Origin of the sequence: Petrimonas sp., from assembly GCF_963921705.1 — a bacterium.
Taxonomy (GTDB): domain Bacteria; phylum Bacteroidota; class Bacteroidia; order Bacteroidales; family Dysgonomonadaceae; genus Petrimonas; species Petrimonas sulfuriphila.
In genome coordinates, this window is the sequence record NZ_OY997410.1 from 461,374 (window position 1) to 519,044 (window position 57,671).

Consider the following 57,671-nt stretch of genomic DNA (forward strand, 5'->3'; position numbering starts at 1 on the left):
GCCGCCAGATTGACGGATGCGCCAACAACGTGAGCGAATTCATCCAGGGAACAAAAGGTTCGTGGACAAGCCAGGGCGGGCACGTGATCAAGGATCTGGCCGGAAACGTCCTCTGGCAATACGACGGTGAGGCTGAAAAGGCGAACTTCAAGCAGACCGACCCCTACACGCTGGAACACGTGAACCTGATTAACTGTATCCGGGCAAACACCCCCATCGAACAGGCATCCGAAACGGCAGTTTCCAACCTGGCAGCCATCATGGGACGCGAGGCGGCCTACAGCGGCCAGGAGACCACCTGGGACGCCATGGCGGCGGCTCCCCTGGATTATACCCCGGCAGACCTGAACATCGGCAAGATGGACATGAAAGGCTTTACTGTCCCTGTGCCGGGAAGTGCCAAATAAAAGAATAAATACGTTATAATCATGACGATAGACAGAAGAAAATTCATCAAATCATCACTTGCCGGTGCCGCTGTAGCCGGCCTTGGAAAGTCCCTGAGCGCTTTCGCGGGTGAAACCCCGGCCGGTACTCCTCCCGCCTTTCCGATCAAGGCAGAGCTCAGAATATCGTTTCAGGAAGGGACAGCTCCCGGTGCAAACCTGAACGAAAAGTTCGACTTTATGGAAGAACACGGCGTGGTGGGGTTCGAGCCCCACGGCAGGGGGATGAAAGGCAGGATGCAAGAGTTCAAGGATGCGTTAAAAGGGCGTAACATCAAAGTTAGCGCCGTTTGCGCCGGCTTCGAAGGATTCATTCTTTCTACCGATCCCGCTATCCGCAAGAAATGCCGTGACACGATGGAAGAACTGATCATCCTGGGCGGTGAACTTGGCTCAACGGGAGTGATCATCGTTCCGGCGTTCAATTCGCAGGTGCCGGTGATGCCACATACACAAGAAACGCGCGATTTCCTGTGTGAGCAGTTCAACGAAATGGGCAACACGGCTCAAAAGTATGGCACAACGGTTATCCTGGAGCCTCTGAACCGAAAGGAAGCCTTTTACCTCCGCCAGGTGGCGGATGCTGCATCCATATGCCGCGACATCAACAACCCCGGAGTTACCTGTCTGGGAGACTTCTGGCACATGACGTGGGAAGAAACGTGTGACATGGCGGCTTTCGTTTCAGCGGGAAAATACCTGCAACACGTGCATATGGCCAGCCGTAAGCGCCGCAGCATGCCGGGAGAAGACGGAGAAGCCGACAACTACGTGAACGGTTTCCGCGGATTGAAAATGATCGGTTACGATAAGTACGTCAGCTTTGAATGCGGTTGCCAGGGCGACCGAAAGGTAGTTGTCCCGGCTGCGCTCGACCTGTTGAGAAAACAATGGAAAGAGGCTTAGTTAATTTACCACGTCATCCAAGCATTTGATTAAATCATACAAGAGTTCCAAGCAACTGTTAATTTTCAAATTTAGGGTATTCTTTAAAGCATTATCGGATGAGATTTTTGGGAGTGTCCTTTCAAAAATAGTTGCTTGGACTCTATGCATTCACAAATGAACAGTAAAGGATCTCCTTACTTGATATCTATTAGAAAAACGAATTAATTCGGATGACTTAAATATTTCAACCTAATCTAGCAATCCGCAAAGTTTGGAGTTTTCGGGGATGATACGTGGGGTATCTTCAGAATTGTCATTTCTTGAATAATAATAGTTCTTTAAAGCCATTTATTTTTCAACAACACCGTGGACTTGCAAACTTAATTGAGACAAAAAGTTAAGCGACATTTTTAATTGATTCTTTTTTAATATTATACTGATTCCAAAATTCATCAATGGTTAAGTTTCCCAATGCTGAGAATCTTCTTTTATGATTATACCAGGATTCAATATATTCAAATACATACAAGCGCATTTGCTCTCTTGTTTTGAGTTTGGTACCATAGACCAATTCAGATTTGAAAGTTTTGAAAAAGCTTTCAGCCACGGCATTATCCCAACAATTTCCCTTTCCACTCATACTTTGTTCCAGCTTCAAGGATTTCAACAGATTGACAGTCTGTTTGCAAGCATATTGTATGCCCCGGTCAGAATGAAATATCATTCCTTCTCCAAAAGGTCTGTTCCTATTGGCCATCCTGATGGCCGGAACTACGGTATGGGATGCATTCATATGATCGCTTATGGACCATCCGATCAGTTTGCGGTCAAAAAGATCCAGCACACAGGTCAGATAAAGAAATCCATCCTTACACGGAATATACGTCAGGTCAGAGACACACGCTTTCACAGGCTCATTCTGATTAAATTCGCGATTCAACAGATTTGGAGCAACCTTATAGTTGTGAGAGGCATCCGTCGTCACTTTGAATCGTCTCGAGAGTTTGCTGCGCAAGCCCATTTTCCTCATGTGGCATGCTACAGTGGTTCTCGAGACAGGAGTTCCGGATACCTGCAAATCCTTTGCCAGCCGGGGGCTTCCATTGCGTCCCCTGGCTGCAAAATATGCATCCCTGATCTTTTCGTCCAGCTCCATATATTTGCGCTTACGTTGGCCCTCCGGATCTTTAAGCCAGCGGTAATAACTGCTCCTGGGGACTTTCAGTACTCTGCACATCACCTCGACCGTCCATTGTTTCGAGTTATATTCCTTTATAAAGAGATAGATCAACGATCTCTCTTGGAGATGATGCTCAAAGCTTTTTTTAATATGTCCCGCTCCGTTTCAGCCTCGCCAAGGCGTTTTTCCAGTTCAGCAATCCTTTTGGTATCTTCACTTAATGACTGGACACCGTGTCCGGGGAAACTGGCTTCTCCTTTCTGCTGGTATTCTTTCCGCCAACGATATAAAAGAAAGGGGGCAATACCCAATTCCTGTGCAAGCTCGGAAATATTCTTGCGTTCTAAACTGAGTTTGACCGCATTCTCTTTGAATGCCTTGTCAAAATGGGTTCTTTGTTTTCTCATATTACACAAAAATAAGCGTTTATGCTTAACTCTGTGTCCCGGCTAAGTTAGTAATTCCACCGCAAAAGTAAATTTTATTTTTCTTTGACCATATCTATAAATTTATATATATTTGAACTATAAATCCTGCGAAAAACTATGCTCGCAAAACGACATAACCGATCACATAACGCTCCGTCATTTCACTGAAAATTATATTCGGGAATTGAAAAACAGATAACCCCAGGATTAACACAATCATCTTGGATGAGAATAACTTCAAAAAAACAGACTATGAGATTATTATTGACAAACATTATTCTCGCTTTTTTTATTGTAACCTCTTTTGGCCAAAAAACAAAAAGTTACGATGTTGTTGTTTATGGCGGCACATCCGCAGGCATAGCCTCCGCTATTCAATCTTCAAGAATGGGCAAATCGGTCGTACTTATCGAACCGGGTAAAAGACTCGGAGGGCTGACTACAGGAGGACTGGGTCAAACGGATATCGGAAACAAGCACGTGGTGGGCGGAATCTCCAGAGAGTTTTACCAAAATATTGGCAAGTACTACCAAATTCCTGAAAACTGGAAATGGCAAGAAAGAAGTGATTATGTAGACGAAGGGCAAACAAGAACCGAAAAAGGTGAAGATGCCATGTGGACATTTGAACCTTCCGCAGCCTTGAAGGTGTATCATCAAATGCTCTCTCATGAAAAAGTCGATATTGTGTACGGAGAAAGATTAAACAGGGAAACCGGAGTAATCAAGAAAGAAGGCCGAATTGTCTCCATTGAAATGGAGAATGGCAAAAGGTATACCGGGAAAATGTTTATCGACGCAACCTATGAGGGCGACTTAATGGCAGCAGCCAAAGTATCGTACAGCGTTGGCCGAGAATCAAATAACGAATATGGAGAAACGTTGAACGGTATTCAGGCAAACAGAATAAACAGGACTTTAAAATGGACGCTTTCCAGAAACGCCCATAACCATAATTTTATCGATGCAGTAGATCCTTACGTGGTTAAAGGCGACCCAAGCAGTGGTTTGTTACCCTACATCGTTGAAGGAGGAAAACCGGGGATTGATGGACACGGAGACAAAGGTATCCAGGCATACTGTTTCCGAATGACACTGACGGATCACCCCGAGAACAGGATTCCTTTCAAAAAACCGGACAACTACAAGGAGATAAATTATGAACTCCTTTTCAGAAATTACGAAGCGGCCATCGGTCCGATTGAAGAAATGTATACTTACGGCGATAAACTGGTTCCCTGGATAAATTCACCCATGCCGAACAGGAAAACGGACACAAACAATCAAAAAGGATTTTCCACCGATTTTATCGGGCAGAACTACGATTATCCCGAAGCAAGTTATGAAGAGAGGGAAAAAATCGTTCAGGCTCATCGCAACTATCAGCAGGGATTAATGTGGACATTGGCTTATCATCCCCGGATTCCTCAAAAAGTAAGGGATGCGGTATCAAAGTGGGGTACCTGTAAGGATGAATATGAAAAGAGAAGCAACGGCTGGCAAGAACAGCTTTATATCCGGGAGGCCCGCCGCATGAAAAGCGAATATGTTATGACGCAGAAAAATTGCGAACGAATAGAGGTCGTTGAAGATCCTGTGGGTATGGGAGCTTACGGTATGGATTCGCACCACGTAAAACGATATGTCGATGCCAACGGTTTTGTGCAGAACGAAGGGAACGTGGAAGCTCATGTCCCTAATCCTTATCCGATAAGCTATCGATCAATCGTTCCTAAAAAAGATGAATGCGAAAACCTACTGGTGCCCGTGTGCTTAAGCGCAACCCATATTGCGTTTGGGTCTATTCGTATGGAACCCGTATTTATGGTACTGGGGCAATCCGCAGCAACGGCTGCATGCCAAGCAATAGATCAAAAAAAAGCGGTACAGGATATTGATTACACACTGTTAAAAGAAAAATTACTGAACGACAAGCTAATACTTGAAATTGAATAATAACTTTCATAACAGCTTACATCTCTATCCGTAAAAAACGATTACTTTTCTGATTTTCTTGGTCTTCCTGGTAGCCGGTTTTATTTTTATTGTTTAACCTCCATTTTTTCAGCATTTTTATCATTTTCTTAAATTATTCCTTTATCTTTGCAATATATTTAGACGTTGCGATGATTTTTTCACATTCAACATACACGACTCCCTTCACTATGACTATGACCCCCTGGGGGGTTATATAATATTTTACATCCACACGGCAACGCTGTTTGCCACATGCAAATCAACCGGTTTGCCACATGCCATCCTACTTTTTTTTGTTTCATTAAAAAAACCGTTCACAACGGTAAAAATATATTCATACACATGAAAGTTATGAAATTTGGAGGGACATCCGCAGGGACTCCCGAAAGTATGCTTTTGGTTAAAAACATCATAGAAGCTGAAAAAGAGCCTGTGATTGTTGTGGTCTCCGCTCTTGGAGGCGTGACCGACCGTCTTCTACTGGCAGCAGATTTTGCGTTAAATGCAAACCCGGGTTACCAATCGATATTGGAAGAAATCATCTTCCGACACGAGGAGATGATCAGGAAAATGGTAGTTTCCGCTGTCGATCAAAAGGAACTGAGGCAGAAAATCGACCCGATGTTTGAAGACCTGCGCAACATATTGCGGGGTGTTTACCTGATCGGAGACCTGTCGCAGAAGACATCGGACAAGATCGTCAGCTACGGCGAACGTTTCTCCTCGCTAATCGTAAGCAAAATAATCGACGGGGCTAGAGTTTATGATTCCACTCAGTTTATCAAGACCACAAAACAATTCAGCCATCACATCCCCGACATCGCGTATTCCAACGAACTGATCAAGCAGGCATTTTTAAGTGATCCGCTTCCCAAAGTGGCCATAGTTCCTGGATTTATCTCGTCGAGCAAGGAGGCGGACGATATCACTAACCTGGGCCGGGGTGGATCGGACTATACCGCCGCCATTATCGCTGCTGCACTTAACGCTTCTGTGCTGGAAATATGGACGGATGTGGATGGCTTCATGACGGCCGACCCCAAAATCATCAACTCGGCTTACGTCATTGAAGAACTCTCGTTTACGGAGGCCATTGAGCTTTCCAACTTCGGGGCAAAAGTGATCTATCCCCCAACCATCTTCCCCGTCTACCACAAAAGCATACCTATCCGCGTAAAGAATACTTTCAAACCTGCTTCGGAGGGCACACTTATCCGCAATATAAAGCCGACCCCTAACGGAAAAATAATCAAAGGCATCTCGTCGATCAACGATACCGCCCTGATTACCATACAGGGACTCGGCATGGTAGGAGTTATCGGCGTAAACAAACGGATCTTCACGGCATTGGCGGATAACGGCATCAGCGTTTTTCTGGTCTCCCAAGCATCCTCCGAAAACAGCACATCCATCGGAGTCCGCACCCAAGATGCCCCGCTTTCCCAAAAAGTACTCAGCAAAGAATTTGCGAAAGAGATAGAGAGGGGAAGCATCAACGAGATTATTGTCGAATACGACCTGGCAACCATTGCCGTAGTGGGACAAAACATGAAACACGTGCCGGGGGTTGCCGGCAAATTTTTCGGAACGTTGGGAAGGGGTGGTATCAGCGTTGTCGCGCTAGCTCAGGGTGCATCGGAAACCAATATTTCCTGCGTGATCGCCAAAACCAACCTGAAAAAAGCACTCAACATCATCCACGATTCGTTCTTCTTGTCGCCTTACCAGGAATTAAACCTTTTCGTTATCGGAACCGGAACGGTCGGGAGCAAACTGCTGGCACAGATTAAGCAGCAAAAGCACATTTTAGAGGAACAGAACAAGCTGAAAATAAACATTGTAGGAATTGCCAACGGACGAAAAGCCTTGTTCTCGCGCGACGGGATTTCCCTCGAGAATTACTTCGAAAACCTGATGTCCAGGGGCGTCAAAAGTTCACCTCAACTGATCCGGGATGAAATACTCAAAATGAATATCTTCAATTCCGTCTTTGTGGATTGTACTGCCAGCCAGGCCATTTCAGAATTGTATGAAAGTCTGATATCCAGAAATATATCAGTGGTGACGGCAAACAAAATTGCAGCCTCGTCCGACTACAAGAACTACCATCACCTGAAGGAGACCGCCCGAAAAACCGGAACAAAATTTCTTTTCGAAACCAATGTAGGGGCGGGATTGCCCATTATCAACACGATGAACTCCCTCACCAACTCGGGAGATAAAATCGTCAAGCTCCAAGCAGTACTATCGGGGACACTGAACTTTATTTTCAATACCCTGAGCGAGGATGTTCCTTTTAGCAAAGCCATAAAAATGGCGGTGGACGCTCAGTTTGCCGAGCCCGACCCCCGTATCGACCTGAGCGGATTGGATGTTACCCGCAAATTGGTAATCCTTTCCCGGGAAGCCGGCGCTCAAGTGGAACAGGAAAATGTGCAAAAGCACCTGTTCATCCCGCAAAAGTATTTCGAAAGCACCCTTGATGAGTTCTGGTCAACCATCCCCGAAATGGATGAAGCTTTTGAAAACCGGAGAAAAAAACTCGATAAAGAAGGGAAAAAGCTCCGCTTTATTGCTACGTACGACAACGGCCTGTGCGAAGTCGGCTTACACGAGGTAGAAAAGGGACACCCTTTCTACGACCTGGAAGGTAGCAACAACATCATTATGATCACCACCGAACGCTACAATGAGTATCCGATGGTCATCAAAGGCTATGGCGCAGGGGCAAGCGTTACCGCTGCTGGCGTTTTTTCCGACATTATTTCTATTGCGAACATACGATAAAGAAAGAAAAATGAAATACATCATCATCCTCGGAGACGGCATGGCAGACGAACCCGTTGCAAAACTCGGCAACAGGACGCCCCTACAGGCAGCCAAAACACCGTATATGGATAGGCTGGCACAAAAAGGACGCAGCGGCATGCTCGACACCATTCCCGAAGGCATGTCTCCGGGAAGCGAAATTGCTAATCTTTCCGTGTTGGGATACGATGTTCCCCGGGTGTACGAAGGCCGGGGTGTGTTGGAAGCCGCCAGCATGGGTGTAGATATTCTGCCGGACGAAATGGCGATGCGGTGTAATTTAGTGACTATCGACAACGATGTGCTGAAGAATCACTCTGCCGGACACATTCCCACAGCAGAAGCTGCCGAACTGATTCATTTTCTGGACGACAGGCTCGGGAATGACCGGTTTCGCTTTTATCCCGGTGTTTCGTACCGCCATTTATTAAAAATGAAAGGTGGAAACAAAAACATCGTTTGTACCCCGCCCCACGATGTTCCCGACAAGCCTTTTTACCCCTTACTGATCAAACCGGCCGAAGAGCCCGCCCAAAGCACTGCTGACGAACTGAACAGACTGATCCTTGCCTCGCAAGAAATACTGCCGGCTCATCCCGTAAATCAAAAGAGGATTGCCCTGGGAAAAGATCCGGCCAACAGCATCTGGCTGTGGTCGCCCGGGTATCGCCCCGGCATGCAGCCGCTGAACAAGAAATATCCTATTCAAAAAGGAGCGGTAATCTCGGCCGTTGACCTCATCAGGGGGATCGGTGTATATGCAGGATTGGAGGTTATCCAGGTGGAAGGTGCCACCGGGTTGTACGACACCAACTACGAAGGGAAGGCCCGTGCCGCCCTGGATGCACTGAAAGAGAACGATTTTGTTTTCCTGCATATTGAAGCCAGCGACGAAGCCGGACACGAAGGGGATGTGGATTTGAAAGTGAGAACCATCGAATACCTCGATTCGCGCATCGTAAAACCCATTTTCGAAGAAACCTCAACGTGGGACGAACCCGTCACTATTGCCGTCTTGCCCGACCATCCCACTCCCTGTGCTATCCGCACACACACCCGTGATGCCGTTCCTTTTGTTGTCTATCACAAAGGAATTGAACCCGACAGCGTAAAAACATACGATGAGTTTGCTGCGAAAAAAGGTGTTTTTGGCCTTCTTCGCGGGGATGAATTTATGAAGAATCTGATTTTGTAGAACATGAACTATTACAGCACCAACCAGTCCGCACCCGTTGTATCGCTCCGGGAAGCCGTGGTAAAAGGACTTGCTCCCGACAAGGGGCTTTATATGCCCGAAAGTATCCCCCATCTTCCGGAGGTTTTTTTCGATGAAATCGGCCGTTTTGGATTGATAACCATCGCTAGAACAGTAGCCCGGGCTTTCTTTGGGGAAGATATCCCACAAACAAAACTGGATGAGATCGTTGCCGACACGCTCAATTTTGACATTCCTCTTGTAAAGGTGGAAGACGGAATTTATGCGCTGGAGCTTTTTCACGGGCCAACCTTTGCCTTCAAGGATGTGGGGGCCCGGTTCATGGCACGAATAGTATCCTATTTCGTGCAGGAACAGAGGCAGGAAGAGGTAAAAGTACTGGTCGCCACTTCGGGCGACACGGGAAGCGCGGTTGCCAACGGATTTTTGGGAGTAAAGGGCATCCGCGTTTTCGTTTTGTACCCATCGGGAAAGGTAAGCGATATTCAGGAAGCTCAGTTCACTACCTTGGGAAAAAATATTGTTGCACTCGAAATTGACGGGACGTTCGACGATTGCCAGGCCCTGGTGAAATCGGCGTTTATGGATGAAGAACTAAACCTGCAGATGAATCTCACCTCAGCCAACTCCATCAATGTGGCGCGCTTCCTGCCTCAGTCGTTTTATTATTTTTACGCTTATGCACAACTGGCCAGGCAAGGGATTTCTACGGATGTGATCCTGTCTGTGCCCAGCGGGAACCTGGGCAACCTTACCGCGGGGCTTTTCGCCAAACGGATGGGATTACCGGTAAAACGGTTTATTGCCGCTAACAACCGCAACGATGTATTTCGGGAATACCTACAGTCGGGGAAATATACTCCCCGGCCCTCTGTACAAACCATAGCCAACGCCATGGACGTAGGTTCACCCAGCAACTTCGAGCGCATCCTCAACCTTTACGGACACTCTCACGAAGCCATTTCAAAAGATATTTCCGGATACCGGTTTTCCGACGAAGAGATACAATCGGCTATCAAAGGGGTATACAAAGGATCAAGCTATCTCCTTGACCCACACGGCGCCTGTGCTTATCTGGCCCTGAAGAAAGGCCGGAAAGCCAGTGAGGCAGGTATTTTCCTCGCCACTGCACACCCTGCCAAATTTAAGGAAACCGTGGAGAGTTGTATCGCAAAGGAAATTGAAATTCCCAAAGGATTAGGGGCATTCATGAAACAAAAAAAACAATCGTATCCGCTCCCCCGGAATTTCGCTGCGTTTAAAAAAGCGTTAATAAACTTGTCTTAAGTTTTATTTTGGATATTTTTTAACGCTATTAAACCTAAATTGATTAGTTTTGCGCTTAGAATCAGATTGGGGCTTTTCGTTGATGAAACAACTCATAACCGTTTTATATTTTCTAACCGTAACCACGTTTCTTCCTCAACTTTCTTTTTCCCAAACAAGAACGCTGAGCAGTGATTCATTGCGTCAACAGCCCACAGACTCAGTTACTGCAGACTCACTATCGACAAAAGAGAAGCTCACGGCCCCGGTATTCTATACAGCCCAGGATTCCATGGTTTTCACCAAAGGCAATTTGGGTTACCTTTACGGTGACGCCGATGTAAAATACGGCGACCTGGGCATCAAGGGGGAACAGATCACCATGAACCTGGATAGCAATCTCATCTCATCCACCTTCGGGCTCGATTCAGTCGGAAAGGAGTTCGGGTTTCCCGTATTTACGCAGGGAGGTACCGAATACGAAATGAAAAAGGTCCGCTACAATTTCGACACTGGCAAGGCATTTATATCCAACGTTATAACGCAACAGGGAGAAGGGAACATCGTCGCCAACACGGCGAAAAAGAATGCCGACAATTCCTTCTATATGGTGAATGCCAAATACACCACCTGCGACCTGCACGATCATCCGCATTTTTACCTGAACTTGTCGAAAGCCAAGGTACGTCCCGAAAAAGATGTTGTCACAGGCCCGGCCTGGCTGGTGGTTGCCGATGTCCCGCTTTTCCCTATTGTCCTGCCCTTTGCTTTTTTCCCTTTCACCGAAACCTATTCTTCGGGAATAATTATGCCATCGTATGGTGATGAGATGGAACGCGGATTTTATCTTCAGAACGGCGGATATTACTTTGCCATTAACGATTATGTTGATTTAGCGCTGACCGGCGAGATATATACCAAAGGGACCTGGGGGCTTAGTGCACGGTCTAATTACCGCAAGAGGTACAAGTTTTCCGGTAGTGTAAACGGAAGCTACCTGAATACCGTCATCGGAGATAAGGGATTAAAAGACCTGAATATTCCCGGTGCCTATTCGGTCTCCAAAGATTTCAGGATTAACTGGACCCACTCGCAAGACCCGAAAGCCAACATGTACCGGACGTTTTCCGCCAGTGTGAACTTCTCAACAAGCCGTGCCAACCTGAACGACTTATCCCGGCTCTACTCCCGCGAGGCATCCAACAACACCAAAAGTTCGAGTGTAAACATCACGCAGCGCTTCCCCGATTCGCCCTGGAGTTTATCGGCATCGATGAATATCAATCAGGTCTCGCGCGACTCCACCGTCTCCGCGACGTTGCCCAACATCTCCATCACCATGAACCGCATCTACCCCTTCAAGCGCAAAAAGGCGGTAGGCGCCGAGAGGTGGTACGAAAAAATATCCATGAGCTATTCGGGTGAATTCCGCAACTCGGTAAACGCGATCAAGGAGAACAGGTTCTTCAAATCAAACCTTATCAAAGACTGGCAAAACGGCATGCGCCACAGCATCCCGGTGAGTGCCACCTTTTCGCTGTTCGACGTGATCCAGATATCTCCGTCGGTGAACTACACCGAACGGTGGTACACCGGCGGAATAAAAGAGGCCTGGGACCCGGTGGAAAAGAGAAACGTGGTTGTGGATACCGTAAACGGATTCAAAAGGGTGTACGACTATGGCGCCTCCATCAGTGCCAATACAAAACTGTACGGAATGTACGTTCCCTGGAAGATTTTCGGAGATAAAGTTCAAGCCATCCGTCACGTCTTTTCACCCAGCATCAGCCTGAGTTACAAACCCGATTTTGGAGATCCAAAGTACGGTTTCTACGAAAAATACTCTTACCGCAATGAATTCGGGGAGGATGTGGAATATTCTTATTCGCCTTATTCCCGAATGATGTTCGGAACCGCTCCTGCAGGACAAAGCGGGAGTATCGGATTCGATTTTAAGAACAACCTCGAGATGAAAGTGAAAAGCGAAAGCGACAGTACCGGATTCAAGAAGATGAGCCTGATCGATGACCTGGGTGTAAACTTCAGCTACAACATGATGGCAGACTCCATGAAATGGAGCATGATCAACACCAATGTCCGTTTGAAATTGTCAAAATCCTACACCCTGAGCCTTAACGCTACTTGGGACCCGTACGTCTATGAGCTGGACAAGAACGGAAGGCCGGTTGCAGTGGACAAGCTACGTGTTTTTAACGGCAAAGGAATCGGAAAACTGCAAAGTACCGGCACCTCGTTCTCCTACTCTGTCAACCAGGATACCTTTAAGAAACTGTTCGGCAAAGAAGACGCTAGCAACGAGGACAAGGAGGGCGGAGAAGACTCCAACGCCAACCTTCCTGATGACGGCACGATGGGACGGAATCCAAACGAAACCGCCGCAAAGAAAAGTGTTTTTGATACCGGAAGCCAGTCCATAGGAGAATTTGACGATGACGGCTACCTGAAAAATCAGATTCAGTGGAATCTCTCGTTTAACTATTCGGTAAGGTATGGGTACGATATGCAGAATTTCGATTTTGACCGGATGGAATATCCGGGAAAGTTGACGCACAGCCTAGGTTTCAGCGGTTCCATCCAACCGACCAAAAACTGGAACTTGACGTTCAATACCGACTATAATTTTGATTATAAAAAATTCACAAGCATCAACTGCTCACTGACCCGGAACCTGCACTGCTGGAGCATGTCGGCCAGTTTTATCCCCATCGGGCCGTATAAATCGTACAATTTTACCATCCGAGCCAACGCTTCCATGCTGCAAGACTTGAAATACGATCAGCGTTCATCACCGTACGACAACGTAAGCAATTGGTATTAAGCATTTATTTTCCCCACAATTTTTTCATCAATTCCTTCATTTTCGCCTCCGAAGGATTGGGCTGAGCCTGCCAGAACTTACTGCTTTTCAACTCCCGGGGCAGGTATTCCTGTTTGACAAAGTTATTCTCGTAATCGTGGGAATATTTGTAAGCCTTCCCATAATCAAGCTCCTTCATCAACGAAGTGGGAGCGTTGCGCAAATGCAGCGGTACAGGGAGGTTTCCCGTTTGCTCCACTTTCGAAATGGCGCTGTCGATAGCCAGGTAAGCGGAATTACTCTTCGGGGAGGTAGCCAGGTATATGGCTGTTTGCGCCAATACGATGCGCCCTTCTGGCCATCCGATTTTCTGAAGGGTATCAAAACAGGCATTGGCCAGCAGCAGGGCGTTGGGGTTGGCCAACCCGATATCTTCAGCAGCCGAGATAACCAGTCTGCGCGCGATAAATTTAGGATCTTCCCCTCCCGCAACCATCCGCGCCAGCCAGTAAACCGCAGCATCGGGGTCACTCCCGCGAATGGATTTTATAAACGCCGAAATGATGTCGTAGTGCATCTCGCCACCCTTATCGTACGCCGCCGGATTTTCCTGTAAGCGCTCCGTAACACCCTTATCCGTGATAACGATTTTTTCTCCGGTCTCTTCTGCAGCTATAACCAGCTCCATAATATTCAGCAGCTTACGCGCATCACCTCCCGAAAAACGGAAAAGAGCATCGGTTTCCTCAACTTCGATCTCTTTTCCTTTCAGGATATCATCTTCGGTCAGCGCACGATCCATCAACACCTGCAGGTCTTTTACCTCCATGGATTTCAAAACGTAAACCTGACAACGCGAAAGCAACGGGCGGATAACTTCAAACGATGGATTCTCCGTTGTTGCACCGATGAGCGTAATGATTCCGGTTTCTACGGCATGTAACAGGGAATCCTGTTGCGACTTGCTGAACCGGTGAATCTCATCAATAAATAGAATGGGGGCAGCAGCTTCAAAAAAACGGTTGTTCTTGGCCTTCTCAATCACGTCCCGCACATCCTTTACTCCCGAATTAATGGCGCTTAACTTATAAAACGGAGCGTGCAACGTGTTGGCAATGATGTTTGCCAGCGTAGTTTTGCCGACACCCGGCGGTCCCCAGAAAATGATGGAAGGGATCCGGCCCGAATCGATCATCTTGCGCAAAACAGCCCCTTTACCGACCAAATGTGTTTGCCCGATAAATTCGTCCAGGCTCCGCGGACGCAACCGTTCTGCCAAAGGTGCACTCATCACTTTCTCACGGATCAAATCAATATCTGCCGGCAATACTCCATACAGGTTCTTACCTCCTTTACCGAAGTTGACCAGGGTACAACCGGATACTCCAATTCGATATCGCAATAAATTGGCCACTTCTCTTTCTGGATTAAGCGCAACACTTCGGCAATGGGGGTTTCTCCCTGCCCGAATACCTGGTTAGTATTCTTTTGCGTGGCATTCGTTGCGCTCGTCTTATCCTTTACGTGAATACTTGCAATCCGGTTGTAATATTTCCGAATAAAATCGGCAGGGTTCAACCCGGTTGACCCCAGGTAATGCCCTATATCGAAGTTCAGCATGTTGGCCGGTGAGTATGCCAACAACCCGTCTACATCAAAACCGGGCTCTCCAAACTGATAATGGTTGTGTAAAATGGCGTACATCCCGTTTCTGGCGGCAACGGGCCCCATCAGCCGGGCATTTTCATCGTTCAGTTCAGCACTGATTCCTATTGCCCCAAGTGTTTTGGCCACTTTGAATGAATAATCGAGTTCCTCTTCCGTATTTCCGGCCACCCATTTATAGATATGGATTTTCACACCCGCATCGTTGAATTTTTTTCGGAGTTGGGCATATTTATCCAGCGTTCCGTTTACTTTTCGCCATTCTTTCAAGTCGCGGTTGTACTGATCCAGCGTCTTCCTTTCTGCATCGGAAAGCTGACGCGGAGCACCGGGAGGACGTTGCAACGGATTTTTGGGAGCTCCAAGGTAATCCTCCACGCCTGTACCCATCAGCTCAACGGAGCTTAAGCCTGCATCAACGCAAGCCTTTAAAACTGCTTCAAGGCCACCGGTCAAGTCACGGAAACTGTAGGTAATGGCACCGACCTGAACTCCGCCGAATTTCGAATTTGGAATACCCTTCCCCGAAGCCGATGACTGAGTACTCCCGTACGATGTAGAAAACGGAATTACTGAAGCAGCTGTCACAGCGGCAGCAGCACCCAGAAAACCTCTTCTTGAAAGCCTTTCTGTAAAAATCTCTTTGTCTTTCATTTTATTGTTTTTATTTGATAAACTGATAACTGTATTTCTTAGGAATTATTCTGTGTTGTTCGTTCCGTTTTCTTTCTGCGCAAGCGCTTTTGCTGCTTGCTTTTCCTGTACCCGCCGGGCAATTTCTTCCGGACTCATTCTCGGACTTTTTACCGGCTCAGCGGATGACGCTTGTTTTTTCACACCGCGGAGCACCAGTGTGCCCGGAAGAATTACGTTGATTAGGTGTTTTCCCAACATACCCAGTTGCACGGCGGTAGCAAGCGATCCGAGAGAAAGAAGCAGAAAGTACCAGGGGTAAATATCACGCCTAAAAACTATTGCCTGAATAACGGCAAGTGCAATCACGATGACACTGAGAATAATCTTCTTTAACAACAAAGGGGTGTTTATCGTTTTAAAACGTACAAGTCCGTCTGCATACCCGGATAATGCAGACAATATAAGGGTGAGCGGAAACAAGTATACCGAAAAGGCAATCACCGAATGGATGATCGTCGGCTCAAAGTCCGGGAAGAGATAATGGAAGATGATGAGAAACGGCACAAGGGCAACAAATGTCTGCGAAAGGTGAATAGCTATGGGATGGATATCCAGGGCTAAAAACCGCAAACGTCCGGAAGAGACCTTTTCCCGGTAGGGCTCAAATACATCTCTCGGTAAACCACAAGCAGGACAAACATCACCCAGTTCGCTCTCTTTCATTACATAACCGCAAGGACGGCAACGGACTAACTTTTCTTCTTTCATGTTTTCGCGGAAGTAATTTATTTAACCTCTTTATATGTATGTTGGTAATTAATATACGTAAAACATAGGTAACGATTATCCTTTGCAAAAATAGCAATTAATTTTGATTGGATATTTTATTAAATGAATTTAAAACAGATTTATCGAAATCTGGCTTTGCGTTTCTTTTCAAAAAAGTTACCTTTGCGGCTGGAAATCATAAAGTACTCCCTATGCAACATTTACCGCTTTTGTCACTATTCGGAAACCTGGAACAGCTGAACACGGTACAACTCAACTTCAACCAAAACTCGTTAAACATGATGAATATAGCCATCGCGTTTATTATGTTTGGTGTGGCGCTGGGCATAAGACCCAAACATTTTAGGGACATCGCATTGAATCCCAAGCCGGCTATAGTGGGGGTTATCTCGCAATATATCCTGCTGCCGGCTTTAACTTACCTGCTGGTCCTCGTTATCAAACCGAGCGTCCCGGTAGCAATGGGAATGATCCTGGTAGCTTCCTGTCCCGGCGGGAATGTCTCAAACATGATTTCGGCATTGTCGAAGTCGAATGTGGCTTTGTCTGTAAGCCTGACGGCAACCACCACCGTATTGAGTTTGTTTATGACGCCTCTCAATTTTGCTTACTGGGGCGGGCTTTACGCTAGCAAATCCCCACTTCTGGTTCCAATCACCATCGATCCCGTGGAAATGTTCCGCACTGTTTTCATCATTCTGGGAATACCTGTGATAATGGGAATGATCGTCGGGATGAAATTTCCGGTATTCGTAAAAAAAGTGGAAAAACACGTACAGATTGCATCGGTTTTATTTTTTATCGCTTTCCTGGCAGGAGCATTGGCGGGAAATTTCTCCCTTTTTCTGAAATACATCCACCTGGTTTTTTTGATTGTTTTACTGCATAATGGGATCGCCTTCTTAGGCGGATACCTGTTCCCCAGGGCCCTCAAGATAAATAAACTTAACTCCCGGACTATCTCTATCGAAACGGGAATACAGAACTCGGGGCTGGGACTGGCCTTAATTTTTAATCCCCGGGTTTTTCCTCCGGAACTGGAGCTTGGGGGAATGGCATTTATTGCTGCCTGGTGGGGAATCTGGCACATTGTTGCCGGTCTGATGCTGGCTTTTTACTGGCGGAGAGAATCCATTAAACACATTGCTGTAACATCATGAAGTACGAATACAGTAAAGGATACGAAATTGTCCGTTTTTTCGAACGGATCACCCTCAACCTGCATTACAGGAAAATTGTATACAAGGGGACTGAAAACATCAACGAAGATCATCCGGTAATTTTTGCATCGAACCACCGCAACGCCGTTATCGATCCTTTTTTGTTGTTGAACGCTTGTAAAAAGGAACCGGTTTTCCTGGCCCGTGCGGATGTATTCAGGAAACCTACCGTTGCCGCTATCATGAAGTGGCTTCATATTATGCCGGTATATCGCATCCGGGATGGGGTGGAAAACCTGGGGAACAACAACGAATCGTTTCGGTTGAGCGGAGAGCTGCTGAAAAAGAGAATTCCGATGGCGCTATATCCAGAAGGGAGGCATAATCCCAAAATGTCATTACTGCCTGTTCAGAAGGCCATTTCCCGAATTGTATTGCCCATAGAAGCAAGCGAGGATTTCACCTTGAACAGCGAAGTTATTCCCGTAGGGGTATATTACCCGGATATTTTCGGATTCCTTTCCGATGCGTACGTAGTTTTCGGGAAACCCATCCAAGTGGCGGATTACCGCAAACAATACGAAGAAAACCCCAACATGGCAGCCAACTCTTTGAGGCACGATCTGGAAAACAGCATGAAGAGACTGATCGTGAACATATGGAACGATGCGTTTTACGATGAATACGTTTGGGCCATCGATTGGAACGCACCCCAACTGGTAAGGGGAAAATATGCCGGGAAGCAAGAAGATTATCTGCTGGCTTCGCAGGAGGTTGTCCACACGCTGGATGAGATGTTCCACCGGGACAGGCCCTCCTTCGATACGCACATTGAAAATTTCCGCAGGGCAGAGAGCATACTCAAAAAACACCGGTTAACATCCAGGGACAATGTCTTAAAACCGGCCTCAACGGTTTTAATCGTCTTGCACCTGTTGCTCCTGATCGTTTCGCTGCCCCTGGCCGTTTTCGGGTTTGTCAACGGAATCTTTCCCATAATTGGCTACAGGAAACTACTCGGGCTTTTTAAAGACGATCAGTTTATACCGACGGTCCGTGTCGTTTCCGGTATGTTTATCGTCCCCGCTTTCGTTGTTATTCAATCCCTAATCGTTGGCCTGGTTTTCAACGGATGGTGGGCGTTCGCCTATTCTTTTCTAATGCCTGCAACGTTCTATTTTGCATGCTGGTGGCGTAAATGGGCAAAATCTCTTGCCAGAAAATGGTGCGTTAACCGATTTGTGAAGAAGTTCCCCGACAGTTGGAGAGAGTTAACGGAGCTGATTAAAATCAACCACAGCTGACTCAACGTTAATGATTCCTTTCTTTCAGGTAAAAAACTATTTTTTGGGCTTTCGACAGCTGTTCGTGTGAAATACGGTAGCCGTTGAATTTTTTTCCGTCGATCACAATTTTATCGATAAACCGGGCATTTTTTCCGGGGCGAACAATTTCCATCTCCAAAACCTTGTTATCGTAGTAGTCCGGATTTAACCGCAACGTTATTCTATCGAAAATCGGAGTTGTAAAAGTGTAAAAAGGCTCTGTGGCGTTGTCGGGATAAAAACCCATCATCGAGAATACGGCCCAGGCAGACATGGTGCCCGTATCATCATTTCCCGGAAGTCCGTTAGGAGAATTCTTAAAATACCGGGTCAAAAGCTGCTGCGTAAGTTGTTGCGTACGCCACTCCTCCCCTTTCACATAACTGAAAAGATAGGGATAACCGATATTCGGCTCGTTGGTGGGGTCGTAATGCTCATCGTCAAACACCTCCTGAAGCTTGTTTGTAAATTTTCTGTTACCGCCGTGCAGTTTAATCAATCCCGGCACATCATGCGGTACCATAAATGAATAATTCCATGAACTGCCTTCGTGAAATCCGGGTACGTCTTCAAAGTTTTCGCCCTGCTTGGGGTTGAAAGGCGACAGGAAAGTTCCGTCGGGCAATAGCGGGCGGAACACCCCGTATTCGGGCGAGTAATAGCGGGAATAATTCAGCGACTGGGCGCGAAAGCGGGCAGCATCTTCTTTTTTTCCTAGGGCAGCAGCAAATTTTGACAAGGCGTTATCGGCGATGTAATATTCGAGCGCGTGAGAAACGGAATTGTCGTATTTTTCACGAAGCGGCACATAACCCAGTCTAAGGTAATCATCGTTATCCGGGCGAAGAAGGTTGTCTTTGCCTTTCGTAGTGGCCGATTTATACATGGCTTCGTAAGCCGTTTCCACGTCGAAGTCGCGCAACCCTTTCATCCAACTGTCCACGATAACCGGAATAGCCGGGTCTCCCTCCATCGTAAGAGTCTCGCGGCCATACAATTCCCATTTAGGCAGCCATCCGCTTTCTTTGTACATATCCACCATCGAACGGACCATGTCCAATTGTTTTTCGGGATAAAGCAGTGAAAGCATCTGATGCACATTCCTGTACGTGTCCCAAAGCGAAAAAACCGTGTATCGCCCTGCTCCGGAGGTAAGGATCTTATCACTTCCCATTGCCGGATACTGGCCGTTCACGTCATTAAACAGGTTGGGATGGATGAGCGCATGATAAAGTGCGGTATAGAAAACCACTTTCTGGTCGGCGGTACCTCCTTCAATCCCTACACGGGCAAGCTCTTTCTCCCAGCTTTCGCGGGCAGCAGTCCTGACCTTATCAAACTGAAAGCCGTTTTGCTCGGCCTCCAGGTTTTCGCGGGCATTGGCAGTGCTTACGAAGGAAACCCCGATCTGTACTTCGATGGTTTCACCCGCTTTAACATCGTAAGAAAAGTAGGCTCCGATATCGTCTCCGGCAATATCCCGCCCATAACGGGTGTAAATTTTCCGTGTGCCTGCCGTGCTGTCCCAGGCAGCCTCTGCAGTCATTTCGCGTTGTTTCTTCCAATATCCGGCAGTCACCGGTGGTTTGCTGACACGCATCACAAAATAAATGGGAAAAACCGCCTGAGGGTTGTAACAAAAAGTCCCCAGCACTTTCATCCCCTCAATTTCGGTATTACTGATGCGACGCATCCAGGCACCACTTTCGTTGGTAAGCCCTTCCCCCAGGTTCAGCAATATATTTGCGTGCCCTTTCGGAAAGGTAAAACGGGCGATACTCGTGCGTGTAGTGGCCGAAACTTCGGTTAATATGCCGTATTTGGTCAACCGGTTGGTATAATAGCCGGGCGACGCCTGCTCACCGGCATACCCACTGCCATACTCCTCGTAATTGACATTCAATTCTCCCGATGTGGGCATCAGCAAAAGAGAGCCGGCCTCGGGGCACCCCACTCCGCTCAGGTTAACGTGCGAGAATCCGGTAAAGAACTTATTTTCGTACGAGTAGGGTGTAGACCACCATTGCTTGTCCTTATCGAACTTGTTTTCATCCGACCCCATCACGTTAAACGGGGCCACCGACATCATTCCGTTGGGCAGTACCGCCCCGGGATTGGTGGTGCCGTAGTTGGTCGTACCGATAAAGGGGTTGACAAAACCGGTAAGGTCTTGACCGAAAAAATTCGAAGAAATCACAAGAAAAAGAATAAAAAACAGTCCGGATCGCATACGATAAATGATTGATTCAACTTCTACCTATATTTCGTGCAAAAATAACCATAATCGTCCAACACAACCTAAATTCTTTTGCAAATAATTTTTGAAACCGAAAGCTTCGTGTATTTTTGCAAAAATAATCAGCAACAACAAAGAGTATGGACGAAAATCTAAAAAGATACATTGAGTTAATTCCCAAGGCAGAACTGCACGTACATATCGAAGGTACGTTCGAACCTGAGCTGATTTTCGAAATCGCTCAAAGGAATAATGTCCCCCTACAGTACAACTCCGTGGAAGAGTTGCGTAAAGCATACAATTTCAATAACCTGCAAGATTTTCTGGATATCTACTACGGAGCAGCCAGCGTACTTTTGTACGAACAGGATTTTTACGACCTCACCGCAAGCTACTTGCGGAAGGCACATGCCGACAATGTCGTCCATACCGAAATCTTTTTCGATCCGCAAACGCATACCACCCGCGGCGTAAGCTTTGCAACGGTTATCAACGGAATTACCCGGGCAATGGGTGACGCCAAAACCGAATGGGGGATTTCAACGAAACTGATCATGTGTTTCCTGCGCCATTTAAGCGAAAAATCCGCCGAAGAGACCCTGGAATCCGCCTTGTTGCATAAAGAAAAAATCATTGCCGTAGGGCTCGATTCTTCGGAGAACGGACATCCGCCGGGAAAGTTTTTCCATGTTTTCAACCGGGTACGCGAGGAAGGCTTTTTTGTGGTTGCCCATGCCGGAGAAGAAGGTCCTGCAGAATATGTCTGGGAGGCCATCGACCTGCTGGAGGCAGAACGGATCGATCACGGGGTCAGCTCTGTGGATGATCCTGATTTAATGGAAGAACTGCGTGAACGGGAAATCCCCCTGACCGTATGCCCATTATCAAACCTCAAACTAAGGGTAGTGGAAGACCTGAAAAATGTTCCGGTCAGGTCCTTCCTCGAGAAAGGAATCCTCGTCACCCTCAATTCCGATGACCCTTCCTATTTCGGAGGATACATTAACGACAACTACCTGCAAACGGCAGAAGCACTCCAATTGTCGAGAAACGACATTTATACGTTAGCCAAAAACTCCTTCCTGGCATCGTTTATCACCGAGAAGGAAAGAAATTTTTTCCTGGAAAAACTCCTGAATTTCGAAAATTCGTTTGTCTAATTTATCAGGCAGAAGCCTCTACCGATAAAAATTGACACAACTTCTTTGCGTGTAGCAATAAAGTGTAAGAAAATCCGCATTCTCCTTAAGCTCGTGGAAGTGATCCGGGGACAGCTCACGGCAGACTGCGTTTTCGACAGTGTATCGGGCATCGCTGGCACGGGCCGATTTAATCGGGTTGGATGTTTGTCTGGCCATCCTGGAGGTATTACACCACGAGTTTGGCGACGACAAATACCGCCCGCATCCGTTGTTGCGCAAAATGGTCCGCGCCAACCTACTGGGAAGAAAAACCGGAACCGGTTTTTACGATTACCAAAAATAAAAGGAGTCTTTATGAAGCGGGAAGAGGACAAAGTTCCTGCCCTTCCCGTTTCTTTGGCCCTGTGATCACAAATACCATCATCAACAAGGCAGACAAAACAGCGGTGGCCGATCCAAAATAAAACGGTATGCTCGAGTTGATTTTGTCGTATAGTGTTCCTGCAATCAGACTTGCCGGCAACAACGTTATTCCGATCAAAGCATGGTATATTCCCAATCCTGTGCCTTTTTTATTTTTAGCTGTCAGGTCCGAAATAAGTGCTTTCTGCACTCCGTCGGTTGAAGCCGAATAAACTCCATAAAGAGCAAACAGGATAACAATGGTGTCTATGTTTCGGGTAAATCCAAATCCAAAATAGACCCCGGCATAAATCAGAAAACCTGCGACAAGCAGTTTTTCTCGGCCGATTCTATCCGACAGTACACCGAACGGAATGGCCAGTACCACTGACACAACACTTGAAATCAGGTAGACCAACGGGATGAAAGTAACTTTAACACCCACCTCATTGGCTTTTACCATGAGAAGTGCATCGGTGGAATTTCCCAACGTGAAAATAAAAATTATAGCAAGGAACAGATAAAAACGTTTAGGAAAGTCCCTGAACTTAAATCTTTGTATCAAGCTCTCTTTCTTTTTTCCCGCTTCTTTGATTCCTAAAATCAGTACCACCATGCCCAAGAATCCCGGTAAGGCTGCAAGTAAAAAAATAAACCGGTAGCTGTCGGGCTTAAGGGAAAGAAGTAAAAAAGCCAGCAAAGGCCCAAGAATCGCTCCACTGTTGTCCATGGCTTTGTGTAAACCGAAACTTTTCCCCGTTTCGTTTTTTTCTGTCGACCCCGCTACAAGGCTATCCCGCGGAGCAGATCGAATTCCTTTTCCTACACGCTCGGCAAACCGAAAAAGCAACATCTGCAATGGGGTGACAACGGTAGCGTAAAGCGGCAAGATGAGTGAAGACAATCCATAGCCGATTACCATGAAAGGCTTGTTTCTACCTATCTTATCGCTCCAGTATCCTGAAAACGCTTTCAACAGGGAAGCCGTGCTCTCCGCCACTCCTTCGATCAGCGAAAGGCTTGTTTTGGACACGCCGATGGACATTAAAAACATCGGTACGACGGAATAGACCATTTTCGTGGATGTATCCGTTAAAAAACTGACTATCCCCGCGTAAAATACATTGGAAGAAAATCCAAAAATCTTTCTTTGTGTTGTTACTTCTTCAGGCATAATACAACTCCGGCATATAAGAAAAACATTCTTTGCAGAGGATGCTCACTCTTCCCTCATACCCCGGCGATTAAAATTGTTTACAGCAACAATAAAAACATACATCCTACGGGTTTGTTCATTATGCGTAAACAAACTACCTTTGAAAAAAGAAAGGGAATCCGTTATGAAAACACTTCGTTCCGGCTTGAAAAACGTATTTTTTAGTTTTCTGCTGATGGGGCTGATGGGCTGTAACAGTCTGGCAGAAAAGGATCCAAAAATTGATTTGGAAGAAATAACCATTGCCGATCTTCAGCAAGGATACAAGACCGGAAAATTTACCATCGTGGGAATTACGCAAGCGTACCTCGACCGGATTGAAGCCATTGACAAGAACGGACCGGCGTTGAATGCGGTAATCAGGGTCAATCCCGATGCACTGGAAATCGCTGCAAGCCTCGATGAAGAGTTAAGGCAAGGAAAAAGCCGCGGGAGCCAACGCTTATTGAAATGGCATTTGCCTTCGAACAAGGAACAAAACACCGGCGCAAACCGGTGTTAAATACAGAAAATTGAAGGCCATAACAACGTTCAGAGTGTCCACCCGCTCCTGTATTCATAATGCAGGAACTGATCTGCCTCCGGCATGTTGGGGAACGAAAGTGTTTCTGGATCGAAATTCAGGCTCTGATAGCTCATCTTCTCTCTCAATTCAGGCCTTAATGCGATATTTCCCAGCAACACGGTTTCGGTCAGCGGCCCTGCCCAGTCAAAATTCGATCCGGCAGGATCACCCCCTTTACACGCAAGGATCCACTCCTGACGATGACCGGGCGAAGATTTAAGATACGGCTCCGGTCTTTTGTAGGTATCATCCAATGACTGAGGCAAGAGGCGGTCACCCAGTATCACTCCTTTAGTGCCTACATAGAGCACCCCTCCCGCTCCCATTTCGACACCGGGCACTATTTCGGCCAGGCGGGGAGGGCGTAATCCTCCGTCGTACCAGCTCAGGCGTAGCGGAGGCATATCTCCCCGAGCGGGAAAATCATAGGTAACCATGGATCCTAGCGGGAAAGAGTCTCCGTTAACCAGTGTGGAAGTGCCTTGAATGCTTATGGGGTATTTCAGCTTCAGTATCCTGAATATCGAATCGAAGGAGTGACAGCCGATATCCCCAAGCGCTCCGGTGCCGTAATCGAGCCATCCGCGCCACCTGAAAGGATGATAAGAAGGATGATACGGACGTAACGGCGCCGGTCCTGTAAACAAATCCCAGTCAAGGGTTTCAGGTACCGGAGGCATATCTTCCGGGCGTTTTACTCCTTGCGGCCAGTATGTATCGGATAATCCCCGGTTGGGCCGATCGGTCCACACGTGGACCTCCTCAATAGCCCCGATGGCTCCATCGTGAATCATCTCCTGCAATCTTCGCGGGCCGTCACCGGCTTGCCCCTGATTTCCCATCTGAGTAGCCACGTTATGCTTGCGAGCTGCCTCTGTCAGCATTCTTGCCTCATACACCGTATGTGTCAAGGGCTTCTCCGTGTAAACGTGCTTACCCCTCCTGATGGCTTCCATGCTGATAACAGCGTGTGTGTGGTCGGGTGTGGCAACGATAACTGCGTCGATATCCTTTTCCCGGTCCAGCATTACACGATAGTCCTTGTATCTTTGGGCTTTCGGGTAGAGCTTAAATACATTTTCCACCTGACTACTCCAATCCACGTCGCAGAGTGCCACAATATTTTCTGTTTTGGCTACATCCTCCAGGTCGCCGCTTCCCATTCCACCAATTCCAATTCCTGCAACGTTCAGCTTATCGCTCGGGGCCACATGCCCCAGTCCGGTGACAGCATGAGCCGGAACAAGGGTCAGTCCGCCAATGGCCAAGGCAGAGGTTCCAATAAACTCTCTCCGACTGATTCTTTTTGAGTTTTCTGATTTCATGACAAAAGATATTTATTAACGATCAATTGATTATGGGAGTCAACACTATGTTCCTGTAAGAAATAGCTGTATGATCTCCCTGAAGATAGATCGGGCCCGGAGCGGTAATATCCGATTGGATAGCCCCGCCGGTTGCCCCATACACGGGTTGATTTTCGATAATGGTTACTCCGTTTAATTTAACGGTAATGTGACGCTTGTATAGCGTAATGTCTAGATCCTGCCATTCTCCGGCCGGTTTTTCAGCCTTAACCGTAGGAGTGATTCTGGTAAATATAGCACCCATACTGCCGCCCCAGTCGAGAGGCCTATCGTAGGAGTCTGCCACCTGCACCTCGTACATCCCGCGGAGGTATACCCCGCTGTTGCTTCCCCGAGGGGCATTAACCTCAAGCTTAAGGTTAAAATCCTCATACACATCCTCCGTACGGAGATTTCCGTAACGGATATGTTCCTCTCCTTCTGTTTGAACCGGATTATTCGTAAGCACACCGTCATTCATTGTCCAGCCGTTCTTCAGATCTTCTTCTATCAGCCTCCATCCGGTCAGGTCGTCGTTGTTCCTGATTAACCGTACAGGCTCTCCGAAACTCAACTTGCTCAGGTCCGGCGCAGGCTGCATCTCGGGTAATTTAGCTCCTCTTATGTAAATCGAATCAAGTCCGGTTCCATCAACCTTCGGGCTTAAATAGTAGCCCGAAATACTGTCCCCTTCCCTTGTCAGCTCAATCCAGGCAGGATAGCTTCTCGATAACAGCGGTTGGCCGCCACCATCCCTGGTCAGAACTGTGCTTCGGGAATTTCGTCCCAGGTAGAGGTCTCCTCCTGCAACATAAACATAAGGCAACCCATAAAAAACACCTCCACCACCCCACATCAGGTCCGCATCCAAATAACCTACTTCCTGCCTCACCTGCAGCCACCCCACGGATCGCTGACCAAAATCGAAAGTCCATTGTCCCAGGTAGGAAGAAACATCGTTTTGAGGAACAGCAATTCCGGAGTCCTGTTTTCTTTCACTGCACGAGCCCCAGAAGCATCCCAACACAATAACTAACAATAAATTAAAAGTTGTTAATGATTTCATAGAATAAGTTTTAAAAAGTTACGTTCATTTCTCACTTGGTATAGCAATACAAGGTCGTTCAGACACCTCTTCCCGGGCTATCTGTCAGGCTGAATACCGGCAAAGAGCCCGTTTAGCATGATTCATGGTATTCCTAAGCATCCCGGTAATCGGAAGAACAGTACTCCCACAGAAAGACGGGAGTTAATAGAAAGCGCAAAATGCGGTAGATCAAGACAAAATCAGTCCTATATTTTCGAACCGCTCGTTATAGTCCTGAACAGCGTAGCGGATAACTTCAAGGGCCTCATCGTGTCCATAAACATGGGTGATCTCGGTGTTGCGGTCTTCGCCAGGCATATCCTTGTAAGTAAGGAAATAGTGTTCCAGGCGTTGAATAACAATTTTAGGAACATCATCGATATTGTCGTAATGTCCATAAACGGTATCGTTCTTCAGGATGGCGATTATCTTATCGTCTGCCTGATTACCGTCGATCATCCGAAAACCTCCGATAGGGATAGCATTTACCAACAAGTCACCGTGCGAGAGGTCTTTTTCCGTTAACACGCAAATATCCATAGGGTCTCCATCACCCAAGATGTCTGTCCTTCCGGTTTTTTTATTGCAGAAGTCGCCAACTCGTTTTCCACAATAGGTTTGCGGAATAAATCCGTACAGAGCGGGAACTACATTTGAAAATTTTTGTGGACGATCCACCCGCAGGTATCCGCTTATTTTATCTATTTCGTATTTTACCGTATCGGTAGGAACCACCTCAATAAATGCCGTCACCTCTTCGGGAGCATGATCACCGATAGAAATGCCGTGCCACGGATGAGATTTGTAACGTAATCCCATCAACCTGCCAATCGGGTCTGAAAGTTTATCAACCATAAATTATCTTTTATTTACAAAAGTACAAAAACTATTTCGAATTTGAGATCTCGGGGCAGGGTTTTCAGAGCTAAAGCCAATTTCTACCTAAATCCTCAAAAAACCCATCATTCATCGTATAACAGATAAGGGCGCCGTTGCTGCTTAAACCTCAATACGTCACAAAACCATTTCTCTTTTATTTCCCGAGCGGATTTTCCGGCAATAATATCCTGACGGATATAATCCACTCCCACTAATTTTTCAAAAAAGTTGGTGAAAAATTTATCGCCCATTTTCAGGTTTTTATAGGCATCGATAACGTAGGAGAGATCGAAACCGTATTCCCAGATCTGTTCGTACGAAACATTCCGGAGGTCCACACCGTAACATTTTCTGTTGAGCAACGGCGGGTTCTTAGCTCCCGGAACGCTGCGGGGAGTAAAGGAAAAACCAGAGCCTTTGAAGTTCGGATGCCCGTAGGCCTGGAATGGAAAAGAGGTCCCGCGGCCCAGGCTCATGACTGTGCCTTCGAAAAGGCATGTGGAAGGATAAAGATAAATGGACTGGGTATTTGGCAGGTTGGGAGAAGGGGCTACGGGTAATTCGTATTTTGTCTGATGCGTATAATTTTCACAAGGGATAACAGTCACATCGCAAATCCGGCCTTGGGGCAACCATTTTTCGCCGTTAATCATCAGGGCGAGCTCACCCAGCGTCATTCCGTGAACCACGGGGATGGGCAACCACCCTACACCCGACTTGTGTTTCATATCCAAAATCGGCCCATCCACATAAAATCCATTTGGGTTGGGACGGTCGAGTACGATCATTTTCTTATTGTGTTCAGCACAGGCATCCATTAAACGAGCCATACTGGCATAGTAGGTGTAAAACCGCAATCCGACATCCTGAAGGTCGAAAAGAAGCACATCGAATGTTCTCATCTTATCGGCAGAAGGCTTACCGCCTCCACCACCGTATAGCGACCATACAGGAACTCCCGTTTTCTCATCCATCGAGCTTGCCACGTGCTCCCCCGCATCGGCCGTTCCACGAAATCCGTGTTCGGGGGAGAAAATTCCAACCAGGTCAACTTTATTCCGGATAAGTAAATCCACCAGATGTTCGTCCCCTACCCTTCCGGTTTGATTGGTCATAACCGCCACCCGTTTTCCCTGGATGAGCGGGAGATATGCTCCGGTCAATTCGGCCCCTGCTTTAACGGTTTGTGCCGGTAGATTAAAGGAGAAAAAGAGTAATGCCGCAATAAAAAGTACTTTCTTTACCCTCATTCTATTTCCGTTTTGCTGTATTTTTGCTGCTCGTGAAGCCGGTCAAACTCTTCTTCCAGCGAGAGCAGATCCTTCTTTATTTCCTTAAGTTTTTCCAACGCTTCCACACGCTTAACCTCATCGTCTTTTTTCGACTTCAGCGACTGGCGCGCACCTTCCAGCGTCAATCCCTTCTCTTTTACCAGGTGATGCACAATCTCCACCTGTTGAATGTCCTCCCGGGTGTATTGGCGTGTTCCTCCGGCCGTCTTTTTCGGGTTAATATTTTCGAACTCTTTCTCCCAGAACCTTAACAGCGACACATTTACAGCAAAATGATCCGCCACCTCCTGAATGGAATAGTAAAGCCGTTTATCGTTGAACTGGATTGGTTTCCTTCGCTTGCCCATTTCTTTACCAAAGTTTTGAACCTTGACAAAGATACAAATTAGAATCAAAAGACAATGATTTTTGCTCATGTTTTGACGCAAGAAAATTGTATCTTTGCACCTCAAAAACAAAACTTCGAATTTCCCGCTCGAAATTCAAAAAACTCGAAACCCGTATATGACTTCAAAAGAAATTCGCCAATCGTTTAAAGATTTTTTTGCATCCAAGAACCACCAGGTTGTGCCTTCGGCTCCGATGGTGATTAAGGACGACCCTACGCTGATGTTTACCAATGCCGGCATGAATCAGTTTAAAGATATTATTCTGGGTAACGCCCCTGTTAAATATCCGCGGGTGGCAGATTCTCAAAAATGTTTGCGCGTGAGCGGCAAGCACAACGATCTGGAAGAGGTAGGACACGACACTTATCACCACACGATGTTTGAAATGCTGGGAAACTGGTCGTTCGGCGATTATTTCAAAAAAGAAGCCATCGCCTGGGCATGGGAATATCTTGTGGGGGTACTGAAACTCGATCCGGACCGGCTCTACGCAACCGTTTTTGAAGGAAGCCCCGGAGAGAATCTGGAGCGCGACAATGAGGCCGCCGGTTACTGGCTGCAATATCTGCCTAAAGAACGTATCATTGACGGAAACAAAAAAGATAACTTCTGGGAAATGGGCGATACAGGGCCTTGCGGGCCTTGTTCCGAAATTCATATCGATATCCGATCCGAGGAGGAGCGAGCCAAGGTAGACGGGCTTCTGCTCGTGAACCAAAGCCACCCTCAAGTTATTGAGATCTGGAACCTCGTGTTCATGCAATACAACCGCAAGGCCGATGGTTCGCTGGAACCGCTTCCTGCCAAAGTGATCGACACCGGCATGGGGTTTGAGCGTCTTACAATGGCAGTACAAGGAAAAATATCGAACTACGACACCGATGTTTTTCAGCCAATCATCGCTGAAATCGGAGAAATCACAAGTGTGACGTATGGAAAAGATGCCCGGAAAGACATCGCCATGCGTGTTATTGCCGACCACATTCGCACCATTTCTTTCTCGATAACCGACGGCCAATTGCCATCGAATGCCAAAGCCGGATACGTTATCCGCCGTATTTTGCGCCGCGCCGTCCGTTACGGATACACGTTTCTCAACATGCATGAAGCGTTTATGTATAAGCTTGTGCCTACGCTCATTGAAGTTATGGGAGATGCCTATCCCGAATTGGAGACGCAAAAGACACTGCTAGGAAAGGTGATTAAAGAAGAAGAGAATGCGTTCTTAAGAACGCTCGAAACCGGAATCCGTTTGCTTGACAAGGAAATTGCTGAGCACAAGAGATCGGGCAGGAATGAACTGGAGGGAGAGATCGCTTTTCAGCTATACGACACTTTTGGCTTCCCGCTCGACCTGACTGAACTTATTCTTCGTGAACACGATATGTCGGTCGACCACAAAGGCTTTGATGCCGAAATGCAAAAACAGAAAGAACGTGCACGGAATGCAGCTGCCGTGGAAACGGGAGATTGGATTAAAATACGGGACGGCGAAGCCGAATTTGTAGGTTACGACGAGACCGAATGCGAAACGCAGGTGATCCGTTACCGGAAAGTGAAACAGAAAAACAAGGAATATTACCAGATTGTGCTTACCAAGTCGCCGTTTTATGCCGAAATGGGGGGCCAGGTAGGCGACAGCGGCTGGCTTATCGACGAAAATGGAGAGGGGACCGACATCTTCGACACCAAGCGTGAGAACAATCTTCCCGTTCATTTGGCGAACAAGCTGCCGCATCATATCGAAGGCTCTTTTCGAGCAAAAATAAACACCGCCCGGCGTACGGCAACCGAATGCAATCACACCGGGACACACCTGATGCACGAGGCGCTGCGCGAGGTACTGGGAACGCATGTAGAGCAAAAAGGATCGTATGTCTCTCCTGAAATCCTGCGGTTCGACTTCTCGCACTTTCAGAAAATGACCCCGGAAGAAATTCGTGCCGTGGAACAGAACGTCACCGAAAAAATCCGCAGCAATTTCTCCATTGAGGAACACCGCCACGTACCCATCGATGAGGCGAGAGCACAAGGTGCCATGGCCCTTTTCGGCGAGAAATACGGCGACGATGTTCGCACGGTCCGTTTTGGGTCGTCCATTGAACTTTGCGGAGGAACACATATCTCTTCCACCGGGCGTATCGGCACATTCCGTATCGTAAGTGAAAGCGCCATCGCTGCCGGTGTCCGCCGCATAGAAGCCGTTACTGCCAAAGGCTGCGAAGATTATTTGTACACGATGGAAGACATGCTCCGAAACATAAAAGAAGCATTGTCGGGTAACGCTCCCGAAATCATGGTGGGCTTACGCAAACTGATGAGCGAAAACGAGGAGATGCGGCAAAAAATTGAAGCGTTTACAAAAGAGCGCACCGTACAGTTAAAGAACCTCATTATCCAGAAAAAAGAGATCGTTAACGGTGTCACGGTGTTTAAGCTTGAAGGTATGGTGGTTACCCCCGAAATTGTTAAGGATATTGCCTTTCAGCTGAGAGGAGAGTTTCCGGAATACATGGCCTTTATGGCGGCAACCGGTGGCAACAACAAACCAAGCCTGACAGTAATGCTGAGCGACGACTTAGTGTCAGGAGGGCTTAATGCAGGAACCATTGTACGTGAAGCAGCCAAACATATTCAGGGAGGAGGAGGAGGCCAACCACACTTTGCGACTGCCGGAGGTAAAAATGCCGATGGGTTAAAGATGGCGATGGAAACAATGTTGCAATATTTACCATAAGCCGGAAAAAACTCCCGGGTTTTGTTGTTTAGGTCCCTTTTTTTCATATATTTGAGACATTTAAAAACCTCAACAATATGGACAAGCGACAAATTACCCTGAAAGACATTGCCAAGGAGTTAAAATTATCACCCTCAACCGTATCCAGGGCACTAAGGAATCATCCGGCCATCAGCAAGGAAACCAAAGAGCTTGTACGGGACTATGCCGTGAAACACAAATACAAGCCTAACACGCTTGCGCTTCAACTTCGTACGAATCGGAACAATACCATTGGCGTTATTGTTCCTGAAATTGTGCACTATTTTTTTTCTACGGTAATAGCCGGTATTCAGGATGAAGCGGAAAAAGAGAATTATAACCTGATCATATGCCAGTCCAACGAAAATTACGGCCGGGAAGTAAAGAGCGTGGAAACCCTTCTTGATGCGAGGGTACGGGGCATTCTGGCATCTCAATCCAAATCGACCGAAGAGTTTTCTCACTTCCAGGACATTATAGACAACGGGACACATCTGGTATTTTTCGACCGTATCTGTACCGGGATCAATACCGACAAGGTGGTTATAGACGACTACGCCGGCGCTTATAATGCCGTTGATTATCTAATCGGAAGCGGATGCACACGCATTGCTTTTCTTGGCTCCAACCCACACCTGCCCATTGCCAACAACAGAAGGATGGGTTACGAAGATGCGTTGCGGAATCATAATATCCCCGTGGATAAATCCCTTATGCAGGTATGCGACACCATTGAGCTTGCCCGTGAAACAGTGCCTGTCATGCTGAAGATTACTCCTGTTCCCGATGCTTTTTTCTGTATCAACGACGAGGTGGCGTCTTATTGTCTTCAGATCTGCAAGTCAGCAGGATACAAGATTCCACAGGACATATCGGTTTGTGGATTTACCAATTCATACATTACTGAAGTGACCGATCCTACACTTACCAGCGTAGACCAGCACGGCTTCGAGATGGGAAAAACTGCAGCACGCCTGCTTATAAACCGCATAAAAGGTATCGAGAAGAAGACAGGCATCGTGAGCAAAGTCATTAAAACTAAGCTGGTGGTCAGGAACTCCACAAGAAATTGATACCGAATCGCCCCTCAGTCATTGCGTCACTGGCTCCAATGCATTCGATTGCATACGTTTTTTCACTTTTTTACTTTAAATACAGCTTTCTGATGTCCAAAGCATTATAAATTTGTTTCTTAACAGAAGAAAAACATCACAACATGAAGAAAAGACACCTCTCTTTTTGGGAAATCTGGAACATGAGTTTCGGATTTCTGGGAATTCAATTCGGTTTTGCACTTCAGAACGCAAATGTCAGCCGCATTTTCGAGACACTGGGCGCACGGGTGGAAGATATCCCCATACTCTGGATTGCCGCCCCGCTTACCGGGCTCATCGTTCAGCCCATCATCGGGCACCTGAGCGATAAAACCTGGAACCGGTTCGGCCGGCGCCGCCCTTATTTTACCATCGGTGCCATTTTTACTACGCTGGCGTTGTTCGTCATGCCTAATTCTCCGGCACTGTGGATTGCAGCCGGCATGTTATGGATTATGGATGCTTCCATCAATATCTCCATGGAGCCGTTCCGTGCTTTTGTAGGAGACAATCTTCCTTCTGAACAGCGGACAATGGGGTTTGCCATGCAGAGCTTTTTTATCGGTTTGGGTGCCGTTGTTGCTTCGGCATTGCCATACATCTTAACCAACTGGTTTGGTATCCCCAATACTGCCGGTGAGGGCATAATACCCCAGTCGGTTAAACTCTCGTTCTATATCGGAGGGGTTGTTCTACTGGCATCGGTCCTGTACACCGTTTTTACTTCCAAAGAATATTCTCCTGAAGAATTGGCCGCTTTTGAACAGGAAAAGGAAAAAATATCCGGCATTAAAACCGAGATAAAGCCACCGGTCACTCCGGTTCAATTTCTTAAAAACGGTTCCGTCTGGACAACTGCAGGAATCATTGCAACTGCAATAATTGTTTTATTGAAGCTCGAAGCTCAACTCTATATTGTTTCGGGGTTGGTATTGACCTTTGGAATTATTTTACTGGTATCGGGCATGCTGACTAAAAAGGGAAGGACCCAAAACGGCATGGTGGGCATCATGAACGACTTGCTTCATATGCCAAGAACCATGGGGCAACTGGCCGTGGTCCAGTTTTTCTCGTGGTTGTCGTTTTACGCCATGTGGATTTATACTACGCCGGCCGTAACCCAACATGTCTTTGGGACGAATGACACAGCTTCCGAGCTCTACAATCAGGGTGCCGACTGGGTAGGGGTCCTTTTTGCCGTTTACAATGCCGTGTCGGCCCTGTCGGCGTTTCTGCTTCCGGTTCTTGCCCGTCAGATCGGACGGAAGGCAACCCATTCCATTGCACTGGCATTGGGCGGGATCTCATTTATCTCGTTCTTCTTTATTCAGAATCCCCAAATTCTTCTATTGCCTATGATTGGTATCGGTTTCACCTGGGGAAGCATCCTATCCATGCCGTATGCCATTCTCACGGGCTCACTTCCGGCAGATAAAATGGGAACATATATGGGGATTTTCAATTTTTTTATCGTTATTCCGCAAATCCTGGCTGCCAGCATCCTGGGATTCGTCACGAAAGATATTTTTGGAGGACAAGTAATTTTCACGATGGTTCTTGCCGGATGTTCACTTGTTCTCGGAGCTTTATCGGTTTTTTTCGTTCAAGATCGGGACGATGCGTATAAATTTAAAAAAAATGCACAAGAACAAAAATAACAATTTAAGTTTCGCATGTGTTGCTAAGGAGCTTGAATAAATAACACAGCAATGAAAAAAACAATTTTCCTTTTATGGATTGTGTCGCTTCTGTTTTCGTGCGGAAACAAAAAGCAGGAAGCGGCAACAAGTGTACACCCCGAATGGGTTTACGATGCCACTATCTACGAGGTAAACACGCGACAATTCACGCCAGAGGGTACGTTCAATACCTTTGCCGCTCATTTACCCCGGCTGAAAGAACTGGGCGTGGACCTGTTGTGGTTCATGCCTGTTCAACCTATCGGAGAAAAAGACAGGAAAGGAACATTGGGGAGTTATTACTCCATCAGAAACTATACGGAGGTGAACCCTGAATTCGGCACCATGGACGATTTTATAACCGTGGTAAAAGAAGCACACGACATGGGTATGAAAGTAATTCTGGACTGGGTACCCAACCATACCTCACGCGATCACACGTGGATAACGGAGCACTCCGACTGGTACAAGAGGGACAGTTTGGGAAGTCCGATTATCATGTACGACTGGACAGATATCGCGCCACTGGATTACGGCAAGAACGAAATGCGCAAGGCGATGATTGACGCCATGGCGTTTTGGGTGCGTGAGGCCGATATCGACGGTTTCCGCTGTGATGTAGCCTATGAAGTCCCGATTGATTTTTGGGAAACGGCAAAGGATTCACTCATAACGCTGAAACCGGATATTTTCATGCTTGCCGAAGCTGAAAAACCGGAACTCAACGAATCAATTTTTGATGCCTATTATGCGTGGGATCTCCACCACAAAATGAATATGGTGGCTCAGGGAAAAGAAAACGTGGATTCTCTACGGCTATCGCTCAAGCGAATGAACGAACGTTTTTCCTCCCATGCCATACCGATGTATTTCACCTCGAACCACGATGAAAACTCGTGGAACGGAACGGAGTTTGAACGAATGGGCGAGGCCGCCGGAACCTTTGCCGTACTCACCTATATGCTTCCCGGCATGCCTCTGATTTACAGCGGACAAGAGGCCGGATTAAACCGCAGGCTGCAGTTTTTTGAAAAAGACAGTATCAATTGGACCGACAGGAGCGGATTTACCGGTTTATACACATCGCTTAACGCATTAAAAAAAACCAATAAAGCGTTGCTTTCACCGGAGAGAGGGGGAAAGATGACTGAAATCGTGAACGACAGTCCGGCAAGCGTTTTCTCTTTCAAACGCGCCCATGAAGGAAACGAGATCGTTTGTGTTTTTAATCTCAGCAAATACAGTGTGAAAACTGTTTTCAACGAAGAAGTGCCGGGTATAGGCTTTACCGCTTTTCCTTCTGCCAAAACAGTAACGCCTGTAAAAAAAATAGAACTGGCCCCCTGGGAATACCGGATATATGTCAAATAGCCGGTAATAACTTTACAACCACTTCCTTTTCTTGAAATACAACAGGATGGCCAGCGATGAAAGCACCATCAACCCTATCGATACGGGATATCCCCATTTCATGTTCAGCTCTGGCATGGCTGTAAAATTCATCCCGTAAATACTGGCGATAAGCGTGGGCGGCATAAAAATCACCGACACAATGGTAAAGATCTTGATGATTTTGTTCTGTTCGATATTAACATAACCTAAAAACGTGTCCTGCAAGTAGTCCAACCGGTCGAAACTGAACTTGATGTGCTCCACCAGCGAGTTGATATCTCGGATCACCATCGATAGTTTCGGCTGTAGTTCCTTGGGAATAAAATCACTGCGTAACATGCTCGAAACCGTGCGTTGCTTATCGATAATGTTCTCGCGGAGCATCATGGTCTTTTCCTGTAAGTTCTTGATCTCGCCCAGCAACTCCTTGTCGGCTTCCTGCAGACTCAAGCTGTTACTGAGCTGGGTGATCTTGTGTGTCATGTTTTCAATCATATCGGCATCAAACTCCACCCGGGTTTCGAGCAATGCCACCAGAACATCCGCACCGGTATTGTATCCTTTGGGGTTTGCCGATATTTTCTTCACCGTTTCATGAAACGAAATAAGTTCCTCGCTGCGAACCGTAACCAATATATTGTTTTTGAGTATAAACGACACCGGGTCGCTTTCGAAGTTCGACAAAAGGAAGTTCGAGTTAACCACCAGTGTATCCTGCGTCTCGATGTAACGCGACGACATCTCGATCTCGATCATTTCCTCTTCTTCCTGAATGTAAATCTTCAGAAAGTCTTCGAGTTCGTTTTCCACCTCTTCGTCAACGTCATTAAGGTCTATCCATAGAAAGCTCTGGATAGGGTTTGATTTGAGAAAATCAAGGCTGCGGCTGAGTCTAACCACGCCGTCTTTGTGGTAAAAGAGTTTGATTTCCGCCATGATGTTTCGGTTTTTAATCGATGAATAATCAGTTCTTGTTTTCTTGCAAGAAATTTTTGCCGGCTAAGGGTTCGAGCAGGTTCGTTAGCTGTTCGAATTGTTCGATCGACAGCTGCTCGGGACGTTTTGTGAGCATCGGGTCGTCGGGCAAAGGACTTTCTTCGGGCAGCAGCGATCTGATGGAGTTTCTCAGCATTTTCCTTCGCTGGTTGAAACTTGTTTTCACTACCGACTTGAACAGTTTTTCATTGCAGTTGAGCTGCTTTCGTTTATTACGTGTAAGCCGCACAACTGCCGATTTGACCTTGGGCGGAGGAATAAACGCCTGTTCGCTCACCGTGAAGAGGTACTCGATATCGTACCAGGCCTGCAGCAAAACACTGAGTATGCCGTAAGCTTTACTACCGGGTGAAGCAATCATGCGCTCAGCCACCTCCTTCTGTATCATACCCGCACAACAGGGAATCAGGTCCTTGTTTTCGAGCACTTTAAAGAAAATTTGCGTGGATATATTGTAAGGATAGTTACCAATAACACAGAATGGTCCGTCGTAATATTCCGCAACATCCAGGGTCAGGAAATTTTGCTGCAAAATATTTCCGTTCAACGAAGGAAAATACTCCTTCAGGTAAGCAATGGACTCCCGGTCGATTTCCACAACCGTAAGGTTTCTGCCTTTTGACAGCAGAAATTGCGTGAGCATACCGGTACCCGGCCCTACCTCGAGAATGGGAAGCGGAGCAAAAGCGTCGAGCGTGTCGGCAATCCGACTGGCAATTGCTGAATCTTTCAGAAAATGCTGCCCGAGGTTTTTTTTAGGTTTTACCGATATCATTGTCAATTAGCGATTATTAGCTATCTTTACGGTCGCAAAGGTAAGGAATAATTTAAAAATTTTGGCAATCAACGGTCAAAAAAGGATAGAACAATAAGTTAAAATAGTGCTTTTTAGCTTTCTTTTTATGCCTTTCGCACCTACTCTAGAAAGACCCTATTCAGTTAAGATGAACTCAAAGCGCATACAGGATATTCTAAAAACAGCATTATCACTTGCACTTGGCGTAGCTATAATCTGGCTGCTCTATCGCAAAACCAATTTAAGGGAAGTGTGGGAGATTGCAAGCTCCGCTCATTTCGGGATTATCGCTTCATCGCTCGTGTTCGGGCTTTTGGGCAACTATTTTCGCGCATTACGCTGGGAACTTTTCCTGAATTCCCTGGGATACCGCCCCAAGCGGGAGAGCATCGTGTTCGCCACCTTTGGAAATTATGCCGTAAATTTTCTTTTGCCCCGCGCTGGAGACCTGTGGCGATGTGGGATAGTAACCAAATACGATCAGATCCCTTTCTCCAAAACTTTCGAAACTTTTTTTGTAGATAAAATCCTCGATATCCTGGCGGGTGTTGTTCTCGTTATCATCAGCCTGGCGCTTTATGTCGACTTCTTTGTATCTTATTTTCATCAAAACCCCGGCTTTGCAGAAAACTTCACGAAATTATTTACGTCCGTTTGGCTGTACCTGCTTCTCATACTGATTAGCGGCGGAATCTTTGTCATGTTTTTCTACTTTAAAGAAAACCCTCTGGTAAAAAAAGTCAACAAGTTCCTACAGGTCGTCCAGTACGACATGGTACTGATTGCCAAGATGAAATCGAAAGGGAAAATAATTATTTACACCGTTCTCGCCTGGTTGAGTTTTTATGTGTATTTTTACATTTGCTTTTATGCCTTTGATTTCACCAAAAACCTGGGTCCGATAATCGGGTGGATTGTATACGCCATGAGTAACGTCGGCGTGGCAGTACCCGTTCAGGGAGGCGTCGGGACGTGGCATTTCATGGTAATCTCCTCCCTGGTTATCTTCGGGATAGGTTATGAAGAGGCCAGCGCATTTGCAGGGGCAATCTTCACCGTTCAATCGGTTTGGATCATCCTTTTGGGAGTGATGGGAATTCTGGCTCTTCCGTATGTAAAAAGAGAAAAAGAAAATTTAGGATTACCTGTTATCGAAAATCAGAAACAATAAATATATAATTATGGCAACATCAGAAATTTTAAACTTAAATCCCCAAGGGGTCTGGAAATATTTTCACGAACTCAATCAAATTCCACGACCTACCGGACAAATGGAAGAGGTCACGAAATTTGTAATGAATTTTGGCAAATCACTCAACCTGGAAACCAGGCAGGATAAAGCAGGGAATGTGCTCATAAAAAAGCCGGCATCAAAAGGGTACGAAAGCGGAAAAACCATTATCATTCAATCGCACCTGGATATGGTTCCCCAAAAAAACGCTGATGTTACCCACGATTTCTCCAGAGACCCCATTCAAACGTATATCGACGGTGAGTGGGTGAAAGCTCGCTCCACAACGCTGGGAGCAGACAACGGTATCGGATGTGCCATGATGATGGCCGTGCTTGAAGACAACCTGCTGAATCACCCGCCTATAGAAGCTCTTTTCACTGTGGATGAAGAAGTGGGAATGGACGGTGCCTTTGGTCTGCAGAAAGGCTTTCTGAGCGGCACGGTCATGTTGAATTTAGATACCGAAGAAGACGGCGATCTCTGTGTTGGTTGTGCCGGAGGGACAGACGTGAATGTCTCTTTCCAGTTTAAGCCCGATGAAGAAATTGAGAAAGGCGACGTGGCTTTTAAGATAAGCCTTACCGGGCTCAAAGGCGGACACTCGGGAACACAGATCCATCTGGGACATGCGAATGCCAACAAACTGATGAACCGGTTTCTCAAAGACGTTGTGAGAAACTACGAAGCCCGTCTCGCAAACATTCACGGAGGATCACTGAGAAACGCCATTCCACGCGAATCATTTGCCGTTGTCACCATCCCCGAACAACTTTCGGAGGACCTGGTTGATTTGGTGAATGAATACGAATCGCTTTTCCGGGAAGAATTTTCAGGAATTGAAAGCTCCATCTCTTTTAAAGCCGAAAAAACCGACGTGCCGGAATCGTTGTTACCGATTGAGGTTCAGGATGATCTGATCAATGCCGTAGAAGGTTGTCCAAACGGAGTAATCAGTATGCTTGCAGAATTTCCGGGTGTAGTAGAAAGCTCGCTCAACCTGGCCCTGGTTCAGTCGACGGAAGGACAGATTGAGGTGAAACTGCTGGTCCGAAGCTCCTCGGAAAGCCGGAAAGAATGGGTTTGTTCATCGGTGGAAAGCGTGTTTATGCTTGCCGGAGCAAAAGTGGAATTCGACGGTGCTTATCCCGGCTGGCAACCCGATGCCAACTCAGAACTACTGACCACGATGACGAAAATATACATGGAGAAGTACGGTCAACGTCCCAACGTAAATGTTATTCACGCCGGACTGGAATGCGGAATCATTCAGGCAAATGCCGGACACAAACTTGATATCGTTTCATTCGGCCCCACCATCACCGGTGCACATTCGCCCGATGAAGCCGTTCATATCGCAGCCGTCGGAAAATCCTACGACTACCTGTTAGCTATTTTGGAACAAATGAAATAAATTTCTATTCTGCACGCACTTCTTCCCAAAACAACCATCAGATGGCAGCAAACAACACACTCATTGTTTATGCTTCCCGGCGCGGAGACGAGGAGAAGTGCGCGCGGGAGATTTTCAATTTGATCGACGGTAAAGTAGATATCTGCGACCTGAGTAACAGAGAATCTTTTCCCGATGCGTCAACGTATGATACTGTCATTATAGGCAGTTCCGTTTATCACGGAAAAGTTTTGGAGTTGGTCTCTAATTTTTGCCGGATAAACCTCGACATACTTACCCGGAAGCGTCTCGGGCTTTTCATCATATGTCCGGATTCCGGCGAAAGGGCAGAAAAAGAATTGCAGGAAGCTTATCCACCCGAGCTTTTTAACAGTGCCATTGCCAGGGACTACTTCGGTGGAGAGATCGATCCTTCCAGGCTGTCCATCCTGGAAAAAATAATAACGTACCGGCTGTCCGGATCAAGAAAACCGTCAATCCCTGCCTCCCGGGAAAAAATTAAAAAATTTGCCAAAAAAATGAACCCGTCCCATGCCTCTCAAGAGTAAAAGGTACATATTTCTACCGCTGGCTTTAGCTGCTTATGCTATCGTGATGGCTGTTATCGGATATCCCAACTACAAACAGTCGGGTAACCTCAACGAGTTCTGGATGATTATCGGTGCATGCCTCATTTTGGCAGTTTTACTCCATTTCGTTTTGAAACGAAGAGAAAAAAACCGGGAAAAATTCAACAAATAATTCTTTTTTGTCACAAATCTAATCCCTTTTCGTCTTCTTTTAAAAAGGAAGATAAATTTCGTTTTGAAACTACCAAAAACTCAATTTTATGAACAAACGTCTATCAGTCATATTGTTGTGCGGATTATTGGCATTCTCCGCCTATAGCCAGTCGAAAGTATCGTTCGAACACCTGTACAACAGGTTTGCGCAGGAGAAGAACGCAGAAAAAGTTAAAGTGGGCGGATTGCTGATGTTTCTGACCAAGCCCCTTGTAGCGAAATACGCTGACGGTTTAAATATTTCGAGCGTTCATGTTCTCGCTCTGGATGAATGTTCGCAGGATGTAAAACTCAGGTTCAATACGTTGGCTGAAAAACTGAATGATGACAAATATGAGGTTCTGCTGAAAGCAAACGATAAAGAAGAAAAAACAAGAATACTCGCACGATTTCAAAACGACGCAATCCGGGAGCTGGTCATCGTTTCCATGGGTAATGAACCGACTCTCGTACGCATCAAGGGAAAAATTAAACCCGAAGATGTACAAAAATTAGTCAACCCGGACGACAATGAGCAATGAGGAATTTAAAAAGCGTTTTTTATCCTTTCATTCGTTGATTTATCGAATTTCGTGCCGTATTCTCGAAAACGGAGATGACGCTGATGATATTACGCAGGAAGTGTATATAAAACTTTGGGAACAGAGGAATAATCTTGGAAACGTCCGTAACGATGAAGCCTTTGTGGTAACCCTGACAAAAAACCTGTCCATTGACTGGCTCAGGAAAAATCACCGCAAAACGACATCCGTTATTGACAACAAAGACATAAGGTGTGAAAACAGGGAAGAGGAAAGAATGGATGCCCGGGACGAATTATCCAATTTGATGAAATGTATGAGCGCTTTACCCAAAACACAACAGGAAGTAATCAGGCTCAGGCACTTCGCTGATCTGTCGATCAGAGAGATAGCCGAAGCCACTCGTCAAACGGAAACCAATATCCGGCAACTATTATCGAGAGCCAGACGTACAATGAAAGAAAAATTAAACAGAAACGGAAATGAACAGCAATGATATCAGAAAATTAGTAGAAAAATTCTACGAAGGAAAAACTTCGTTGGAAGAGGAGAGAACACTGGCTGATTTTCTTCTACGGGATAACGTGCCGGACGAGTTTTTCCCAGACAGCAAACTGTTTTATGCATTGAACACGCATTCAATGGAGGTCCCCAATGAATCAATCCAAGCAATAGAATCTCTCATCGACTCGTTTAAAGAGGAACAACCGTCGGATAAAAAAATAAAGATGTCCCACGCAAAGTATTGGGCCATTGGCGTTGCAGCATCGTTCGCGCTTATCTTAGGAGTAAGACAGTTTCAAAAAAGTCAGCAGGCTGAGTCTACACTTTTTACCGACACTTACAAAAATCCTGACGATGCTTATCGGGCAACCGTAGAGGCCTTACAACTCTTTTCGGATAATTTCTCCAAGGGAACCGAATCGGTTGAAAAAGCCAACATGCATCTGGAAAAAGCACAAGAGATAATCAATCAATCACTTAAACAAGGCATAGAAAAATGAAAAAAACAATCTTATCCATACTGTTACTGGCAGGTTTCACATTTACTTTTGCACAAAAAAACCCGTTTGAACAGTTCTCCGAAATGGACGGTGTAACATCGGTTTACATATCAAAGACGATGTTGTCCATGATTCCCAAAAATTCTAAAATGAATTACGGAGGAGTAAACGTGGGAAGCTTTTTAAACAAATTGTCATCGATCCTCATCCTTACATCCGAGGATCAGAAAATTGCCCCGCAAATGCTTTCCATGGCTAACAACCGCGTGAAAGGACGTGATTACGAACTGTTGATGCGCGTGAAGTCGGACGATAACGATAACGTCAATTTCTTTATGAAAGGTAAGCCCGAGGATATCCGTGAGCTGATTATGATTGTTGCCGGAAATGACGGTGAAAACGTGGTGATGCAGTTTTTGGGAAATTTCACACTCGACGATATTCAGAAAATGACAGAAGGGTTCAATAAATAACCGTCCCTTCCGACAAGATCAAATCCGTTAAGCAAGGTAATTGCTTGACGGATTTTTTGCGTATATTTGTCCCTCCATCATGTATCGAGATAAAATGAAATTCTACGGCATCTCACTTTTCTTGTTTTTCAGCATTGCCTTGTCCGCTCAAAACACGCAGTTGCAGTATCGATTCAGGGTTTACCTGAAAGATAAGGGAAATCCGGTATTCCCGGTTTCCGAGCCTGAAAAGTTCCTCACCCCGAAAGCTATTGAGCGTAAAAAGCAACAACAGGTAAAAATAGATCAATCGGACCTCCCTATTTCTCCCGACTATTTCAATCAATTGAAAAATGCGGGCGGGAAGCCGGTTTCGTACAGCAAATGGTTTAAAACCATCGTGATTCAATTAAGAGACAGCTCTCAGATCAACGCTATTCTACAACTCCCGTTTGTGGATTCTGCCAGATATGTTTGGCGGGGTATCGAACGGAATTACCGCAACCCTGTTCGCCCCCGACTCGGGTGGCCCGATTGCCCGGAAGAAAGCGGAGAGGAAAATGGATTCGGACTTACAGAAAAACAATTTGCGCTCCACAATGCCCAACAGATGGTGTTGAGCGGATTCACCGGAAAAGGCATAAACGTAGCCGTTATCGATGCCGGATTTACCAACGCCGATGTTATCCCGCAATTCGGGGATGTTAACTTGGCAGGGTTCAGGAGTTTTGTTCCCGAAGGCGATATTTTTGCATCTAGCGACCACGGCACCAAAGTCTTTTCGACCATGGCGGCAAACCTGCCCGGGGTAATGGTGGGATCGGCTCCTTCTGCGAGGTATTATTTGCTTCGTTCCGAAGACGTTGTGAGTGAGTTTCCCGTGGAAGAGGATTACTGGGTACGGGCCGTTGAATATGCCGACAGCATCGGGATCGACCTGATAAATTCATCGCTGGGATACACCGCCTTCGACGATACTACCCTGAATTATAAACCCGAAAGTTTAGACGGAAAGACATCTTTTATGACCCTCGCTGCCAATAGAGCTTACGAAAAGGGAATGATCCTGGTCACAAGTGCGGGGAATGAAGGCAATAAACCGTGGCAGAAAATATCGGCTCCAGGCGATGCGCAACATGCCCTGACCGTGGGAGCAGTTGGAACAGACAGCCTAATTGCTTTGTTCAGTTCAAAAGGTTTTACGGCCGACAACCGCTTGAAACCTGATATTGTTTCCGCAGGAAAAAATACGGTAACTATAAGTAACAACGGCTTATTAGATTTCACGAACGGAACATCGCTTTCATCGCCTTTTGTAGCCGGACTTGTGGCTTCGTTGTGGTCGGTAAATCCTAGCATGAACCGGGCGGAAGTGCTGGATATTGTGAAACGATCGTCCGACCGGTATAACCGTCCCGATTCTGTTTACGGGTACGGTATCCCCGATTTCAGGAAAGCGGTAAGGGTCGTTTTAAGCAAACTGGAAACCCACGAAAAGCTGGTTGCCGAAGACTGTTTTTCCATATCGCGTACTGCGAAAAACAGTTTCGAGATAACCATTACCGAGCCCGATTTTTCATTCGATGCCTACACGGTAAATGTGTTGGATGAATCGGGTAACCTGATAGCAAAACACGAGTTTGAAAACGAAAAGCTCATTGTTCCTGTTCAACAGGAGGTCAAAAAAGCTAATCAATTCATACATTTCGTCTTCAAATCACCTTTTACACAGAAAACGGTCCGGTTCAAATTGTGATCCGGGACTGATAAAACAAACCAAAAATAACGGTATGCCCGAAAATTCACTTTCGTTATCGGAACTCAACGGTCAGGTGAGTGACGCCATCCGCGACCACCTGCCCGACACCTATTGGGTACGTGCCGAAACCAGTGATGTGCGCCTCAACCGGAACGGGCATTGTTATTTAGAGTTTATTGAAAAAGATGCCAGGGGGCAAAACATTGTTGCGCGCGCGCGTGGAGTTATTTGGAACAATGTGTATGAAATGCTTTCATCCTATTTCGAGACGGAGACAGGACAGCCATTTGTATCGGGATTAAGTATTTTGGTACGGGTCTCGGTGGATTTTCACGAACTGTACGGCTTCTCTCTCTCGGTGGTGGATATAGATCCTTCGTTCACTATCGGCGAAATTGCCCGAAACCGGCAACTCGTTCTCAGGAAGTTGGAGGAAGAAGGCGTCTTAACGCTTAACAAAGAGCTTACGTTTCCCGAACTGACGAACCGGATTGCGGTAATTTCATCGCCAACAGCCGCCGGGTACGAAGATTTCTGCGATCAATTGGCAAAAAACCCGTACGGGTTTGTGTTTTATACCCGGTTGTTTCCGGCAATCATGCAAGGGGAGCGGAGTGAACCGTCGGTAATCGCTGCCCTGGAAAAAATTTACGCCCACAAAGAACACTTCGATGCCGTTACCATTATTCGCGGCGGCGGTTCTTCGTCCGATTTAAGTTGTTTTGATTCTTACTATCTGGCAACCAACTGTGCGCAGTTCCCGCTTCCTGTAATCAGCGGAATCGGCCACGAACGAGACATCACCGTGATTGATATCGTTGCTCACACACGGGCAAAAACTCCGACAGCAGTAGCCGAGTTCCTGATTTCTCACGCCTCCAAAACGGCCGTCGAGTTGATGGATTTACAGCAGCGTCTGGTAGAAAAGAGCGGCCTTATCTTGCAAAGTTTGCAGGATAAGCTGGGCGAATTATCGCGTCGAATGATCCATTCCTCCCGTTTTTTTGTCCGGGAAGAACTTTCTGTAGTGCAGCAGTTATCGATTATTCTCAATCACCAGGCCAAACGTTTGCTGCAAGCAGAAAATCACTTTGTGGCCGAAAAAAGTCAATACATCCACATGGCGTCACCCGAAAATATCCTGAAACGGGGGTATACATTGACATTGAAAAATGGAAAAATCATTAAATCGGCAACGGAGCTTTCGGAGGATGATATTATCGAGACCCTTTTTACAGATGGAAAAGCAGAATCAATAATCACTAAAAAGTAATACTGTCATGACAAAAAAAGATTTCTTCAGAATCGTGCTAAGAATTCTCGGACTCTATTTCTTGGCCATGGTGGTTTTTAACTACCTTCCCAGCATAGTGGTCTTTTTTCACAGTCTGCCCCTTCTTAGCCTAATTCTGGCCATAGTTGTGGTTTCGCTGTTCGCATACATTTTTTTACTGCTTATTTTGAAGCCTGATCCAGTTATTAGAATTTTCAAGTTAGACAAAGGATTCGACGATGATGCGCTGTCTGCAAAGCGCATAGAATTCGTCAACTTATTAAAAATAGCTATTATAGCCACGGGGTTATTTCTAATCATCAGCCACTTGCCAACCTTTTTAACTCACCTCCTTTTTCTTTTAAAGCTAGTAGTAAAGAACCGGAACGAAATAACGGACCATGTGGAAAGCGCGCTCCTGACCGATTATATCTCTTGGGGAATAAAAATTTTAAGTTTGATAGTCGGTTATCTGATGATAACGAATTACTCGGCTATTGCTCGGTTTATCATAAAAAAAGATTCAGAAAAACAGTCAGATAAATGAAAGAATCAGCTCTTACCTACTCACAGGCCAAACAGGAACTCGAAGAGATTGTTTCGGCGATTGAATCGGGGGAATTGGATGTGGACGCGTTGACCGAAAAAGTGAAACGCGCATCGGAACTCATCGCATTCTGTAAAGAAAGACTCACAAAAACCGATGAGGAGTTACAGAAAATATTGGATGAAATCAATTAAGAGTTTATGATCCCGGAACAACACTTCAGCGTAGTTATCGTTGCCGGCGGCAAAGGATTGAGGGCAGGCGGAGAAATCCCGAAGCAGTTCCAGCCCATTGGCGGGAAACCCATATTGATGCGTACGGCAGAAGCCTTTTACAATTTCGATTACCGGATGCGAATTGTTATTGTTCTGCCAGAGGAGTTTCGCTTCTTCTGGGAAGAACTTTGTGAAAAGCACGGTTTCCGGATACCACACAGCATTGTCAGCGGGGGAGAAACACGCTTCCACTCCGTGAAAAACGGACTGGAAGAAATCCAGAAAGACGAGATTGTAGGGATTCACGATGCCGCCCGACCGTTCATCCCTAAAGAAGTGATCGGGAGATGTTACCGGGAAGCTTTTGATTTTCGTTGCGGAGTCATTCCGGTTATCGAGGAAAAGAATAGTGTCCGTATTCTTACTGCATACGAGAGTAAAGCTCTTGACCGTAAAAAAATCCGTGTGGTGCAAACTCCGCAGGTCTTTCCGGCCGATTTGCTAAAAAATGCCTACGAAACACCTTACCGCGAAGAATTTACCGATGACGCTTCAGTGGCTGAAGACAGTGGAATTCAGATAAAATTGGTGAAAGGCGATGAAAGAAATATAAAGATTACCACCCCACTCGATCTGAAATTTGCAGATTATTTATGTCGGAACAACCTTGTTTGAGTAACTTTTTGTAAACAATTAAGCGGTTATTAACCCCTATTTTGTACTAAAAGCACTATTTTATTGAAATAAACTTCTCAAAATGCTATTTTATTGTGACTTTTTCTCTATCTTTGCCCTAATATTTTAAAACGAGTTCCCATGGAAAAAATCGACAAACTAGACAGGCAAATACTTGAAATTATTTCACAAAATGCCCGCATCCCATTCAGAGATGTTGCGGATCAATGCGGAGTTTCACGCGCTGCCATTCATCAACGTGTTCAGCGTATGGTGGAAAACAATGTCATAACAGGATCAGGTTATCATGTCAATCCCAAAATACTCGGATATGCTGCAAGCGCTTATATCGGTGTGAAACTCGAAAAAGGATCGATGTACAAGAACGTGATTCCCGAGTTTGAAAAGATTCCCGAAGTAACCGAGTGTCATTTTACTACTGGGCCATACACTCTTCTTATAAAGCTTTATGCTAAAGACAACGAGCACCTAATGGACTTGCTAAACAACAAAATTCAGGAGATTCCCGGTGTTGTAGCCACCGAAACCATGATTTCGCTGAGCCAGAGCGTAAAAAGAGAAATTCCTATCTTAAAAGAATCTCCACGCGAATAACCAAAAACATTAAATAAAGTTAAACAGACGGCTTTTTTCGTGCATAAACAAGGTTTATATTATAAATCGATTTATATTTGCGTCGTATTTTGATTATAAACTTGAAATAACTATTCATTAAAATATTAAACAAAATGGAAGACAAACAATTAAATGAAAAAGAAAGTCTGGAACTTATCACTCAGATGATCCGCAACACGCAAAAGAAAATGGAAAAAGGGAGCGGTATTCCGTTCCTGATTTGGGGCTATGTCACCATAGCCGTTTCATTAACAGTGTGGTATTTACTCGGTAAAACCGGAAATCAGAACTGGAATTTCCTCTGGTTTGCCATTCCAGTTATCGGATTTCCCGTAATGCTGCTCGCCCTGAAGAGGAAAACAACTCTTCCCAAAACGTATATCGACAAAGTAATCAGCTATGTATGGATTGTCATGGGGGTTTCGGCGTTGATCCCTTCGATGGCTGCAGCCGTAATACACAATTTCCCGGTACTGTTTTTGGTAGTCTTGCTTATTAGTGCCGGGACGGCTATGACGGGACTTGTTATCAAGTTTAAGCCATTGGTTATTTCCGGTTTTGGAGGGATGCTTTTGTCGATTCTGTGCTTGATCCTTCGCGAATCGCTAGATTCAATCCTTGTCTTTGCTGCTCTTTTCTTGTTAGTCCAAGTCATTCCCGGACATATTTTGAATTATAAAAACCGAAAAAACCATGTTTAAGGAACTAGATCCGCTCCTTCATTCCGAACTTCGACTGGCAGTTATGTCAATACTGTTGTCGGTAGATGAAGCCGATTTTGTTTACCTGAAAGAACAAACAAAAGCGACCTCCGGCAACCTGAGTGTGCAGATCGACAAGCTGAACGAAGCTGGATACATTGAAGTGGAGAGGGGATTTGCGGGAAAACGCACGCGTACCGTTTGTAAAATAACGCCGGTTGGCGTGAAAGCTTTTGAAGATTATGTGGAATCTCTAAAAAGCTATTTGAAGCTATAAGGGAAAGACAACGGAAAGAGAATATAACTTCTAAAAAAGACGAAAGCCTGAAACTTTCGTCTTTTTATCTTTGTCGGGATGAGGTGACTCGAACACCCGACCTCCACGTCCCGAACGTGGCGCGCTAGCCAACTGTGCTACATCCCGATTTTTACGTATGCAAAGGTACAATATTTTTTTGTTCGTTCGGAACAAAAGTGAAAAAAACTCTTGCCCAATGAATAAATCGATCGAAAAAAATGTTACATTTGCATAACTATTTGCGGCAATAGCTCAGTCGGTAGAGCATTAGCTTCCCAAGCTGAGGGTCGCGAGTTCGAGTCTCGTTTGCCGCTCGTTCATCATCAAGCACTTATCGGTTTATTCCGGTAGGTGCTTTTTTCTTATAACAAACAAATAACAAACATGCGCCCAGAAAAACAATGAAAAGAAAAACAACGTTATCTACTGAAATCGAATAATAAATAGTATGTTTGCTATTCAAAATCATGGATTATGGCACGTCCCCGCAAATATACCTTTCCCCTTTCCGATCTGAGAGGATTTGAAGATGTAAGGCTGGAACTTAAATCCAACCCTGAACTTGATGGTCTTGATATTGAAAACGCAGTTATAACCCTGAAGCAACGTAAGCAGTCATATACCGCACAGCCTGAAAACCTTAAAAGAGCCCTTGTATCACTTGAACGATATATTTCCCGAAACGGTATCACCGAACCGGTCGAGTTGAGCAAGCGTGAAATGAGCGATATATTATGCATTTCCCGTCCGACCGTTGATAAGTGGATCGATGCGGAGATTATCAAGGCAGAAATCCCTGAAACTGCAAGTGACAAGTTCAGCAGCATTCAGTATTATCCGCATATCTTTACTACCCGATCCATATTGCAGGGATTGAAAAAGTTGGTAGATAAATTATAGTTATACAGTATCTTATAACTGTTGCCACCTCTCATTTCCAGATACTCCCCCTTTCTATTTATATTTATTTAACCGAAAATAATTACCACTTTACGTTTGGCATCGAGTGGCTTCGACTGTCTCCGGATTGACATATGGTATTGTTAAAATGTAAAGTTTAATCTCTGCCATTACTTTACGTTTGTCTGTGAGTGGCATCGAGTGGCTTCATAATACAGACATCTGTAAACCGATTTTGTGATTTGATTTTCAGTAATATACGACTTTACTTTGTGCGATGGATTTCTATTTATAATTTAAAAGAAAACGTAATGGAGAAAATTATTATCACTACACCCGACGAATTGAAAGCACTGGTAAAGGATGCGGTACACGGGTTACTGCCGGCACCGGCAGAGCAAAAGAACGATACGGATGCAGCCAACCTTGTGGAGATACTTGCCTTCCTGAAAGAAAACGGTTATCCCACATCCAGAGGAAAGATGTACAAGCTCACTTCCGCAGGAGATATCCCGCACCGGATTTATAATGGCAAACTTGTCTTTTCACGGAAAGAGGTACTGAAATGGGCTGCAAGCCAGACACGAAACCGTCATGACTATAGTGAAATCACCCGAACCGTTGCCCGTAGCGCACGGAGGAAAATGAAATGAAGCCATGGAAGATAAAAGAGAATATTTCCGTGTCGGGACAACCCTGTACAAGAATGTCAGGCGACCACTGATCAGTGGTGATTTTATCGAGGAAAAGATTGTCTGGAGCTATGAAGCGTTACGGCAGGATTACGGGAAAAACAGTCTCCCCGAAATCGGGAAATACGACGGATTTTGTATCATACCCAGCCATATAGACTATCAGCAGGCCTATGGAACTTTCCTCAACCAGTACGAACCTGTTGGCCATGCACCCTGCGAGGGTGATTTTCCTTATATCCGGCTATTTCTGGAACATATTTTCGAGGAACAGATAGAGCTGGGACTGGATTATATCCAACTACTGTATGTCCGTCCGACACAAATGCTGCCCATTCTCCTGCTTGTATCCAATGAAAGAGAAACGGGCAAGACAACGTTCCTGAAATTCCTGAAAGCATTATTCGGGAAGAATGCCACATTCAACACGAACGAGGATTTTAAAAGCCAGTTCAATGCCGACTGGGCAAACCGGCTGTTGATCCTGGTCGATGAGTTGCTGTTGAACAGGATGGAGGATACCGAGAAGATCAAGAACCTGTCAACAGCCGGAGACTACAAGATTGAAGCCAAGGGGAAAGACCGTCGTGAGATCGAGTTCTTTGCCAAGTTCGTACTCTGTTCCAATAATGAAAAGAACCCGATTATCATCCCGAGGGAAGAAATCCGTTTCTGGGTTCGTAAAATCAAACCGGTCGAAAAGGATATAACTTCCCTAAAGGAATTGATGACAAAGGAAATACCCTTTTTCCTGCATTTTCTGAAGAACCGGAAGCTATCCACGCAAAACGAATCCCGCATGTGGTTCAAACCCTCGCTGCTTGAAACCCCTGCGCTGAACAAGATAAAGAAATACAATTCGAGCAAGGTCGAGATTGAAATGGCTTCCTATTGTGCCGAGGTCATGGAACGGCTCAACCTGACCGGAATCCATTGCTGCCCGAAAGATTTACTTGACGTGGTACGGAATGCAGGATTGAAAGCAAACCTTCCTCAAATCCGGAACATTCTAAAGGATAACTGGAAGCTCCGTTCGGATCACAACAGCGATTATACATTTTACAGTATAGGCCCTAACGGGGAGATAAGTCCACTGGACAGGAAAGGACGGTATCTGGAGGTAGGGAAAGAGGTGATCGATAAAATCCTGTTGTGATGTTTTTCTTTCATCGTTAATTGGTTAATAATCAATGAAAGAAAAATAACAACAAAAGCACAACAACCGTACAACAAAACCGGGATTGTCGGGAACGGGCGGCAACGGAAATAATACTTGTTGTGGAAGTGTTGTCAGTGTAATGTATTGTAATACAGCAAGTATTGGATAAACCGCAACAAAACAACAGAAAAATGAATAGAGACAATATAAAAAACATACAGATAAGGGATTACCTGAAAAGTCGGGGATTTTACCCTGCAAGGGAATATTCCGGCTACGGGATGTACAGGAGCCCGTTCAGGGATGACAGCACGCCAAGCCTCAAAATCGATTATTCCAAAAATCTGTGGTACGACTTCGGAAGCGACGAGGGAGGAAGCATCATCGACCTGGTGATGAAACTGGAGGGATGCACTTTCAATGACGCCATCGAACATCTGAGGGAACAGCCGCTCATACCCATGGAGGAGCAACTATCCCTTTCCTTTCACCGGAATCCTGAAAGGAACAGCGGGATCACCCTGATGGAAGATAAACCGCTGGAACATCCCCGGCTGTTGGAGTACCTGCAAATCCGGAAGATCAATGCGGATATCGCACTGGAACAATGCAGGGAGATACACTACAGCGCAGCAGGAAACATCTACTATGCCATCGGCTTTGCCAACGATGCCGGAGGCTATGAACTACGCAACCCGGCATTCAAGGGATGCATCGCCCCCAAGGATATCACCCGTATCCGGCAGGAAAGCGGAAAGGAAAGCTGTTTCGTTTTCGAGGGATTTATGGACTACCTTTCCCTACTTACCATACGCAAGCAGCTCAATCCCGAATATCCAAGTTCGAACCGGCATGACAGTATCATTCTCAACTCGACGGCAAACCAGCAGAAAGCATTACCGCTATTAGCGGACTACCAACAGATACATTGTTTCTTTGACAATGACAAGGCAGGGATGACCGTTTTCAGGAAACTGCAAAAGGAACTGGGTTGCCGTGTGCGGAATTCCTCGCACCATTATTCGGGGTACAAGGACTTGAATGAATACTTGTGCGCAGGGGCACATTTGAAACACAGCCGATCCCCTAAGCAGCCAGTCCAAAAACCAAAAAGGGGATTAGGAATTTAATGCGGCAAAAAATGGGATACCTTATGTTTCCGGGAGTAGCAAGTTTATGTTTTGGTAGTACCAAAACCCGCTTGCTCCCCGAAAAGGGAGAAGAAATCCCGATGGTCTGGAATGAAATCATAATGAAAAATGACATTGAAAACTAAAGTATGAACACGATAAAAAGGGGAGGGAGACCCGCCAAGAAACTGGGAGAGAAACGCAGGTACACCGTCAGCGTGAAACTCGACACGAGGGAGTATTTCTCGCTAAGGACAAAGGCAAACAGTGCGGGGATCAGCACGAGTGAATTTATCCGGCAGTCCATATCTGGGAGCATGATCCGTCCACGGATGACACCCGAAATGAACGACCATATCCGCAAACTGTCAGGGATGGGAAATAACCTGAACCAGATCGCGAGGAGAGCGAATGCCGAGGGGTACGCCAATGCAAGGGGAGAATACCTCCGTCTGGCAGTCAAGATCGACGACCTGATAGAAGCTTTACGCAATGATGGCTAAGATCACACAGGGAAGTTCTTTTAAAGGTGTGGTGAAATACGTCATCGATGAAAGGAAAGATATGCAGATACTCGCAGCGGACGGGTTACGCCTGAAAAACCTGAATACCGTCATCGACGGCTTTGTAACGCAGGCAGGGATGAACGGCAGGGTATCGAAACCGGTCGGGCATGTCTCGCTCGATTTTTCGGCACAGGACAAGGAAAAGCTATCCGACAAGGTGATGGTAAGAATCGCCCATGATTACATGCAGCGGATGGGGATCACCGGTACACAATACATCATTGCCAGGCATTTCGACAAGGAACACCCGCACATCCACCTTGTATTCAATCGGGTTGTCAACAATGGAAAGACCATATCCGACAGTAACGACCGCTACCGGAGCGAGAAGATCTGCAAGGAATTGACGCACAAATACGGATTGTACTATTCCACCGGCAAGGAGAATGTGAAACAGCACCGCCTGAAAGAACCGGACAAGAGTAGATACGAGATATACGAGGCACTTAAAATGGTAATACCCAAATGTCAAAATTGGAAACAGCTGGCACGGGAACTCGACAAGGTTGGAATTAAGACAGAATTCAAGACCAAAGGCAATACCTCCGCCGTGGAGGGAGTTAAATTCAGAAAGGGAGCGTACACATTCAACGGCTCGAAAGTGGACAGGATGTTCAGCTACTCGAAGATCGACTACCGACTGAAGCAGAATGCCAGACAATCCATGCAGCAGGAGCAGATACAATCCAGATCGGCAACTGTACACAACGGAACAGAACCCGTCGTGTCGGGATTGGGAGGACTGTTTGACATCCGGCCAGCAAGCGGTCAGGACGACAATCAGGAATACCTTTACCGGCAACCGAAGAAAAAGAAGAAACGCAGGTATGGGCGGCAGATGTAGTCTGCATAATGCATTAAGTCAGTATCCCAATAAGTCCTGACATCATGATCTCATTACACCGGTACACCAATGCATGAATACAAGTATGCAATAAAGCATTAAGGCAACAACACATTAACATAATAAAAAATGAAGAATATAGAAATAAACGAGATATACACGCTTTTCGAGGAAATCAGGGAGATTGTAAAGGCAGGGAACAGTAATAGCGCTCCCACCCAACCCGAAATACTCGGCTTGTCGGCCATCGACGAGTTATCCGGTAAACTGGATGAAGCCATCAGAGAAATCCGCAAACCGGTTAGGACTGAATACCACCATATTTTCAGTATCGCTTCCAGTAAGGTATTTTACGGGATGATCGGGTTATGTATCATGTGCCTAATTTTATTTTTCATCGTATTCTACCAGCAGAAAGAAATCACTACCTGCAAGGACAACGATTTAAAGTACCGTTACGTCCAGATGCAGGGAGAAATCACCCCTGCAGGTGTAAACGATCTCGACAGTATTTTCGAGAACCGGAGGGATAGCGTGAGAATGATCCGTAAACTGGTGAAACAGCACGAAAAAGCAGTTATCGAAAAAACCAGAAGGTTGGAAAGGGCAAGGCTGAAAGAACTGGAAGCGGAGCGATTGAGAGAGGATGCAGAAAATTTCGAATACAAAAAATAACTTTCACAGCGATCAAAAAACACACTTTTGTGTGTTGTGTTGACTATTTTTTCTCACGATCTTTGTTGCAAAAATAAGACAAAATGGAAGAAAGATACAGTAGGAACCGGATTTATGTCCGCCCGGAAGAGCAACAGCTTCTCAAACATTTCCGTATCCTGTTGGGGGGTGCAGGTATCGGCAGTATTATAGCCGAGTGCGCATTGCGGTTCGGATTTGAAACCATTACCATCGTGGATGGCGACGTGGTGGAAGAATCAAACCTCAACCGCCAGAATTACCGGATGCAGGATATAGGTAAACCCAAAGCCGAAGCTTTGAAAGAGCATTTATTGAGTATCAATCCAAATGCTGACATTACGGCAATAAATACATTCATCGATGCCGGCAATGTGGAAGAACTGGTTAAAGAACAAGATGTTGCCATAAACGCATTGGATTTCCAGTCGGATATCCCGTTTGTTTTTGATGAATGGTGCCAGAAGTATAATGTCCCGGTCATACACCCCTATAATCTCGGTTGGGGCGGATTGGCATTTGTGGTGGAGCCTACAGGCCCGCAACTGAAAGACTTTACCGATAAATGGGAGAACTTTGAAGTACAGCTTATAGAGCGCATTGTGAATTACTTTAAACTCTGGGTACAACCCAAGCCGTGGATTGAAAAAATCATCACCCAATACAAAAATGAAAAAAGTATACTTCCGCCACCGCAACTTCCTATCGCTTCGTGGATAGCCGCCGGATTGTGCACCAACCTGTTGTTTTGCATTGCCACGGGGCAAAAGACAAAACGCTATCCAAAATTTTATCTGTCATCCATTATAGATGACAGGAATTAAACAGGGGAGACAAGTAAAGGTATTGTAAAGCTTCGAGCTCCACTTTGAATTATACTATATCAGCCTGTGGTGAATGGCAAAACCAAGGGCTTCGGTTATGTTACCCACGTTTAATTTCTCAAACAGTAACCGTTTATACCCCTTGATGGTATCGACCGACTTATGGATCTGTTCAGAAATTTCGTTCATCGTGCAGCCTTGTGCGGATAACCGGAGCACCTCTTTTTCATAATCCTTCAGTTCTACACCCGCATATTTGACCCATTTTTTATTTTCCGGATGATACCTCCAGCGCGAATTACAACCCTGACGGGAAATCTCGATATTACCGGCTTTCGTCTGTGAGGAGAGGGATACCGAGCATAACGCCAACCATATCCTGCCGTCCCTTGTCAAATGTAGCGGTGTGATTTCATGGTGGACAAGCATAGCCTTGCCTGACGGTTGTTTCATATGGAAATCGTAAACAAGCGTATATTCCAGCCGGTTCACAGGCGGAACAGACTCCGAGAACAAAAAACCTGCCCGGTTGATTTCCAGTAGAAGTGGCAGGTCTGCATCCGTCACACGTTCAAGATAAAAATCGTATCCCATATCCCTGACCTTTCCGGCAGGCATACCACAAAGGAATAAAGGGTTTTCAGACACATACAGGAAGTTTTTCCTGAAATAGTCAATGACGTAAATACTTACATAAGTAGTTCGTGAGAACGCATCCAAAAACTGAATATACCTTTCCATGGGTGCATAGTCCTCATCAGGGACAAAAAGAATTTCATTCTCCTGAATGAAAAAATCCTCTTTTTTAGCCATACAACACTCCTTTTAATAAAAACAGACGGATCTTACATCCGGAACTTAAGAAACACACTTTTGTGTCATTCCCTTTTGCCCCGACAACTGTACTTTTGTGTCCGTAAATATAAAAAAATAAATCTAAATAATGGATAAATTCATTACATTTTACGACAAATATACCATCTGGCAATTGTCGGAGGATAGTTTGCATGAACTTGCCGGATTTGTGGTGCGGGAAAACTACAAGCATCATTCCAATAGCCGGCCCAATATTCATTTCGATGCAGAAGTCGAAGCAGTATATCGGGAAGAAGTGCGTTATTTTAACCATTCACGGATATTTGTAGCAAAAAATAGTGAGAATAACATTATAGGAGCCATCCGCCTGATGCTGTGGGATGGGAGAGAAACACTGCCCATACAGTCTTTATTCGGCATTCAATGCCTAAACGATATTTCACCCGATGATAGTTGTTCTGCAATTTGGCATATAGGACGATTGGCAGTCAATACCGATATCGGCCGTCATGGATTGTTACTGTTCAAATCGCTGTTGCTCTATGCCATGTACCCGATTTGCAACAGAAAGAAAGGGATTGTGTTTGCAGAATGTGATAGCAAACTGCTGCGAACAATGAAACTAATGGGTATTCGGGTGCATAGCCTTGGCAATGGGATCGAATACC

55 protein-coding genes, 2 tRNA genes and 1 pseudogene (2 of these 58 only partly in view) are annotated in these 57,671 nt (G+C 45.9%); 42 read left to right on the forward strand and 16 right to left on the reverse strand.

Annotation, left to right across the window (positions count from 1 at the left end; genetic code table 11):
- Positions 1-407, forward strand: partial view of a Gfo/Idh/MocA family oxidoreductase gene (locus AACM02_RS01945; RefSeq protein WP_339115905.1) — the 3' end only. It extends 964 nt beyond the left edge of the window; only the last 407 of its 1,371 coding nucleotides appear in the window; its start codon lies beyond the left edge, outside the window; it ends in the stop codon at positions 405-407.
- A gap of 21 nt (positions 408-428) precedes the next feature.
- Entirely contained in the window at positions 429-1,352 is a 924-nt protein-coding gene (locus tag AACM02_RS01950) for a sugar phosphate isomerase/epimerase (protein WP_332457699.1), read from the forward strand.
- 379 nt (positions 1,353-1,731) lie between these two features.
- Here the strand turns inward: AACM02_RS01950 and AACM02_RS01955 are convergent, their stop codons facing one another.
- Positions 1,732-2,625: an IS3 family transposase gene (locus AACM02_RS01955; RefSeq protein WP_332456298.1), complete on the reverse strand. Its 894-nt coding sequence runs from the start codon at positions 2,623-2,625 to the stop codon at positions 1,732-1,734.
- Positions 2,622-2,921, reverse strand: a complete 300-nt coding sequence (locus tag AACM02_RS01960) for a transposase (protein WP_071135911.1) — start codon at positions 2,919-2,921, stop codon at positions 2,622-2,624. Before AACM02_RS01960 ends, AACM02_RS01955 begins: the two co-directional genes overlap by 4 nt.
- A 273-nt stretch (positions 2,922-3,194) precedes the next feature.
- Here AACM02_RS01960 and AACM02_RS01965 point away from each other — a divergent pair, with 273 nt between their 5' ends.
- The 5 genes from AACM02_RS01965 (at position 3,195) to AACM02_RS01985 (ending at position 13,048) form a co-directional block, all read left to right on the forward strand.
- Positions 3,195-4,898, forward strand: coding sequence for an FAD-dependent oxidoreductase (locus AACM02_RS01965; RefSeq protein ID WP_339115906.1), 1,704 nt, complete (start codon positions 3,195-3,197; stop codon positions 4,896-4,898).
- Between the two features lie 363 nt (positions 4,899-5,261).
- Complete coding sequence (gene thrA, locus AACM02_RS01970) at positions 5,262-7,706, forward strand: bifunctional aspartate kinase/homoserine dehydrogenase I (RefSeq protein WP_332457623.1); 2,445 nt, start codon at positions 5,262-5,264, stop codon at positions 7,704-7,706.
- Positions 7,707-7,716: 10 nt separating this feature from the next.
- Positions 7,717-8,922 carry a cofactor-independent phosphoglycerate mutase gene (locus AACM02_RS01975; RefSeq protein WP_339115907.1) on the forward strand — a complete coding sequence of 402 codons (1,206 nt, stop codon included), beginning with the start codon at positions 7,717-7,719 and terminating at the stop codon, positions 8,920-8,922.
- 3 nt (positions 8,923-8,925) lie between these two features.
- A complete protein-coding gene (gene thrC / locus AACM02_RS01980; RefSeq protein ID WP_339115908.1) occupies positions 8,926-10,230 on the forward strand; it encodes a threonine synthase in 1,305 nt (434 codons plus the stop codon).
- Between the two features lie 49 nt (positions 10,231-10,279).
- Positions 10,280-13,048 carry a putative LPS assembly protein LptD gene (locus tag AACM02_RS01985; protein WP_339115909.1) on the forward strand — a complete coding sequence of 923 codons (2,769 nt, stop codon included), beginning with the start codon at positions 10,280-10,282 and terminating at the stop codon, positions 13,046-13,048.
- Positions 13,049-13,052: 4 nt separating this feature from the next.
- Here AACM02_RS01985 and AACM02_RS01990 read toward each other — a convergent pair whose 3' ends face one another.
- Genes AACM02_RS01990 through AACM02_RS02000 form a run of 3 tightly spaced genes read right to left on the reverse strand, consistent with a single transcriptional unit; the run spans position 13,053 to position 16,096 of the window.
- Positions 13,053-14,318, reverse strand: coding sequence for a replication-associated recombination protein A (locus tag AACM02_RS01990; RefSeq protein ID WP_214063455.1), 1,266 nt, complete (start codon positions 14,316-14,318; stop codon positions 13,053-13,055).
- A 14-nt stretch (positions 14,319-14,332) separates the two neighbouring features.
- Positions 14,333-15,346 carry a sugar phosphate isomerase/epimerase gene (locus AACM02_RS01995; RefSeq protein ID WP_339115910.1) on the reverse strand — a complete coding sequence of 338 codons (1,014 nt, stop codon included), beginning with the start codon at positions 15,344-15,346 and terminating at the stop codon, positions 14,333-14,335.
- 45 nt (positions 15,347-15,391) lie between these two features.
- Positions 15,392-16,096 (reverse strand): rubredoxin-like domain-containing protein, encoded by a 705-nt coding sequence (locus tag AACM02_RS02000; RefSeq protein WP_339115911.1) that lies wholly within the window; start codon positions 16,094-16,096, stop codon positions 15,392-15,394.
- 212 nt (positions 16,097-16,308) lie between these two features.
- Between AACM02_RS02000 and AACM02_RS02005 the strand changes: the two genes are divergently transcribed.
- Positions 16,309-17,277 carry a bile acid:sodium symporter family protein gene (locus AACM02_RS02005; protein ID WP_332457628.1) on the forward strand — a complete coding sequence of 323 codons (969 nt, stop codon included), beginning with the start codon at positions 16,309-16,311 and terminating at the stop codon, positions 17,275-17,277.
- A complete protein-coding gene (locus AACM02_RS02010) occupies positions 17,274-18,581 on the forward strand; it encodes a 1-acyl-sn-glycerol-3-phosphate acyltransferase (RefSeq protein WP_339115912.1) in 1,308 nt (435 codons plus the stop codon). The genes AACM02_RS02005 and AACM02_RS02010 overlap by 4 nt, the downstream gene beginning before the upstream one ends.
- A gap of 7 nt (positions 18,582-18,588) precedes the next feature.
- On the opposite strand, the gene AACM02_RS02015 is transcribed toward AACM02_RS02010, so the two are convergent.
- A complete protein-coding gene (locus tag AACM02_RS02015) occupies positions 18,589-20,832 on the reverse strand; it encodes a GH92 family glycosyl hydrolase (RefSeq protein WP_339115913.1) in 2,244 nt (747 codons plus the stop codon).
- A gap of 146 nt (positions 20,833-20,978) precedes the next feature.
- Here AACM02_RS02015 and AACM02_RS02020 point away from each other — a divergent pair, with 146 nt between their 5' ends.
- Positions 20,979-21,998 (forward strand): adenosine deaminase, encoded by a 1,020-nt coding sequence (locus AACM02_RS02020; protein WP_321578572.1) that lies wholly within the window; start codon positions 20,979-20,981, stop codon positions 21,996-21,998.
- Positions 21,999-22,152: 154 nt separating this feature from the next.
- A pseudogene (locus AACM02_RS02025) lies at positions 22,153-22,323 on the forward strand (3-hydroxyacyl-CoA dehydrogenase family protein); the annotation flags it as partial.
- A gap of 9 nt (positions 22,324-22,332) precedes the next feature.
- Here AACM02_RS02025 and AACM02_RS02030 read toward each other — a convergent pair.
- Positions 22,333-23,556 carry an MFS transporter gene (locus AACM02_RS02030; protein WP_332457631.1) on the reverse strand — a complete coding sequence of 408 codons (1,224 nt, stop codon included), beginning with the start codon at positions 23,554-23,556 and terminating at the stop codon, positions 22,333-22,335.
- Between the two features lie 166 nt (positions 23,557-23,722).
- Here AACM02_RS02030 and AACM02_RS02035 point away from each other — a divergent pair, with 166 nt between their 5' ends.
- Positions 23,723-24,100, forward strand: coding sequence for a hypothetical protein (locus AACM02_RS02035; protein WP_332457632.1), 378 nt, complete (start codon positions 23,723-23,725; stop codon positions 24,098-24,100).
- Positions 24,101-24,129: 29 nt separating this feature from the next.
- Here the strand turns inward: AACM02_RS02035 and AACM02_RS02040 are convergent, their stop codons facing one another.
- From AACM02_RS02040 to AACM02_RS02060, 5 genes are all read right to left on the reverse strand, one after another.
- Positions 24,130-25,488 carry a Gfo/Idh/MocA family protein gene (locus AACM02_RS02040; protein WP_339115914.1) on the reverse strand — a complete coding sequence of 453 codons (1,359 nt, stop codon included), beginning with the start codon at positions 25,486-25,488 and terminating at the stop codon, positions 24,130-24,132.
- 22 nt (positions 25,489-25,510) lie between these two features.
- Entirely contained in the window at positions 25,511-26,575 is a 1,065-nt protein-coding gene (locus tag AACM02_RS02045) for a DUF1080 domain-containing protein (protein WP_339115915.1), read from the reverse strand.
- 210 nt (positions 26,576-26,785) lie between these two features.
- A complete protein-coding gene (locus AACM02_RS02050) occupies positions 26,786-27,451 on the reverse strand; it encodes an inorganic pyrophosphatase (protein ID WP_332457635.1) in 666 nt (221 codons plus the stop codon).
- A gap of 107 nt (positions 27,452-27,558) precedes the next feature.
- On the reverse strand, positions 27,559-28,725 hold the full coding sequence (locus AACM02_RS02055) for a DUF1343 domain-containing protein (protein ID WP_339115916.1): 1,167 nt from the start codon (positions 28,723-28,725) through the stop codon (positions 27,559-27,561).
- Positions 28,722-29,114, reverse strand: coding sequence for a MerR family transcriptional regulator (locus AACM02_RS02060; RefSeq protein WP_332457637.1), 393 nt, complete (start codon positions 29,112-29,114; stop codon positions 28,722-28,724). The genes AACM02_RS02055 and AACM02_RS02060 overlap by 4 nt, the downstream gene beginning before the upstream one ends.
- A gap of 157 nt (positions 29,115-29,271) precedes the next feature.
- Here AACM02_RS02060 and alaS point away from each other — a divergent pair, with 157 nt between their 5' ends.
- The 4 genes from alaS to AACM02_RS02080 all read left to right on the forward strand — a co-directional run bounded on the left by alaS (position 29,272) and on the right by AACM02_RS02080 (position 36,058).
- Entirely contained in the window at positions 29,272-31,893 is a 2,622-nt protein-coding gene (alaS, locus tag AACM02_RS02065; RefSeq protein WP_339115917.1) for an alanine--tRNA ligase, read from the forward strand.
- A gap of 77 nt (positions 31,894-31,970) precedes the next feature.
- A complete protein-coding gene (locus AACM02_RS02070) occupies positions 31,971-32,987 on the forward strand; it encodes a LacI family DNA-binding transcriptional regulator (protein ID WP_332457639.1) in 1,017 nt (338 codons plus the stop codon).
- A gap of 143 nt (positions 32,988-33,130) precedes the next feature.
- Positions 33,131-34,666, forward strand: a complete 1,536-nt coding sequence (locus tag AACM02_RS02075) for an MFS transporter (protein ID WP_339115918.1) — start codon at positions 33,131-33,133, stop codon at positions 34,664-34,666.
- Positions 34,667-34,717: 51 nt separating this feature from the next.
- Positions 34,718-36,058 carry an alpha-amylase family glycosyl hydrolase gene (locus AACM02_RS02080; protein WP_339115919.1) on the forward strand — a complete coding sequence of 447 codons (1,341 nt, stop codon included), beginning with the start codon at positions 34,718-34,720 and terminating at the stop codon, positions 36,056-36,058.
- A 12-nt stretch (positions 36,059-36,070) separates the two neighbouring features.
- Here the strand turns inward: AACM02_RS02080 and corA are convergent, their stop codons facing one another.
- Complete coding sequence (gene corA, locus AACM02_RS02085) at positions 36,071-37,015, reverse strand: magnesium/cobalt transporter CorA (protein WP_214063412.1); 945 nt, start codon at positions 37,013-37,015, stop codon at positions 36,071-36,073.
- 28 nt (positions 37,016-37,043) lie between these two features.
- The gene (rsmA, locus tag AACM02_RS02090) at positions 37,044-37,850 is read right to left on the reverse strand and encodes a 16S rRNA (adenine(1518)-N(6)/adenine(1519)-N(6))-dimethyltransferase RsmA (RefSeq protein ID WP_339115920.1); all 807 of its coding nucleotides are present in this window, start codon (positions 37,848-37,850) and stop codon (positions 37,044-37,046) included.
- A gap of 169 nt (positions 37,851-38,019) precedes the next feature.
- On the opposite strand from rsmA, the gene AACM02_RS02095 reads away from it, so the two are divergent.
- The 16 genes from AACM02_RS02095 (at position 38,020) to AACM02_RS02170 (ending at position 49,358) form a co-directional block, all read left to right on the forward strand.
- Positions 38,020-39,042, forward strand: a complete 1,023-nt coding sequence (locus AACM02_RS02095; protein WP_339115921.1) for a lysylphosphatidylglycerol synthase transmembrane domain-containing protein — start codon at positions 38,020-38,022, stop codon at positions 39,040-39,042.
- Between the two features lie 10 nt (positions 39,043-39,052).
- Positions 39,053-40,516, forward strand: coding sequence for an aminoacyl-histidine dipeptidase (locus AACM02_RS02100; protein ID WP_339115922.1), 1,464 nt, complete (start codon positions 39,053-39,055; stop codon positions 40,514-40,516).
- A 41-nt stretch (positions 40,517-40,557) separates the two neighbouring features.
- Positions 40,558-41,064, forward strand: coding sequence for a flavodoxin domain-containing protein (locus tag AACM02_RS02105; protein WP_214062252.1), 507 nt, complete (start codon positions 40,558-40,560; stop codon positions 41,062-41,064).
- Positions 41,048-41,257, forward strand: a complete 210-nt coding sequence (locus tag AACM02_RS02110) for a hypothetical protein (protein WP_339115923.1) — start codon at positions 41,048-41,050, stop codon at positions 41,255-41,257. Before AACM02_RS02105 ends, AACM02_RS02110 begins: the two co-directional genes overlap by 17 nt.
- 88 nt (positions 41,258-41,345) lie before the next feature.
- Positions 41,346-41,819 (forward strand): DUF4252 domain-containing protein, encoded by a 474-nt coding sequence (locus AACM02_RS02115; protein ID WP_339115924.1) that lies wholly within the window; start codon positions 41,346-41,348, stop codon positions 41,817-41,819.
- Entirely contained in the window at positions 41,809-42,315 is a 507-nt protein-coding gene (locus AACM02_RS02120) for an RNA polymerase sigma factor (protein WP_339115925.1), read from the forward strand. Before AACM02_RS02115 ends, AACM02_RS02120 begins: the two co-directional genes overlap by 11 nt.
- A complete protein-coding gene (locus AACM02_RS02125; protein ID WP_339115926.1) occupies positions 42,302-42,823 on the forward strand; it encodes a hypothetical protein in 522 nt (173 codons plus the stop codon). The genes AACM02_RS02120 and AACM02_RS02125 overlap by 14 nt, the downstream gene beginning before the upstream one ends.
- Positions 42,820-43,296 (forward strand): DUF4252 domain-containing protein, encoded by a 477-nt coding sequence (locus AACM02_RS02130; protein ID WP_214062247.1) that lies wholly within the window; start codon positions 42,820-42,822, stop codon positions 43,294-43,296. The genes AACM02_RS02125 and AACM02_RS02130 overlap by 4 nt, the downstream gene beginning before the upstream one ends.
- 94 nt (positions 43,297-43,390) lie before the next feature.
- Complete coding sequence (locus AACM02_RS02135) at positions 43,391-45,031, forward strand: S8 family serine peptidase (RefSeq protein ID WP_339115927.1); 1,641 nt, start codon at positions 43,391-43,393, stop codon at positions 45,029-45,031.
- Positions 45,032-45,065: 34 nt separating this feature from the next.
- Positions 45,066-46,307 (forward strand): exodeoxyribonuclease VII large subunit, encoded by a 1,242-nt coding sequence (gene xseA / locus AACM02_RS02140; RefSeq protein WP_339115928.1) that lies wholly within the window; start codon positions 45,066-45,068, stop codon positions 46,305-46,307.
- 7 nt (positions 46,308-46,314) lie between these two features.
- Positions 46,315-46,854: a hypothetical protein gene (locus AACM02_RS02145; protein ID WP_339115929.1), complete on the forward strand. Its 540-nt coding sequence runs from the start codon at positions 46,315-46,317 to the stop codon at positions 46,852-46,854.
- Positions 46,851-47,048 (forward strand): exodeoxyribonuclease VII small subunit, encoded by a 198-nt coding sequence (gene xseB, locus AACM02_RS02150; RefSeq protein ID WP_339115930.1) that lies wholly within the window; start codon positions 46,851-46,853, stop codon positions 47,046-47,048. Before AACM02_RS02145 ends, xseB begins: the two co-directional genes overlap by 4 nt.
- Positions 47,049-47,054: 6 nt before the next feature.
- Entirely contained in the window at positions 47,055-47,744 is a 690-nt protein-coding gene (locus AACM02_RS02155; protein ID WP_339115931.1) for a 2-C-methyl-D-erythritol 4-phosphate cytidylyltransferase, read from the forward strand.
- A gap of 141 nt (positions 47,745-47,885) precedes the next feature.
- On the forward strand, positions 47,886-48,359 hold the full coding sequence (locus AACM02_RS02160) for an Lrp/AsnC family transcriptional regulator (RefSeq protein WP_332457649.1): 474 nt from the start codon (positions 47,886-47,888) through the stop codon (positions 48,357-48,359).
- Between the two features lie 134 nt (positions 48,360-48,493).
- Complete coding sequence (locus AACM02_RS02165; RefSeq protein WP_332457650.1) at positions 48,494-49,081, forward strand: hypothetical protein; 588 nt, start codon at positions 48,494-48,496, stop codon at positions 49,079-49,081.
- Entirely contained in the window at positions 49,074-49,358 is a 285-nt protein-coding gene (locus AACM02_RS02170) for a transcriptional regulator (RefSeq protein WP_339115932.1), read from the forward strand. The genes AACM02_RS02165 and AACM02_RS02170 overlap by 8 nt, the downstream gene beginning before the upstream one ends.
- A gap of 73 nt (positions 49,359-49,431) precedes the next feature.
- On the opposite strand, the gene AACM02_RS02175 is transcribed toward AACM02_RS02170, so the two are convergent.
- Positions 49,432-49,505, reverse strand: a tRNA-Pro gene (locus tag AACM02_RS02175).
- Positions 49,506-49,620: 115 nt separating this feature from the next.
- Here AACM02_RS02175 and AACM02_RS02180 point away from each other — a divergent pair.
- The 9 genes from AACM02_RS02180 (at position 49,621) to AACM02_RS02220 (ending at position 56,187) form a co-directional block, all read left to right on the forward strand.
- Positions 49,621-49,693, forward strand: a tRNA-Gly gene (locus tag AACM02_RS02180).
- A 160-nt stretch (positions 49,694-49,853) separates the two neighbouring features.
- Positions 49,854-50,279 (forward strand): hypothetical protein, encoded by a 426-nt coding sequence (locus AACM02_RS02185; RefSeq protein ID WP_045088815.1) that lies wholly within the window; start codon positions 49,854-49,856, stop codon positions 50,277-50,279.
- Positions 50,280-50,590: 311 nt separating this feature from the next.
- Entirely contained in the window at positions 50,591-50,932 is a 342-nt protein-coding gene (locus AACM02_RS02190) for a helix-turn-helix domain-containing protein (RefSeq protein ID WP_339115933.1), read from the forward strand.
- A gap of 4 nt (positions 50,933-50,936) precedes the next feature.
- Positions 50,937-52,127, forward strand: a complete 1,191-nt coding sequence (locus AACM02_RS02195; protein WP_045088817.1) for a primase-helicase family protein — start codon at positions 50,937-50,939, stop codon at positions 52,125-52,127.
- 194 nt (positions 52,128-52,321) lie between these two features.
- Positions 52,322-53,260: a toprim domain-containing protein gene (locus tag AACM02_RS02200; RefSeq protein ID WP_339115934.1), complete on the forward strand. Its 939-nt coding sequence runs from the start codon at positions 52,322-52,324 to the stop codon at positions 53,258-53,260.
- A 149-nt stretch (positions 53,261-53,409) separates the two neighbouring features.
- Positions 53,410-53,763: a MobC family plasmid mobilization relaxosome protein gene (locus AACM02_RS02205; RefSeq protein ID WP_313379803.1), complete on the forward strand. Its 354-nt coding sequence runs from the start codon at positions 53,410-53,412 to the stop codon at positions 53,761-53,763.
- Positions 53,753-54,670 carry a relaxase/mobilization nuclease domain-containing protein gene (locus AACM02_RS02210; protein ID WP_339115935.1) on the forward strand — a complete coding sequence of 306 codons (918 nt, stop codon included), beginning with the start codon at positions 53,753-53,755 and terminating at the stop codon, positions 54,668-54,670. The genes AACM02_RS02205 and AACM02_RS02210 overlap by 11 nt, the downstream gene beginning before the upstream one ends.
- A 129-nt stretch (positions 54,671-54,799) precedes the next feature.
- Complete coding sequence (locus AACM02_RS02215) at positions 54,800-55,345, forward strand: hypothetical protein (protein ID WP_339115936.1); 546 nt, start codon at positions 54,800-54,802, stop codon at positions 55,343-55,345.
- Between the two features lie 83 nt (positions 55,346-55,428).
- Complete coding sequence (locus AACM02_RS02220; RefSeq protein ID WP_045088821.1) at positions 55,429-56,187, forward strand: ThiF family adenylyltransferase; 759 nt, start codon at positions 55,429-55,431, stop codon at positions 56,185-56,187.
- A gap of 54 nt (positions 56,188-56,241) precedes the next feature.
- Here the strand turns inward: AACM02_RS02220 and AACM02_RS02225 are convergent, their stop codons facing one another.
- A complete protein-coding gene (locus AACM02_RS02225) occupies positions 56,242-57,000 on the reverse strand; it encodes a LuxR C-terminal-related transcriptional regulator (RefSeq protein WP_339115937.1) in 759 nt (252 codons plus the stop codon).
- A gap of 130 nt (positions 57,001-57,130) precedes the next feature.
- Between AACM02_RS02225 and AACM02_RS02230 the strand changes: the two genes are divergently transcribed.
- Positions 57,131-57,671 carry the 5' portion of a hypothetical protein gene (locus AACM02_RS02230; protein ID WP_045088823.1) on the forward strand. It continues 107 nt past the right edge of the window, so the window shows 541 of its 648 coding nt (coding positions 1-541); it begins with the start codon at positions 57,131-57,133; the stop codon falls past the right edge of the window.

Excerpts from the sequence above, each read along its gene's own strand:
- AACM02_RS01950 (WP_332457699.1), top strand. The coding sequence starts at position 429 with ATGACGATAGACAGAAGAAAATTCATCAAATCATCACTTGCCGGTGCC.
- AACM02_RS01960 (WP_071135911.1), bottom strand. The coding sequence starts at position 2,921 with ATGAGAAAACAAAGAACCCATTTTGACAAGGCATTCAAAGAGAATGCG.
- AACM02_RS01965 (WP_339115906.1), top strand. The coding sequence starts at position 3,195 with ATGAGATTATTATTGACAAACATTATTCTCGCTTTTTTTATTGTAACC.
- thrA (WP_332457623.1), top strand. The coding sequence starts at position 5,262 with ATGAAAGTTATGAAATTTGGAGGGACATCCGCAGGGACTCCCGAAAGT.
- AACM02_RS01975 (WP_339115907.1), top strand. The coding sequence starts at position 7,717 with ATGAAATACATCATCATCCTCGGAGACGGCATGGCAGACGAACCCGTT.
- thrC (WP_339115908.1), top strand. The coding sequence starts at position 8,926 with ATGAACTATTACAGCACCAACCAGTCCGCACCCGTTGTATCGCTCCGG.
- AACM02_RS01990 (WP_214063455.1), bottom strand. The coding sequence starts at position 14,318 with ATGAGTGCACCTTTGGCAGAACGGTTGCGTCCGCGGAGCCTGGACGAA.
- AACM02_RS01995 (WP_339115910.1), bottom strand. The coding sequence starts at position 15,346 with ATGAAAGACAAAGAGATTTTTACAGAAAGGCTTTCAAGAAGAGGTTTT.
- AACM02_RS02000 (WP_339115911.1), bottom strand. The coding sequence starts at position 16,096 with ATGAAAGAAGAAAAGTTAGTCCGTTGCCGTCCTTGCGGTTATGTAATG.
- AACM02_RS02005 (WP_332457628.1), top strand. The coding sequence starts at position 16,309 with ATGCAACATTTACCGCTTTTGTCACTATTCGGAAACCTGGAACAGCTG.
- AACM02_RS02010 (WP_339115912.1), top strand. The coding sequence starts at position 17,274 with ATGAAGTACGAATACAGTAAAGGATACGAAATTGTCCGTTTTTTCGAA.
- AACM02_RS02015 (WP_339115913.1), bottom strand. The coding sequence starts at position 20,832 with ATGCGATCCGGACTGTTTTTTATTCTTTTTCTTGTGATTTCTTCGAAT.
- AACM02_RS02020 (WP_321578572.1), top strand. The coding sequence starts at position 20,979 with ATGGACGAAAATCTAAAAAGATACATTGAGTTAATTCCCAAGGCAGAA.
- AACM02_RS02030 (WP_332457631.1), bottom strand. The coding sequence starts at position 23,556 with ATGCCTGAAGAAGTAACAACACAAAGAAAGATTTTTGGATTTTCTTCC.
- AACM02_RS02035 (WP_332457632.1), top strand. The coding sequence starts at position 23,723 with ATGAAAACACTTCGTTCCGGCTTGAAAAACGTATTTTTTAGTTTTCTG.
- AACM02_RS02040 (WP_339115914.1), bottom strand. The coding sequence starts at position 25,488 with ATGAAATCAGAAAACTCAAAAAGAATCAGTCGGAGAGAGTTTATTGGA.
- AACM02_RS02045 (WP_339115915.1), bottom strand. The coding sequence starts at position 26,575 with ATGAAATCATTAACAACTTTTAATTTATTGTTAGTTATTGTGTTGGGA.
- AACM02_RS02050 (WP_332457635.1), bottom strand. The coding sequence starts at position 27,451 with ATGGTTGATAAACTTTCAGACCCGATTGGCAGGTTGATGGGATTACGT.
- AACM02_RS02055 (WP_339115916.1), bottom strand. The coding sequence starts at position 28,725 with ATGAGGGTAAAGAAAGTACTTTTTATTGCGGCATTACTCTTTTTCTCC.
- AACM02_RS02060 (WP_332457637.1), bottom strand. The coding sequence starts at position 29,114 with ATGGGCAAGCGAAGGAAACCAATCCAGTTCAACGATAAACGGCTTTAC.
- alaS (WP_339115917.1), top strand. The coding sequence starts at position 29,272 with ATGACTTCAAAAGAAATTCGCCAATCGTTTAAAGATTTTTTTGCATCC.
- AACM02_RS02070 (WP_332457639.1), top strand. The coding sequence starts at position 31,971 with ATGGACAAGCGACAAATTACCCTGAAAGACATTGCCAAGGAGTTAAAA.
- AACM02_RS02075 (WP_339115918.1), top strand. The coding sequence starts at position 33,131 with ATGAAGAAAAGACACCTCTCTTTTTGGGAAATCTGGAACATGAGTTTC.
- AACM02_RS02080 (WP_339115919.1), top strand. The coding sequence starts at position 34,718 with ATGAAAAAAACAATTTTCCTTTTATGGATTGTGTCGCTTCTGTTTTCG.
- corA (WP_214063412.1), bottom strand. The coding sequence starts at position 37,015 with ATGGCGGAAATCAAACTCTTTTACCACAAAGACGGCGTGGTTAGACTC.
- rsmA (WP_339115920.1), bottom strand. The coding sequence starts at position 37,850 with ATGATATCGGTAAAACCTAAAAAAAACCTCGGGCAGCATTTTCTGAAA.
- AACM02_RS02095 (WP_339115921.1), top strand. The coding sequence starts at position 38,020 with ATGAACTCAAAGCGCATACAGGATATTCTAAAAACAGCATTATCACTT.
- AACM02_RS02100 (WP_339115922.1), top strand. The coding sequence starts at position 39,053 with ATGGCAACATCAGAAATTTTAAACTTAAATCCCCAAGGGGTCTGGAAA.
- AACM02_RS02105 (WP_214062252.1), top strand. The coding sequence starts at position 40,558 with ATGGCAGCAAACAACACACTCATTGTTTATGCTTCCCGGCGCGGAGAC.
- AACM02_RS02110 (WP_339115923.1), top strand. The coding sequence starts at position 41,048 with ATGCCTCTCAAGAGTAAAAGGTACATATTTCTACCGCTGGCTTTAGCT.
- AACM02_RS02115 (WP_339115924.1), top strand. The coding sequence starts at position 41,346 with ATGAACAAACGTCTATCAGTCATATTGTTGTGCGGATTATTGGCATTC.
- AACM02_RS02120 (WP_339115925.1), top strand. The coding sequence starts at position 41,809 with ATGAGCAATGAGGAATTTAAAAAGCGTTTTTTATCCTTTCATTCGTTG.
- AACM02_RS02125 (WP_339115926.1), top strand. The coding sequence starts at position 42,302 with ATGAACAGCAATGATATCAGAAAATTAGTAGAAAAATTCTACGAAGGA.
- AACM02_RS02130 (WP_214062247.1), top strand. The coding sequence starts at position 42,820 with ATGAAAAAAACAATCTTATCCATACTGTTACTGGCAGGTTTCACATTT.
- AACM02_RS02135 (WP_339115927.1), top strand. The coding sequence starts at position 43,391 with ATGAAATTCTACGGCATCTCACTTTTCTTGTTTTTCAGCATTGCCTTG.
- xseA (WP_339115928.1), top strand. The coding sequence starts at position 45,066 with ATGCCCGAAAATTCACTTTCGTTATCGGAACTCAACGGTCAGGTGAGT.
- AACM02_RS02145 (WP_339115929.1), top strand. The coding sequence starts at position 46,315 with ATGACAAAAAAAGATTTCTTCAGAATCGTGCTAAGAATTCTCGGACTC.
- xseB (WP_339115930.1), top strand. The coding sequence starts at position 46,851 with ATGAAAGAATCAGCTCTTACCTACTCACAGGCCAAACAGGAACTCGAA.
- AACM02_RS02155 (WP_339115931.1), top strand. The coding sequence starts at position 47,055 with ATGATCCCGGAACAACACTTCAGCGTAGTTATCGTTGCCGGCGGCAAA.
- AACM02_RS02160 (WP_332457649.1), top strand. The coding sequence starts at position 47,886 with ATGGAAAAAATCGACAAACTAGACAGGCAAATACTTGAAATTATTTCA.
- AACM02_RS02165 (WP_332457650.1), top strand. The coding sequence starts at position 48,494 with ATGGAAGACAAACAATTAAATGAAAAAGAAAGTCTGGAACTTATCACT.
- AACM02_RS02170 (WP_339115932.1), top strand. The coding sequence starts at position 49,074 with ATGTTTAAGGAACTAGATCCGCTCCTTCATTCCGAACTTCGACTGGCA.
- AACM02_RS02185 (WP_045088815.1), top strand. The coding sequence starts at position 49,854 with ATGGCACGTCCCCGCAAATATACCTTTCCCCTTTCCGATCTGAGAGGA.
- AACM02_RS02190 (WP_339115933.1), top strand. The coding sequence starts at position 50,591 with ATGGAGAAAATTATTATCACTACACCCGACGAATTGAAAGCACTGGTA.
- AACM02_RS02195 (WP_045088817.1), top strand. The coding sequence starts at position 50,937 with ATGGAAGATAAAAGAGAATATTTCCGTGTCGGGACAACCCTGTACAAG.
- AACM02_RS02200 (WP_339115934.1), top strand. The coding sequence starts at position 52,322 with ATGAATAGAGACAATATAAAAAACATACAGATAAGGGATTACCTGAAA.
- AACM02_RS02205 (WP_313379803.1), top strand. The coding sequence starts at position 53,410 with ATGAACACGATAAAAAGGGGAGGGAGACCCGCCAAGAAACTGGGAGAG.
- AACM02_RS02210 (WP_339115935.1), top strand. The coding sequence starts at position 53,753 with ATGATGGCTAAGATCACACAGGGAAGTTCTTTTAAAGGTGTGGTGAAA.
- AACM02_RS02215 (WP_339115936.1), top strand. The coding sequence starts at position 54,800 with ATGAAGAATATAGAAATAAACGAGATATACACGCTTTTCGAGGAAATC.
- AACM02_RS02220 (WP_045088821.1), top strand. The coding sequence starts at position 55,429 with ATGGAAGAAAGATACAGTAGGAACCGGATTTATGTCCGCCCGGAAGAG.
- AACM02_RS02225 (WP_339115937.1), bottom strand. The coding sequence starts at position 57,000 with ATGGCTAAAAAAGAGGATTTTTTCATTCAGGAGAATGAAATTCTTTTT.